The sequence below is a fragment of the Roseateles rivi genome (genome assembly GCF_043555845.1).
GTDB lineage: Bacteria > Pseudomonadota > Gammaproteobacteria > Burkholderiales > Burkholderiaceae_C > Roseateles > Roseateles rivi.
Genome location: NZ_JBIGHZ010000001.1, coordinates 115,344 through 171,500, shown reverse-complemented (window position 1 = coordinate 171,500; position 56,157 = coordinate 115,344). Strand labels below are relative to the sequence as shown.

Sequence of the window (56,157 nt, the reverse complement as noted above, 5' to 3'; positions counted from 1 at the left end):
GACCAGCTGGCCTTGAACGCATGGTTGGTGCGCCAGCCCTTGGCGGGCAAGCGCGTGCTGCACATTGGCTGCGGAAACTCCTCAGTGGCCCGGCTTTGCGGCCAAGCAGTGCAGGTGCTGGGCGTTACGGTCGCGCCGCAAGAGCTCGCACACGCGCAAAGCCAGCAACTACCTAATTACACGGCGGTACTGTGCAACAAACACAGTCTGGAATTCGCCCAGCAAATGCGCGAACAGCAATTCGACATCGTGCTCGACAACAACATAGCCAGCTTTGCCTGCTGCCAGCGACACCTGGAGCGTTACATGCAAGCGCTGTGCGATCTACTGGCCCCCGACGGGCTGATCCTCACCCATTGGCTGGGCATGCAATGGACGCTAGATGTGGGTGTCGACGATGTCGAGACTGTATGGAAGCTTGACGCCGACAAGCTACAACGCCTTGCCGCCGCCTTTGGCCTGGGAGCGCAACGCGAGGGTGATGTATTTGTTCTACAGAAGGGAACTTGAGGTAAACCTCTGGCGCCCCTGGGCTAGGTCCCTTCGTCTCTAACCCGTGCCGCATGTCTACCGTATCTGGCCGCATCTCGTCGATCAAGAGTCGGTTACGAGCATGTTGTTGGATGTTGCAGGGGGCACCATCGACGCGTCTCAAGAGGGCACCGGTGGTGGTCGCGCATTGGGCTGTCCACGGACCCTTCGCTCAGTGCCGCAGCTCCTGACCATACCGACAAATAGCCTTACAAGCGCGGCGTTTGCCTCGCATTTTTGAGCCACGGCCTGACAGCCTGGCTTTAGAATCGGCCCCTGTTTCGAGGAGCGTTGCAACTGCGGCCATGGTGGCCCGGCCAGGCTCGAAACCGCCGCTACTCCGATGCCCGCAGCTGGTGCATCGGCGGCCCATGCAACTGCGCTCACCCGTTGACCCTTGGTGGCCGGGTGAGACTTTGTCTGAAGACATCGGCTCTGCCCGAACCACCAGCGTCAACGCTTCTGCCCCGAAGGAGCTTGTATGAACGCTGCCACGCACACGCTGTCGCCCGACCAGTTCGCCATCAAAGACCTCACGCTGGCCGAATGGGGCCGCAAAGAGCTCAACATCGCCGAGCACGAAATGCCCGCGCTCATGGCCATCCGCCGTGAGTACGCCGCCAGCCAGCCGCTCAAGGGCGCGCGCGTGGCCGGCAGCCTGCACATGACCATCCAGACCGCCGTGCTGGTCGAAACCCTGCAAGCCCTGGGTGCCGAAGTGCGCTGGGCCTCCTGCAACATCTACTCCACCCAAGACCACGCCGCGGCAGCCCTGGTGGCACGCGGCACGCCCGTGTTCGCCTACAAGGGCGAAACGCTGGAAGACTACTGGGACTACACGCACCGCATTTTTGAATTCGGCGCCAAGGGCGCTGCGGGCGAAGGCCCCAACATGATTCTGGACGATGGCGGCGACGCCACGCTGCTCATGCACCTGGGCCAGAAGGCTGAGAAAGACCTCTCCGTGCTGGCCAACCCCGCCAGCGAAGAAGAGCGCGTGCTGTTTGCCGCCATCAAGGCCAAGGTTGCACAAGACCCCACCTGGTACACGCGCAAGAGCGCCGAGATCATCGGCGTGACCGAAGAGACCACCACCGGTGTGCACCGCCTCAAAGAGATGTCGGCCAAGGGCCAGCTGCTGTTCCGCGCCATCAACGTCAACGACTCGGTGACCAAGAGCAAGTTCGACAACCTCTACGGCTGCCGTGAATCGCTGGTGGACGGCATCAAGCGCGCCACCGACGTGATGGTGGCGGGCAAGATCGCCGTGGTGGCGGGCTATGGCGATGTGGGCAAGGGCTCGGCCCAGGCGCTGCGCGCGCTCTCGGCCCAGGTGTGGGTGACCGAGATCGACCCCATCTGCGCGCTGCAAGCCGCCATGGAAGGCTACCGCGTGGTGACCATGGAGTACGCCGCCGACAAGGCCGACATTTTTGTGACCGCCACGGGCAACAAAAACGTCATCACCTACGAGCACATGGCCAAGATGAAGGACCAGTCCATCGTCTGCAACATCGGCCACTTCGACAACGAAATCGACGTTGCCGCGCTCGAAGCCAAGTGCCGCTGGGAAGAGATCAAGCCCCAGGTCGACCACGTCATCTTCCCCACGGGTCGGCGCATCATCCTGCTGGCCAAGGGCCGCTTGGTGAACCTGGGCTGTGGCACCGGCCACCCCAGCTATGTGATGAGCTCCAGCTTTGCCAACCAGACCATCGCCCAGATCGAGCTGTTTGCGCACAAGGACGCCTATGACATCGGCCAGGTCTACGTGCTGCCAAAGCACCTGGATGAGAAGGTGGCGCGTCTGCAGCTGACGCTGCTCAACGCCCAGCTCACCGAGCTGAGCGAAGAGCAGGCCGCCTACATCGGCGTGCCCAAGCAAGGCCCTTACAAGGCCGACAGCTACCGCTACTGATGCGCGCCGACCAACGCCTCCTGGCGCTGCAGCTCGCCCCCTCGCGCTCGGCCGCCCAGCGGCTCATCGAGCGCGGGGTGGTGCTGCGCGCCTCGGGCAGCGTGGTCAAAAAAGCCGGCGAAGACGTGCCCGAGCACGAGCTGCTGCAAGTCACCGACGCGGCGGAGCTGCGCTACGTCTCGCGCGGTGGCCTCAAGCTCGAAGGCGCGCTGGCGCACACGGGCCTGGCCGTGGCCGGGCTCACGGTGCTGGACATCGGGCAAAGCACCGGTGGCTTCACCGACTGCCTGCTGCAACACGGCGCCGCGCAGGTGGTGGGCGTGGATGTGGGCCATGCGCAGCTGCACACGCGGCTGCGCAGCGATGAGCGCGTCACCGCGCTCGAAGGCCTGCACGTGCGCCAGCTCAGCGGCTCGGCACTGGCACAGCACGCGCCGGCGGGCGGCTTTGCGCTGATCGTGGGCGATATGAGCTTTATCTCCATGGTCGGCGCCTTCGCCCATCTGGCGCCTTGGCTGGCGCCTCAGGGCCAAGTCTTGCTGCTGATCAAACCTCAGTTCGAGCTCGGCCCCCAGGCGCTGGGCAAGGGCGGTTTGGTCAAAGACCCAGCGCTCTACCCCCAGCTGCAAGCACGCACGCTGGAGGCCGCGCAAGCCCAGGGCTGGACGGTTGAGGACTACTTCAGCAGCAGCATTGCCGGGGGCGACGGCAACCAGGAATTCTTTTTGTGGGCGCGCCCAAGCCAGCACGCCCCCACCCGCACAGGAACCACAAAGACATGAGCACCACCCCCACCGGGAGCACCCCCGTCAGCTTTGAGTTCTTCCCCCCCAACACCCCCGTGGGCGCGGACAAGCTGCGCACCGTGGTGCAGGAGCTCAGCGCCGTCTCGCCCCAGTACTTCAGCGTCACCTACGGCGCGGGCGGGGCCACGCGTGAGAAAACCCTGGCCACGGTCAGCGCCATTGCGGCCACCGGGCACGAGGCCGCACCGCACCTCTCCTGCGTGGGCTCCACGCGCGAAGGGCTGGCCGAGATCCTGGCCACCTACCGCGCGCAAAACATCCGCCGCGTGGTGGCCTTGCGTGGCGACTTGCCCAGCGGCACCGCCACCGCGGGCGAGTTCCGCTACGCCGCCGAGCTGGTGCGCTTCATCCGCGAAACGCAGGGTCAGGACTGGCATATCGAAGTGGCCGCCTACCCCGAGTACCACCCCCAGCAGCGCTATGCCGCACGCGACTTGCAGCACTTCGCTGACAAGATGCAGGCCGGGGCCAATGGCGCCATCACGCAGTTCTTCTTCAACCCCGACGCCTACTTCCACTTCGTCGACGAAGCGCGGCGCCTGGGCGTCACCCAGCCCATCGTGCCGGGCATCATGCCCTTTCACAACTACGCACGCATTGCGCAGTTCGCGGCGCGCGACGGCATTGAAATCCCGCGCTGGGTGGCCCTGAAGATGGAAGGCTATATGGACGACACCGCCAGCATCCGTGCCTTTGGCCTGGATGTGGTGGCGCGGCTGTGCGAGCGCCTGATTGCCGGGGGCGCACCGGGCCTGCACTTCTACACCTTGAACCAAAGCCAGCTCGCACTGGAGCTGTGCCGCCGCCTAGGCCTGGCGGGCTGAAGACGCAAGCGCGGGCTGTGGCGCTCAAGCCGCAGCCCTGGCGCTTTGCTTGAGCCACATCAACACGCGCCAGCAGCCCGGGATAACCCGCGGTCCACTTTGAGATGGCTCAAATGCGGGCCACGGTGCGCGGGTTGCAATGCCTCCATCCCAACACCGATGGAGTGATTCATGAAAAAGACCCCGCTGATCGCCGCTGCTGTTCTGAGCCTGATCGCTGGCGCTGCCGCCGCCCAACAAGCCGGTGACATCGTGGTTCGCGCTCGCGCTGTGCACCTGGATTCGGCCAACGGCAACAACGCCCAGCTGACCAACACCCTGGCCTCGCTCAAGGCGGGCAAGGCCTCGATCAACGACAAGTGGCTGCCCGAGGTGGACATCAGCTACTTCTTCAGCCCCAACCTGGCCGCTGAGCTGATCCTGACCTACCCGCAAAAGCAAACCCTGTCCATCGACGGCCTGGGCAAGGTGGGCAGCTTCAAGCACCTGCCCCCGACCCTGACCCTGCAGTACCACTTCCTGCCCAACCAGACCTTCCGTCCCTATGTGGGCGCTGGCCTGAACTTCACCCACATCTCCAGCGTGAAGTTCGACGCCAATGTCTCCGCGCTGAACCTGAACCTGAAGCGTCAGAGCTACGGCCTCGCGTTCCAAGTCGGTTTTGACGTGGCACTGGACAAGAACTGGCTGCTGAACGTGGACCTGAAGAAGGTGCAAATCGGCACCACCGTGAGCGCTGGCGGCACCGACGTGGGCAAGTTCAAGGTCGACCCGCTGCTGCTGGGCGTGGGCGTGGGCTACCGCTTCTGATTTTCCTTCCCAGCCACTGCTAGAGCCGCCCCAAGGGGCGGCCGCAGTTCAAAAGGCTTTGGGCCGTGTGCGGCACCTGTTGAGGTGTGGCCCACGGCCGTTTTGCTTTTGGGGCCTCAGCCCAGCGCGGCAAAAGCGTCGCGGCTGAGGTTTTCCGGCGCGCCCTGGGCACGGCACACCACATCGTCTTCGATGCGAATGCCGCCAAAAGGCAGGAGCTGCTCGACCCGGGCCCAGTCCACCGCCGCCCCGGCGCTGCTGGCACGCAGCTGGCGCAGCAAGGTGGGGATGAAGTAGAGCCCCGGCTCGATGGTCACGCACATGCCCGGCAGGAGGTCGCGCGTCAGGCGCAGGTAGCGGTGGCCCGCGGGTTTGTCGCGCGTGCCGCCTTGCTCGCTGGCCAGAAAGCCGCCCGCGTCATGCACCTGCAAACCCAGCAGGTGGCCGATGCCATGCGGGAAGAAGGCGCTGGTGACTTGCTGCGCCAGCATGGCTTCCTCGCTCATGCGCACCAGACCTTGCTCGCGCAGGATGCGCGCAATGTGGCGGTGCGTGCTGAGGTGGATGTCGCGGTAGTCGCAGCCCGCGCGCACCTCGTCCACCAGCGCGAGCTGGGCCTGCTCCATGGCCGCCAGCAGGGCCTCGAAGGCCTCAGCCTGCGCGCCGCCAAAGCTCCAGGTGCGGGTGATGTCCGAGGCGTAGCCATGCACTTGCGCGCCTGCGTCCACCAGGAGGCTGCGGGGCTGGGTCGGGCGCGTGCTGTCCTGGTACTGGTAGTGCAGCACCGCGGCGTGTTCGTTGATGCCCACGATGTTGCCGTAGGGCAAGTCGCGGTCGGTGTGGCCGCTGGCCACCAGATAGGCGCGGTGAATCTCGGCCTCTGAGCCGCCGCCCAGAAACGCCTCGCGCGCGGCCAGGTGCGCGCGTGCCGCCAGCCGCGAGGCCTGGCGCAGGCTTTGCAGCTCGTAATCGGTTTTGACCGCGCGCTGCCAGTGCAGGCTGTCCAGCAGCGGCTGCGGGTTGTTGGGCACCAGGTGCTGCAGCGCCGCGTCGGCCTCGCCCACAATCGCCAGGCCCTGGGCGCTGGCGGGCAGGTGCTGCAGCGCTTGCTCGGGCGCGCTGATGATGCGCAGCTCAAACTGCTCCACCCAAAAGCCAGTGGGTGGCGCGGGCGGCACATGCCAGTAGTCGTCGGGCTGGTAATACACCAGCAGCGGCTTGTGCCCCGGGCGCACCAGCAACCAGCTGTCGGGGTGGGCGCACAGCGGCGCCCAGGCCTTGAAATGCGGGTTGGGCTGGAAGAGGTAGGGCCGGTCGTCCAAGAAGCCGTACTTCTCCACGCCCGAGGCGATCAGCAAAGCCTCATGGCCGCTGAGGCTCAGGGCACGTTCGGCGCGCTGCTGCAGCTCGGCCACATGGCGGCGGTGCAGCTCGTCCCAGGCGGGGCTGGCGTTGGCGGTGTCTTTCATCACTTCACACTCAAACAGAAGGGTTGTCCCAGGCGACCCCGGCCTCGGTGAGCATGGCATCGAGCCGGACGTCGTTGGGTTGATGGCGCAGCAGCGGCAAAAAGCCCTGCTGGTAGCCCAGCCCCGCCACCACCGGGCGCGGCTGGATTTGCGTGATGGTACGCAGCATGAAGCCCCCGCCATAGCCCAGGCGCAGGCCCGCCGGGCCATAGCCCAGGCAGGGCAGCAGCAGCAGCTCGGGCTCGAAAGCCTCGGTGTCTTTGGGCTTGGGAATGCCCATGGCGTCTTCTTCCATGGGGCAGCCGGGGTACCAGACGTGAAAGCGCAGCCGCCCGTGCTCGCGGTCCACCACCGGCAGCCCGATGCGCCGCTGCGCGTCGACCTCGCTCCAACGGTAGAGCGCGGGCAGCGGGTCGAACTCGCCCTTGATGGGCCAGTAGGCCGCAATGCGCTGCTCCTTGCGCGCCACCAGCCACACGCGCAGCACCTGCTGCAGCTGCTCGGCGGCTTGCAAGCGGTGCGGCATGTCCAGCCGCTGCTGGGTCAATTGGGCACGCAGCAGGGCCCTGTCCTCCAATCCACTTCCCACGTCTGGCTCCACAAATGTTGTTGGCTCGGGTCCGTCCATTGTGCGCCGCAACGTGCAGCCCCCACGGCAGTGAAACACCGGCGGCGCAACACCCGTGGAGCCCTCCCCGCCGCGGGGGTGCAGACTCAGCGCGAGGCCTGAGGCGCGGGCGCGTCGATGAGCCGGCGCAGGAAGGGCACCAGCAAGGCCAGCGCCAGCGCCATCACCAGCGCCCCGCTGCCCAGCTGCGTGAAGAGCTGGCTGTAAGCCGGGTTGGTGACCAGCGCGGCCGCGCCCTCGGCGCCCTCGGGTGTGGCCACCACGCTGGAGAAGTCGGCCGCGAACAGCGAGGCCAGGCCCGAGACCAACATCCAGCTGCCCATCATCACGCCCTGGTATTGGCGCGGCGCCAGGCGGCCAATCATGGCGTAGCCAATGGGCGAGATCAGCAGCTCGCCCAGAGACTGCAGCACATAGCTCAGCGCCAGCCAGCCAAAGTCCACCCGGCCCTGCGTGTCAGCCAGCGCAATGCCTGCGGGCAGGGCCAAAAAGCCCAGGCCCATGAGCAGCAGCGAGGCCGCGAACTGCTGCGGCACGTCCACCGGCCAGCCGCGCTCGCGCAGCCGCATGAAGGCGTGCGCCAGCGCCGGGCCACACAGCACGATGACGATGGTGTTGATGTTCTGCACCCACTGCGGCGCCACGGCCATGCCCGCAATCTCCATGCGCACATTGCCCACGGCAAACAGCTGCAGCCCGCTGGGCGCCATTTGGTAGAGCGACCAAAACACCAGCGAGCCCGCCGTCAGCACCAGATAGGCCCACATGCGCCGCCGCTCGGCCGCCACAGGGTGGCGCAGCGTGAGCACCACCAGCGCCACGGCCACCGCCGCGCCCACGAGCTTGAACATCTGCCCGGTGTCGCTGGGGTGGTGCAACAACCACCACAGCAGCGGCACCAGCGCCAGCACAATCGCCCAGCCCGCCACAAAACGCAGGCGGAACTGGCCAGGCGTGACGCCCAGCAGCGGCGTGTCGCGGTCGGCCAGGGTGCGCCAAAACGCCATCGACAGCGCAATCGACGCCAAGCCGCCCAAGGTGGCAAAGATGAACAGCGCGCTGTAGCGCTGACTCAGCTGGAAGTAGCCCGCCACCGCAAAGCCCACGAAGAAGCCCAGGTTCATGCCGGCGTAGTTCCACATGAAGGCGGTTTCGCGGCGCTGGTCTTCAGGCGCAAAACGCTGCGTCAGCATCATGTTCAGGCAGGTGACGTTGAGCCCGCTGCCGGTGAGAAACAGCGCCAGGCCCCAGTACAAATCCTCCAGCCCGCCGCGCGCAATCAAGGCGCAGCCCAGCACCTGCAGCACCATGCCCCCCACAAAGAGGTTGCGGTTGCTCAGCAGCCGCCCGCCCAGATAGCCCCCAAAGAGGTGCAAGCCGTAGTTGAAGGCACCAAACACGCCCATCATCAGCGCCGCCTGCGCGTTGCTAAAGCCCATGCGCTGCGTGGCGTAGAGCACCAGGCTGGAATACAGCACGGCGTAAGCCAAAGTGGCAAACACCTGCACAAAAAACAAAACGGCCGAGCCGTCAGGAATGCGTGCCAGCACAGACGCGGCGGCACGAGGCGGGGTGGGGGCAGAAGTCAAGATGCAGCTCCAGACGGGCCGCCGCCCCAGCGGCGGGCGGCCCCAAGCGCGGCATCTTAGTCGGTGGCTGGGCGCCAGCGCCCCAGCTTGCCCACCCTCCAACCCATGGGGCGCTGCACCGGCCTGGGGCACATCTGCACCCGCACCTGCGGCGGCACCAGCAGCTCAAAGCGCGCGGGCCGCAGCGCCTCCACCACCACCACCAGGCCCGGGGGCAAGTCCAGGATGTCGCCCGGCCCCATGGCCCAGTCCGGCGCCGCGCCGTCCATCACCGTCGGGGTGATCCACAACCGCCCCGCCACCACCCGCACCCGCAGGCCCTGCGCCCCCACCGTGTGGCGCAGCAACTGCGCCTGCGCCAGCTCCCACCAAGCCCCGCCCGCGTCCTCCCGGCTCAACACCGGGGCCAGCAGCACGCCGTTGATCCATGTAAAAAATACATTGGTCACCACACCCTCCTGTGTCCGCAAGATTGCGCCAATTGCCGTCAAATCGACACTCAACGACAAAACATCACGGCAACTTCAAACGGATACTAGGGATTGCGCGGGGCGCACGTCCAATGAATGCGGCAGCCTGGATTGATAGCATCTGCGCATGAATCAGCACCTCCGCACCCGCCCGCTCACGCTGAACACCCTGCGGGCCTTCGAAGCCGTGGCGCGGCTGCTGAACTTCCGCGCCGCCGCCGAAGAGCTGCACCTGACCCAGTCCGCCGTGAGCCGCCAAATCCAGTCCCTGGAGCAGGAACTCGGCGTGCCCCTGTTCGTGCGCGGCACACGCCATGTGGCCCTGACCAAAGACGGCCAGCTGCTGCACACCCAAGTGCAGCCCCTGCTGCACCGGCTCGACACCACCGTTCACCACATCCGCCGCCGCAGCACGCGGCGCATCATCAACCTCAGCACCTTCGCCTCGTTTGCCTCGCTGTGGCTCATCCCGCGCCTGGAAGCCTTCCAGCGCATCCACCCCGACGTGGACATCCGCATCTCCGCCAACGACAGCCTGGACGACATGGAAGGCGGCGAACTTGACCTGGCCTTGCGCTACATCGCCAGCGGCCGCCTGCCCGCCGGCAGCATCGCCCTCTTTGGCGAAGTGCTCACCCCCGTGTGCAGCCCCTGGCTGCTGGACCAAGCCCAGCGCGGCCAAATTCCGCCCCTGCAGCGCGTCCCAGACCTGGCCGCCCACACCCTGGCCGAAGAAGAAGCCCACCTGCCCGGCGCCACCTACCTGAGCTGGCGCTACTGGCTCACCCAGCGCGGCCACCCCCAGCTGCAACCCCGGCGCTGGATGTACCTCAACTTCACCTACCAGCAAGTGCAAGCCGCCATGTCCGGCCAAGCCGTGGCCATGGCCCGCCTGGCCCTGGTGCATGACTCCTTGCAAAGGAGCGAACTGGTCGAACCCTTCGGCCTCAGCGGCCGCGTGCAATGCCCCGCGCGCTACGGCCTGCTGCTGAGCGAGCGCGGCCGCAGCTGCCCCGACGTGGCCCGCTTCGTGCAATGGCTGCAAGACCAAGCCCTGCAAACCCGCAGCGCCCTGGGCGAAATTCAGCGCGACAGCGAAGACGGCCTGGGCGGCGAGGGCTGAGCGCTAGAGCGCGTCCAGGGGGCTGCACCGGGCCCTGCTCTTTGCAAACCTCCACCCGCCAAAATTTTGGCTGGTTGATATATCCAACTACCGCCCAAAGGTATGGCTTGCACCGGAGGCCGACGCCTATGATTCAAAAAATTCCCGGCGCATTGGGCTGCGAAGGCGGCATGTGGGTCGGGTGTATAAATATAGTTAGGCCAACAGAGAAGGATTTTGCAGTTGCGAGTATTGATTGAAGAACTCCAACGAGAGCACCTCCTGGAACTTTCCAATTGTTTGCGGGCGCCTTCAGTTTACGAATACATCAGCGAATTACCTACAGTTGAAAACTTCGTGCTCGATCGGGAAATTGCGTTACGAGGACCGAGTTCTGAAGCGTCGGGCGAGGTTTGGTTGAATTTTCTGGTGCGCGAATTGGCGAGCAGCAATATGATCGGCCGACTGGAAGCCACGCTACACAATTCCATAGCCGAGGTGGCATTCTTGTTTAATCCCGAATACTGGGGCAATGGATTCGCCAGCGAGTCTCTGGATTGGCTTCACAAAAATATTCAGCGTTCACATGGCATTAGCGAATATTGGGCCGCGACTGCACCTGAAAATTTTAGATGCCAAGCGTTGCTCACTCGCGCCGGCTATCGGAAAGTTGATTCCGGCTTCCCCCCACTCTATAGCTACGATGCTGGTGACATGGTGTTCAATTTTTCAGCACGATAGGTTGGGCTGAGCCTGCGAAGCCCAATGTTCACCGCGCAAAGGTTGGCCGCAAGCAACCAATCCCCCGGCCTAACGCGCTGGGGCATCACCCAAAGGCATGGCTTGCACCATAGAGCCGCAAGCCTATGATGCCCCGATTTCCCGACGCATTAGGCTGCGAAGGCGGCATGTGGGTTGGGTGTCTAAATATAGTTAGGTGCAGCATGCATTTCCGCTCACTCCCAACCGTCGAGCACGATTCCGTGTATTTACGGCCATTACGCGCCTCGGATATGGCGGCATGGGCCAGCTATCTGAACAATCCGGCTGTGTATGAGCATACGAGCTGGAATTATCCGACCATCGAAGATCTGAGCGGGTATCTGGGTAACGAAACGAGTGGTGAGCCTGATTCCCGCCTTCGCCTGGCAATCGCTTCAAAAGACGGCGATAAACTGGTTGGCACCATCGGGTTCCATAGCGTCGCCCCAGTCAATAAGTCTGCTGAACTTGCCTACGATCTAAACCCAGAGTTCTGGGGCAAGGGAATCGCCACCGCCGTCGGTAACGTACTCGTGGGCTGGGCTCATCAGCATGTCGGCCTCGTCCGAGTACAGGCCACGGTTCTGGAGTCCAATCTCCGTTCTATCCGCACCATCGAGCGCATGGGGTTCGCTCAAGAAGGTTTGCTCAAAAGCTACCGGCATGTACGCGGCACACCCTGTAACTTTTTCATGTACGCACGGTTGGCTGGCAGTGGAAATTGCACCTAACCTTTCGGTCAACGTTAGGCACACCAATAGCCAACATCTTCAATTAAAGAAAACTCAATGAACACAAAGACCTCATCAGCACCCTCTTCTCGTACAAAGGTTCGCCGTATAGCTGAGTTAGCGAATTACGAAAAAGAATCACTATATGGGATTATTGATGAGGCATATTTTTGCCATATCGCATTTAGCGATGGCGAAAACACCCACTGCATACCCACAGCCTGCTGGCGCATCGAAAATTATCTATATATTCACGGCTCAAATGGCGGGCGCTTAACCAAAAAACTTTTGACTGGAGCTCAAACCTCAATAGGAATAACACATATTGACGGTCTTGTGCTTGCCAGATCAGCTTTTAGTCACACAATGAACTATCGTTCAGCTGTGATTTATGGAGTCTTCGAAGAGGTAAAAGGCAACTCCGAAAAAATGCATGCTCTTGATTCATTTATGGAAAAAATTGCAGCAGGACGCAAAAATGAAGCAAGGCCAGGTAATGAAAAAGAATTGGCCGCCACAAGTGTACTACGCATATCTTTGGAAGAAGCCGCCACAAAAATTAGCAACACCCATCCATCTGACAAAGAAGAGGATATTGATCTTCCTGTTTGGGCGGGAGTCCTACCATTAAAAATTCGACGTGAAACACCGCTGCCTTATGAAAACAAAAATATACCAACACCTGAATATGTGAAAAATTGGGCAAATGCCTAAAAAATCCACAAAGACTTCCTGCAGTTTCAAGTGACCTACTCCCCCTCCCAGTCGTACCAACGTAAAGGTAGTGAAGTCCGTAAAACCAGAGAATGACGGACATGCTCCGGCGTTCCTGCGCCGGGCTTCATTTCATTTTCGCCCGGCGACGTCACTCTGTCGCATGCCGGTTAACTCAAACGTCAGGCAGCACAAGCGCGCGACACCTCGTATTCCGCCACGATGAATACCAACCACTTCTGTGAACTTGAGCGAGCGCGAACGCAAGCAATCGTCGCCAGAGACATCACGCTGCTAGAGCGACTGCACGCAACAGACTACGAGCTGGTCACTCCTGGCGGACGAGTCATAACCCGATCGCGCTACCTGGAACTCATCGCAGACGCGCCGTTCTATACGAGCTGGGAACTTGGTCCAATGCAGGTACTCGCCAGGGAAACGATGGGCGCCGTAAAGTACCAGGCAAGACTCAAATTTCCATCTGGAAGAGTCATACAGTGCTGGCATACGGATATCTACGAATTGCGTGGATCTGCTTGGCAAGCCGTGTGGTCACAGGCAACCGAGCTTCCAGCCACACCACCAACTGGCGCCTCCACGAGTGCTGCCTAACTCAAACCACAAGGGCTTCCCCACTCGTCAAGCCAAACCAATCCCTGATGGCCCGCAATGCGGGCCATTTCTTCATTGGCTTCCCCTTCGAAACCCGCCGCCGTGACAAGGGTGGACGGGGGCAGGTCAGGTCAAAGCTTCTTAAGAGGCGTTGGAGGAATGATTGAGAACGTTCGCCAAAGTAATCGCCACCGCAATATTTTTTGCTGGATCACTGAGGGTCGTGCATGCAACCGAAGTGGAATACAAAGCTTTGCCGAATTTCGGGCTTGCGGCAGGAGTGAGATTTCCGCTCGAAAGCCTTGTTGATCCCGGCGGCAGCGAAATCTCTGCAGATCGACTGCTTGGCAAGGCCGTGCTTATTAACTTCTATACGAAGTACTGCGCACCGTGCATCAAGGAGGTTCCGAAGCTCAACCGAGTCATGGAACGCCGCAGCGATATCAATGTCTTGGCCATTACGCCCGATGGCAGAGCGGATGCGCAAAGCTACGTGAAGCAGTACGGCCTCAATTGGCCGGTTGCTGCAGATGCAGCTGCGCTGCTTTCCAAGAGGCTGAACGTCGAGGCGTTCCCGGGCTTCGCACTTCTCGACGCGAAGGGGCGGCTGTTGGCCACCGTTTATGCAAATCAACTCGGCGGCGATGATGGGCACGCCACGGTGGAGGGCATCGAAGCTTGGCTCAATGCCCAACTACGGAAGGCTGCAAAGTGATCAGTGCAATGCGCAACCTATCTGGTGGGATTCCCCATTAAATCAAGCCGCATTTCAATGTTTTGGGTATTCACCTCCCATTCAGGCGAGCCGATGCATGGGCTCCATTTGCTCTGCCCCTGCCCAGCATGAATACCAACCCGGTATAAATGGTTGGCTGTGGGATTTTTTGAGAGAGGTCAGAAAGTGCAAATCGCTATTCTCGGGAATTCAGGCTCCGGCAAATCCACCCTCGCCCGATGGCTGGCCAGCGCCGGAGGTGCGGCGCTGCTGGATCTGGATACCGTGGCTTGGGAGCCCGGCAAGATCGCCGTTCCACGGTCTCCGGAAGCGGCTGCCAAAGAGGTTGACGACTTCTGCAGCGAGCATGAAAACTGGGTGGTGGAGGGTTGCTATGCCGGGCTCGTCAGCATCACTTTTGCGCGCAACCCTCTGTTGTTATTTCTGAATCCGGGTGAAGAGCAGTGTGTGGCCAACTGCCAGGCTAGACCTTGGGAGCCGCACAAGTACCCGTCCAAGACAGAGCAGGACGAGCGCCTCGCCTTCTTGCTGTCTTGGGTCCGGCAGTACTACTCCCGTCAGGGTGACATGTCACTCGATGGACATCGAGAGTGCTTTGCAAACTACGCAGGCCAGAAAGTCGAAGTGACTGCAAAACCCAGATTGGCCCCGCCCGCACCCGAAGTGCTGGCTTGGCTGCGCTGACGCCCGGCCCCCAGTGGGACGCCCATTCGCGTCAAGCTGCAAATCCGTTGGTTTGGTAACCCGCTTCTTAGCCCCTCAAAGGCGAGCCCTTGATGCCACAGCCGCCCTGGTGAATACCCTAGATATGCCGATTTTTGGCGTGTCCAAATTGCAGCACACCACCCAAAGGTATGGGTTGCTGCGTGGAATTGCCAGCCTATCATCCGAGCACCTTCCGCCAGCTTGGATGCAAATTCCGCATTTTGGTGGCTGGGTATTTAGAGTTAACTGCCCTTTTTACCTGAATGCAAAAAGCACCCATGCAATTGGCATACCCCCTGATTCTTGCTGTTCTTGCCCTAACCTCAGGCTGTGCGTCGTCCGTCCAGGAGAAAACAGCGACCATTGCAGTGACGCCGCTTTCTGACCTCAATTTGGTGCACGCTGCAATTCCTGAGGCGCTGGTGTTGGCGCAAAAAGCACCTTATGCCGCGCCCGGGGATATGAGTTGCACGGACATTGCCGCCGAGATCAAGGCGCTTGATGCGGTGCTTGGGGCGGACCTTGACGCCCCGGCGACGGACGCCCGCCCCAGCTTGATCGAGCGCGGCAGCTCCGTGGCCACTGACGCTGCCCAAAAAGCGGTAGAGGGTGCGATTCCGTTTCGCGGCTGGATTCGCAAACTCAGTGGCGCAGAGCGTTATTCCAAACAGGTGATTGCCGCCATCACCGCAGGCACGGCCAGGCGCGCCTTCCTGAAGGGTGTCTCACACGCACGCGCTTGCTGAGCACCGGGGTCCGCTTGGCTTGACGCACAAGCTGCGCACCCGACACAAACCAATATATTGGATACCAAGCCATGAATATGGCTTGGTTTGCTTTCACAACAACCAATCAACAGGAGTGCCCACATGGCTTTGGTGATTAAAAAATGGTATGCCGGAACCGAGCAAAATGCAGATGGAAACTACGTGCATTTGGTGGGAAGGCAAGCCGGTCTGTTTGCATGGCTGTTGTCAGTGGTTGGTCTGGACCCGACAACCGAGGTGAAGATCAACGACCGCCTGATCGTTTTCACCTCTGCATCCCTGTCCGGGCGCACCACTCGGGTGATTCCAATGAAATCACTCACATCGGCCTTCTACGGGTATGAAAAGCCCTGGAAAGAAGCGCTTGCGCTCACGCTCGTTCTTGCGCCCGTGTTCTTCATCGGGTTTCTGGTGGGGCCCCTTTATTATTTTTTGAACAAGACCATTGCAATTGGCGTCGTTGAAGGCTCTGGCTGGTCTGGTGGCTTTGCTTTTAAGCGCTCAGTCATTGAAGGTCAGAATATCGATGAGCAAACCGCCTACAAGGTGATCGATATTGTTCGCGGTCTGATTGAGAAAAACACGGCATAACTCACTTTTCCAAGGCCTGAGCAGGGGCACATGGCGGCAGCTCAGGCCCCATGTCAGGCTGACAGCTGCCGGTGATGCTGCGTCCGCCGGCACACCTACAGCCAGGGGGATGCGGGCTCGCGGTTGTCGCCTCGCGGCCTCAGCGCTCAGGGTGGTTTCACATCGCCACCGCACAATGGCCCCCAGCTTTTTCGCGAGGTGACCATGACCCAGCAGCCGCCCCTTTTGCCCCAGCTTGAATCTGCCCCACTGGCGCGCCGCCAGCTGCTGGGCGCCGTGCTCGCGGCCGGTGTGGCGCCGGGCTGGCTGCGCCAGGCGCGTGCGCAGGGCGTGGAGCGCTTTGCGCAGGGCGTGGCCTCGGGCTTTCCGCGGCCCGACGGCATGGTGCTGTGGACCAAGCTCTGCGGCACTGAGCTGCCCGAGGCCGTGCCCGTGCAGTGGGAAATTGCCAAGGACGAGCAGTTCAGCCAAGTGCTGCAGCAAGGGGAAGTCCAGGCCCTGGCGCGCGATGCGCATTGCCTGCGCGTGGAGCCCCGCGGCCTGGCGCCAGACCGCTGGTACTGGTACCGCTTCAGCGCGCTGGGCCAGCGCAGCGCCGTGGGCCGCACCCGCAGCGCCCCGGCCCCCGACGCCGCCGTGCGCCAGCTGCGCTTTGCCATTGCCAGCTGCCAGCACTGGGAAGCCGGGCGCTACGCCGCCTGGGCCGATATGCAGGCCCAAAACCCCGATCTGGTGATGTTCCTGGGCGACTACATCTACGAGTACCGCCGCGGCGCCAAGGCCGCAGCGGGCCGCCAGCACCCCAACCACGAGTGCCTGACGCTGCAGGACTACCGCGAGCGCTACGCCCTCTACAAGAGCGACCCCCAGCTGCAAGCCATGCATGCGGCCGCCCCCTGGGTGCTGACCTGGGACGACCACGAGGTGGCCAACGACTACGCGGGCGATGTGGGCCAAGACCTCGCGCCCAACTTTGCGGCGCTGCGCCATGCCGCCGTGCAGGCCTACTGGGAGCACCTGCCCTTCCCCGAGGCCTGGCGGCCCCGTGAGGGTGCCATGCAGCTCTACCGCAGCCTGGACTGGGGGCAGCTGGCGCGCGTGATCACGCTGGACGACCGCCAGTTCCGCGCCCCCCACGCCTGCCCGCAACCTGGGCGCGGCGGCGCCAACACCGTCACCCTGGAACAGTGCCCGGCCCTGGCGGACCCGCAGCGCAGCCTGCTGGGCACGGCGCAAGAAGCCTGGCTGGCACGCCAGTGGGACCGCCAGCGCTGGAACCTGCTGGCCCAGCAAACCCTCATGGCCGGGCTGACCTGGCAGGACCGCGAGGCCCACGGCGGCCTCTACTGGACCGAGGGCTGGAACGGCTATATGGCCACGCGCGACCGCCTGCTGCAGGGCCTGCATGCCGCGCGCGCCCGCAACACCGTGGTGCTGGGCGGCGATGTGCATGCCAACTACGTGGCCCAGTTGCACCTTGACGCACTGAATGTGAGCGGCCCGGTGCTGGCCAGCGAGTTCTGCGGCACCTCCATCAGCAGCCACGGCATGGCGCAAAGCCGCATCGACGCGGCGCGGCCCTTCAACCCGCAGCTGCTGCACGCCCGCTCCGACGAGCGCGGCTATGTGCTGTTTGAGCTCAGCCCCAAGCTGCTGCAAGCCCAGCTGCGCAGCGTGCTGGAGCCCGAGCGCGCCGACAGTGCCGTGGCCGTGCAGGCGCGCTTTGTGGTGGAGGACGGCCGCCCCGGCCCGCAGGCAGCCTGAGATGGCGGGGATTGCCAACGTCATCCTGCCCTTCTTCGCCCTGGTGCTGTGCGGCTATCTGGCGGTGCGCCAGCGCCTGCTGCCTGAGTCCGCCATCGCCGGGCTCAACAGCTTTGTGCTGTATTTCGCACTGCCCTGCATGCTGTTTCGCTTTGGCGTGAACACGCCGCTGGCCGAGCTGCTGGCCCCTGCAGTGCTGCTGCTCTACACGGCAGTGGCGCTGCTGATGGTGGGGCTGATCATGGCCCTGACCCTGGGCCCACAGCTGCAGCGCGGCAACGCCGCTTTTGGGGCGCTGGTGGGGGCCTTTCCCAACTCGGGCTATATGGGCGTGCCGCTGCTGGCAGCCCTCTTGGGCCCGGCGGCGGTGGGCACGGTGATTTGCACCACCCTGGTAGACCTGGTGCTGACCAGCTCGCTGTGCCTGGCCTTGGCGCAGTCCGGGGCTGGCCATGCCTCATGGCGCAGCGCCTGGCTGCAGGCCCTGCGCGGCCCACTCACCAACCCGCTGCCCTGGGCCGTGGGGCTGGGCGTGGCGGCGGGCTTGAGCGGCCTGCACCTGCCTGCAGCACTGGACAACACCGTGCGCCTGCTGGGCGACGCCGCCAGCCCCGTGGCCCTTTTCACCCTGGGCGCGGTGCTGCGCCGCGAACAACACCAGGCCCAGGGCGCGGCTCAGGCAGGCCACACCAGCACCGCGGGCGCCGTCACCACGGTGGTGCTGGCCAAGCTGCTGCTGCACCCGCTGCTGGTGCTGTTGCTGGGCCTGGGGGCGCGGCGCTATGGGCTGAACCTCAGCGATTTGCAGCTGCAAGTCCTCACCCTCACCGCCGCCTTGCCCAGCGCCAGCAACGTCTCCTTACTGGCCGAACGCTATGGGGCCGACAATGGGCGCATTGCAAAAATCATTCTGGGCTCCACCAGCCTGGCCTTTGTGAGCTTCAGTCTGTGGGCCTGGGCACTCGGGGCTGCGCGCTAGAGTGGCCCTTCTGTTGTGCAATTGCTGTACTACCCTTTGCCCATGCGCCTGATCTGCTTTGCCCTTGCCCTGGCTGGGCTGCTGCCACTGGCTGCGGCGCAAACTCGGCCTGCTTACCAGCAGCCCTCGGCCGCCATTCGCGAGGTGTTGGACACCCCTGCCCTGCCGCGCCTGCTGCCCTCGCCCGAGCGCAGCCAGCTGGCCATCATCGAACAAGCACGCTACCCGGCGCTGGCCGATTTGGCGCGCCCTCAGCTGCGCCTGGCAGGCCTGCGCTTTGACCCACGCAGCGCCACACCCATCGGGCTGGTGGGCATAGAGCGGCTGCGGCTGCGCGCGCTGCGCCAGGCCGATGCGCCCGAGCGCAGCGTCACCCTGCCCAAGCCCGGGCTGTGGCACAGCTTTGTCTGGGCGCCCGATGGCCAGCGCTTTGTGCTGGAGCGCCGCCTTGACCAGGCCAACGAGCTGTGGGTGGGCGACACCGCCAGCGCCACGCTGCAACGCGTGCCCAAGGTCAACATCAACAACGTACTGGCCGACGGCGAGCAAGCCTGGCTCAACCCCGAAGAAGTGGTGGTGCTGAGCATCCCCCAGCGGCGCAGCGCAGCGCCACACGCCAGCGTGGCACCCATGGTGCAAGAAAGCCTGGGCCGCAACTCGCCCGAGCGCACCCATGCGGATTTGCTGCGCAGCGTGCAAGACGAAGCGCTGTTTGAGTTCCATGCCCAAAGCCAGATGCTGCGCGTGAACCTGCGCAGCCTGCGTACCCAGGCGCTGGGCAGCCCGGGGCTGTATCACAGCCTCACCACCGTGGGCGAAGGCCAGGGCGTGCTGAGTGAGCGCCTGGTGCGGCCCTTCAGCTACACCTTGATCTGGAGCGACTTCCCCAGCGTGGTCGAACTCTGGAGCCCCGAGGGCAAACGCCTGCGCGAGCTGGCCCGCACCCCGCTGCGCCAGGGCGTGGCCATTGACGGCGTCATCCCGGGCCCGCGGCAGTTCTTTGCCTCGCCCCACAAAGACGCTGCCCTGTACTGGGTGGAAGCGCTGGACGGCGGCAACCCCGCGCAGCGCGCCGCCTTCCGCGACCGCCTCATGCGCCTGGACCCACCCTACCAAGGCGAGGCCTACGAGGTGCAGCGCATGCCCTACCGCTTTGCACGGCTGCGCTTTGCCGACGACGGCCAGCATGCCTTGCTCAGCGAAGAAGACCGCAGCCGAGCCTGGACGCGCAGCTACTGGCTGCCGCTGCGCGGCACGCAAAGCCGCATGCTGTTTGAGCACGCCGTGCGCGAGCGCTACCGCCACCCCGGCAGCCCGCTGCTGCGCACCCTGCCCAACGGCCGCCTGGTGGCGCAAACCCAGCAAGGCGATCTGCTGATGGTGGGCCCGGGCGCGAACCCGCGCGGCGAGCGGCCGTTTTTAGACCGCATGTCGGTGCGCGACGGCAGCACCGCGCGCCTGTTCCAGTCTGCCGAGCAGGCCTATGAAATGCCCTTGGCCTGGAGCGAGGACCGCCGCCTGCTCACCCTGCGGGAAACCGCCACCGAGCCGCCCAATCTGGTGCTGCGCGAAGGTGCGCAGGCTCAGGCCCTGACGCGCATCAGCGACAACCAACCGCGCCTGCGCAAGCTGCGCCGCGAGCTCGTCACCTTCAAGCGCGCCGATGGGGTGGAGCTGTCCTTCTGGCTGGTGCTGCCGCCCGACTACCGCGACGGCGAACACCGCCCCACCCTGGTGTGGGCCTATCCCATGGAGTTCAACGACGCCACGCTGGCCAGCCAGCTCGCGGCCACGGGCAACCGCTACCAGCCGGTGAGCGGCATCAACCCGCAGCTGCTGGCGCTGGACGGCTATGTGGTGCTGATGGACGCCACCATGCCCGTGGTGGGGGACTTGCGCGCCGTCAGCGATGGCTTCATTGAGCAGCTCATGATGAACGCACGCGCCATCCTCGACAAAGCCGAAGACCTGGGCGTGACCGACCCGCGCCGCGTGGCCGTGGGCGGGCACAGCTATGGCGCCTTCATGGCCACCAACTTGCTGGCGCACACCAAGCTGTTTCGCTGCGGCATTGCGCGCAGCGGCGCTTACAACCGCACCCTCACGCCCTTTGGTTTCCAGAGCGAGCGCCGCTCACTGTGGGATGCCAAAGAGACCTACCTGCGCGTCTCGCCCTTTTTGTACGCCCATCAAATCAAAGAGCCGCTCTTGCTCATCCACGGCGAGTACGACAACAACCCCGGCACCTTTCCCATGCAAAGCGAGCGCCTCTACCAAGCTCTGGCCGGCACGGGCGGCAGCGCACGCTATGTGCAGCTGCCGTTTGAAGGCCATGGCTACCAGGCGCGCGAGTCGGTGGGCCATGTGCAGTGGGAGATGAGCCAGTGGCTGCGCAGCTGCCTGCGCGAGCCCAAGAACTGAGCCGCAGCGCGCGCCCTAGAGCACTGCGCTGAAGGCTGCGGGCAGGCGGATTTCAAACACCGCCCCGCCTTGCTCACGGTTGGCGGCCTGGATGCTGCCGCCGTGGGCGGTGAGGATTTTGCGGCTGATGGTCAGGCCCAGGCCCGTGCCGCCCGAGCCGTCTTTGGTGCCGCTGGATTGCACAAAGGCATCGAAGATGTGCTCGAGCTCCGCCTCGGGAATGCCGGGGCCTTGGTCAGCCACACGCAGCACCACCTGCTCATAGTCGTGGCTGCCTTCGATATCGATTTCCCCACCCGCGGGCGAGAACTTGATGGCATTGGCCAGCACATTGCGCAGCACCTGCATCATGCGCAGCGGGTCGGCCCGCACGTCCAAGGCCTGCTCCGTCAACAGCCAGCGCAGGCGCAAGTGGCGCTGCTCCAGCAAGGGTGTGAGCTCATGCGCGGCCTCGCGCAAGATGCGGCGCAAATCCTGTCGCTCCAGCCGCAGGCTGCCTTGCGGGCTGTCGATTTTGGAGACGTCCAGCAAGTCATTCACCATGGCCAGCATGCGCTGGCCGGCCGCGTTGATGTCGCCGAACATAGAGGCCAAGCGCTGGTGTTCCTGCGACCTGGCGTGCCCCAGCTCAGAGAAGCCCAGAATCGCTTGCAGCGGCGTGCGCAGCTCGTGGCTGATGTTGGCAATGAATTCGGTCTTGGCGCGTGAGGCTTCCTCAGCGGCGTCACGCGCCTGCACGGTGGCGCGCTCGGCCGCGCGGAACTCGCTGACATCCATGAGCGTGCACAGCACGCCCATGCTGGTGCCGCGCTGCGCATCGGGCACAGCAACTTTGGTGACCAGCATGTCGCGCAGGCTGCCATCGCGGTGGCGCAGCTGGGTCTCGTAGCGCAAGCGCCCCTGGGTGTCGCACACGCGGCGGTCTTCCTCCGCATTCAGGCGCTGCTGCTGAGGGGGCAGGAAGTACGCCGCCGGGCGCCCGATGACTTCGGCACGCACATGGCCGGTGAAGTCTTCCCAGGCGCGGTTCACCGTGACGTAGTGGCCCACCGCATTGGTCAGGGAGATCGGCAGCGGGCTGATCTCCAGCAATAGCTCGGTAAAACCCAGCTGCTGACGCAGCCGCTCCTGCGCCTGGTGGCGCTCGGTCACATCAATGCCTGAGCCTGCAAACCCCACCAGCACGCCGTCCCGGCGCAGCGGCACCACCGCAAACAGATAGCGCCGCAGCGCACCGTCCACGCCGCAGACCTGGGTTTCGGCGCTGCGTGCGCTGTCATCGCGCCCAAACAGCGCCACCAAGGCTGTGCCTGCAGCCCCCCCCACGGCCTGCGCTAGGGGCAGGCCCAGTGCCTGCTCGGGCACCAGCGCACTGACCGCGCCCCAGCGCGCATTCACAAAGCTCAACACACCGCGCGGGTCGGTGCGGAAGATCAGCTCCTGAACGCTGGTCAAAAGCACGCTCATCTCCAAGCTCTGGCGCGCCACGGCTCCATGCGCTTGCTCCAGCGCTTGCTCGACGCGCGCGCGGGCGCGCAGGCTGGTGCTGACCACGCTGGTGCCCCACACCACCAGCAACGCAATCAAGCCACTGAGCAGCAACTGCCCTTTGACCTGCGAACGCCAGTGCTCAAGCACCTGATCCAAGGGCTGCTCCACGGCCACCACCAACGGCTGAGGGAGGCTGGAGCGATAGCTCACCAGCACATCACTGCCCAATTGCCCAGGCCCTTGATAGCTGCCCTGGGCGCGCAGGGGCAAGTGAGTGGCAAATACCGGGTTGGCGGCCAGGCTCTGGCCGAGCAGGCCCACATGGCTGCTGCTGACGGACAGCAGCTCGCCCTCGAAGCTCGCCAGCCAAGTGGCGGCACGGTTGCCACGAATGAGGCCTTGCGGATGCGCCAGCAGCGCGTCAACGTCCAGCGACAGCACCATGCACAGCCGCTCAGAGGTGGCTTGGCACAGCACCAGTGGCAGCACCGGGTTGCTGGCCGCAAGCTCGGCCCTGGAGACCTCGCGGTTCCAGTCGGCCAAACCCCGCCCGCTGTGCAGGCCCAGCAGCTGCGGGTGCAGCGTGGCATGGGTCGGCAAGACGTCCAGTCCGAGCTGCTGCCCAAGCTCGCCAACGCGGCTGCTGGCCACCACCTTGCCGCGTTCATCCAGCAGCGCCAAGTGCCCCAAGCCTCGCCCCTGCCGCTGCAGCTGCGCCGCGCTGGGTAAAGCGGCACCCTGCACCGTGGCCTCGCTCAACCCACGCAGCACCAGATGCGCCTGCAGCACTGCGCGTTGCACCTGCGCCTCCAAGCCCTCGGCCAACACCTCGCCTCGCTGGCGCGCCGCACGCAGCGCCTGCTCGTAGCTCTGCCACAACTGCCAGGCTGTGCCCAAGGCAATGAAACCCAGAACCAACACACCCAAAAGCACCACCACGCGGCGCAGCCCTTCAATGGAGAGAAAGCGACGCTTTGTCATGGCACTGCATTGCCTCTTTTGCCCACAAACACCATGGTTGGAGTTCCTCAAACCGCGGCACTGCCAAAAATTGGCGGTGCAGTTTCGTCTCAATAGTGATACGACGTCATTGACACACAGGACAGGGTGCATCTATTCCGGGGTGCGCGCTTGCTGGGCATCAATAGCATAAGTATCATTTCAGAGAGCAGGTTTTCGCGAGACATTCCGATCCAAAGTCGGCAGAATTGAGCAATGCACGATCAGAAGTCAACCGTTTCAGAGAGAAACGACTATTCGACGCTAGAGGTGGCGAAATTGCTGGGCATGGCCGTGCGCTCTGTCCAGCTGATGGTTGACCGTGGCGAGCTTGCGGCGTGGAAAACCCCCGGTGGACACCGAAGAATTTCCCGAGATTCTGTGGAGAGTTGGCGCGCGCGCAGTGGCATGCCCACCACGGCCCACCGACCTGCGCAAACCGCCGGAGCAGGCACCGAATCCGACAAAGGCCGCATCAAAGCGCTGCTGATCGAAGATTCCGTTCACTATCAAAACTTGGTCGGCCTGCTGTTGACTCAGCATTTCCCCGATATTGAGCTGCACACGGCACATGACGGTATTGCCGGCTTGGCCATGTTCGGGCAACTGCAACCTCAGCTGCTGTTGGTGGACATTCTGCTGCCAGGCATTGACGGTGCGGCCCTGATCTCCAGCCTGCGCTACCAGCCGCAGTTCGCCAACTCCGAGCTGCTGCTGGTGACCTCGTTGGACGAAGAACAGCGCCAGCCCTATGCCTTTGCCCTCAGCGGTGTGCCCGTGGTGCACAAGCCGCGCTTGGTGACCGACCTGCCGCCGCTGCTGCGCTCGGCGCTGGAGCGCCTGGCACTCAAGACCTGACATGACCGCGGTCCTGCTGGTCGAAGACGACGCGTCATTGCAGCGTTTTGTTCAACTGGTTTGCGAAGATTTGGCGCTAACGCTGGTGTGCGTAGACCATGTCGACGCCGCTTTGCAGCGGCTGCGCGCCCAGTCCTTCGAACTCATCCTCTCCGACCTGATGCTGCCGCAGCGCCATGGCCTGGAGCTGCTGGAGCTGCTGATGCAGGACCCCAGCCTGCGCGCAGGGGCCCGCCTGGCGGTGTTCAGCGCGGGGCTCACGCCGCAGGTGCGTTCGCGCCTGGAGGCTCTGGGCATCACACACCTGCTGAGCAAGCCCTGTGGCGTGAAGGAGTTGCAGGCTTGCTTGCTCGGCACCACCGACACCAGCACCGAGCCCACTGTGGCTGAAGCCTCGACCCATCAATTCGCCATCGATCAACACTTTGGTGGCAATCGCTCCTTGTACGAACGCTTTCGCGCCAGCTGCGTGCGCCAGTTCCCGTTGGATGCACAAGCCCTGCGCGAAGCCTTGGCGCAGTGCCAAGCCACAGAACTGCGCCAACGCGCCCACAGCCTCAAGAGCGTGGTCAACAGCCTGGGCCACCCCGAGTTGGGTGCGTACTTTCGCGCCCTGGAAGACGGTGCCTGCGCCATGCCGCCCGATTGGCAAGGGCTGGCCCGGATTTGGGCCGAGGCAGAGCCCGCACTGCTGGCACTGCGCTGAACGCCTCAGCTGCGCGCCTGCGAAGCCCTTCACGCTTGCGCCAAGCGCCGCGTGACCAGCTGCCACACCTGCACGCCTTGTGTGCAATTGGGCACGCCCGTCATCACCCTATTTCGAGCTTGCCCCATAACATGGCCCGACCCCGCCGTTGACCCTGGCGTCACGGCATGCATCCAATCGGAGGTTATGGCATGCGTTTTTTGAACGACATGCGCCTGAGCCGCAAGTTCGGGCTCATCATGGTGCTCTCGCTTGGCATGGTGTTGGTGGCCCTGGGCCCCACCATCAAATACCCCATCGAATCCCATACGGCAGCGCGCTCGGAGCTTGACGGCATCCCCGCCGCTGCCACGCTCTTGCGGCTGTCGCAAAGCGCCGTGCAGCAGCGTGTGGCGACAGCACGCCAGCTCGGCGGTGCAGCAGCACCAGGCCTGCCAGATGCCGCAGCCACAGCCGCACTTTGGGAAAGTCTGCCCGCACAGGTGCAAAGCATGGATGCCGATGGCGCCATGGCCAACAAGATCAAAGCCGCGCAGGCCGACTGGGCAAAGCTGCAACAGGCGCTGGCGCAAAAGAAGCTCAACGCGGCGCAGAGCGACGAGCACCACACCCAGCTCACTGACCAGCTCAACACGCTGCTGGACATGCTGGGCGACCGCTCTGGCATGGCGCTGGACCCCGAGGCTGGCAGCTACTACACCATCGTGGCCACATTGATTGCGCTGCCACAGCTCTCCGACCATCTGGCACGTGCGCGCAACAACAGCGCCGCGCTGGCGGGCAACCCAGCGGCAGAGCCCCTGCGCCAGGCCCTGTATGCCGATGCTCGCATGATCGGTTTGTTTGCCGACCAAGCCTACGGCGCCCTGGACAAGGCCATTCTGGCGCTGCCCGACACGGCGCCGCGCCTGCAAGCCGCTCGTGAACAAGGGCAAAAGAGCGCGCAATCTGCGCTGGCCTTATTGAAGCAACAGCTCGAGGCAGAACCCGGCCGTGCGGCTACGCCGTCAACCGACACCGCACTGGGTGAAGCCATCGGGCGCCAAACCGCCCTCATGGATCTGGGCCTTCAGGAACTGCGCACCACGCTGCAGGAGCGTACCCAAGCCAGCCGGCGAGACCTGATTTTGCTGGTGGCTGCGGTGGTGGGCTTTGGCAGCTTGGCACTGCTGGTGATGTGGCAAGTGGCACACCACACGCGCGCCGCATTGACGGAGGCTTCGCGCGTCGCGCAGGCCGTGGCTGACGGCGACTTGACCGTGCGCATCAGCCGCCACAGCCAAGACGAAACCGGGCAGGTGCTGCGCACCTTGCAGCACATGATCGAGGTGCTGGGCCGCATCGTCGGCCAGGTGCGCGAAAGCAGCGACACCATCGCCACCGGTTCGGCTGAGATTGCCACGGGCAACACCGATCTGTCGCACCGCACCGAGCAGCAGGCCAGCAATCTGCAGCAAACCACCAACTCCATGTCGGAGATGAGCGACAGCGTCACCCAAAGCGCGCAAACCGCCCAGCAGGCCACGCAGCTGGCCAGTGCCGCCAGCCAGGCAGCTGAGCGCGGGGGCGAGGTGGTGCAGCGCGTCGTTGCCACCATGGGCGACATCAGCGCCAGCTCGCGCCGCATTGCCGACATCACCGGCGTCATCGACAGCATCGCTTTCCAAACCAACATCCTGGCGCTCAACGCCGCGGTGGAGGCCGCACGGGCGGGCGAGCAAGGCCGGGGCTTTGCCGTGGTGGCTTCTGAAGTGCGCAGCCTCGCACAGCGCAGCGCAGAGGCCGCGCGCGAGATCAAATCGCTCATCGGGGCCAGTGTGGAGAAGGTCGACGCTGGCTCGCAACTGGTGGGTGATGCGGGCAGCACCATGACGGACATCGTGGCCCAGGTCAAACGCGTCAGCGACCTCATCACCGAAATTGGTGCGGCCAGCCACCAGCAATCGGTGGGCATTGGCGAAGTCAACGAGGCCGTCTCACAGCTCGAGCAAGTGACACAGCAAAACGCGGCCCTGGTGGAAGAAAGCGCTGCTGCTGCCGACAGCCTGAGCCGTCAGGCCGCCAAGCTCAGCGAGCTGGTGGACATGTTCAAGCTCAGCACGGGTGGCGGGCGCAGCCCCGTCACCGCGTCGCAAGCGCTGCGCGCCCCGGCCAGCGCACCCAAACCTGCGAACAACCCCAAGCCGCCCGCACCCAGCAGCAGTGCTGCGCCACGCACTGCCGCTCACGCAGCAGCCAAGACCCCGCAACCCAGCAGACCCGCCACGGCGGCCAGCCCGGGCAAAGCAGCCGCAACCAGCGCTCGCGCGCCCTCCCCCGCGCCAGCACCCCGCCCCGTCACAGCCGGGGAAGATTCGGACTGGGAAACGTTCTGATCGGCGCCTCGGTCGATTGAAGCCCAAGCCCGCACGCGCTGCGGGCTTGGGCTCAAATGGCCAGCGGGTCCACGTCCACAGCCCACCGCAGCACGCCACGGTGCTGGCGTTTGAGCGCTTGCAGCTGCGGCAACCAGGCGCGCAGCAGGCGTTGCAAAGCGCCGCGCTGCGGGGCCTCCATGAGCATCTGCAGGCGCTCCACATTGGCCACACGGGCCACCGGCAGTGGCACGGGCGGATAGACCAGCACCTCGGCGCCAAACTGCTGCGCCAGCGCATCGGCTTGGGCCTGAGCCGCCAACAAGAAGGCGCGCACGGCGGCCACATCGCGCCCTTCAGCGCGCAGCAAGGCCAGGTGGGCGTAGGGCGGCAGCCCAGCGGCTTCACGCTCAGTCAGCTGCGCCTGCGCAAAGGCAGCGAAGTCGTGCTGACGCAGCGCCTGGTAGACGGCGTGCGCCGGGTACCAGGTTTGCACCCACATCTCGCTGCGCGCGGCCTGGGCGGCGTCGCGCCCGGCCCGGCCTGCGGCCTGCATCAGCAGCGAGAACAAGCGCTCGGGCGCGCGAAAGTCGCTTGAGAAAAGCGCGCTGTCCGGGTTGATGGCCGCCACCAAGGTGATGCGGCGAAAGTCATGCCCCTTGGTCACCATCTGCGTGCCCACCAGCACATCCACCTCCCCCTCATGCACGGCGTGGAGTTGGGCGTGCAGCGCACCCTTGAGCCGCGTGGTGTCGGCATCGATGCGGGCCACGCGCGCGCCGGGCAGCAGTGCTTCGAGCTGCTCTTCGAGCTGCTCGGTGCCCCGGCCTAGCGGCGCGATGTCGGCATTGCCGCAAGAGGGGCAGGCGCGCGGCACGCGCTGGCTCACGCCGCAATGGTGGCAGCGCAGCGTGCGGTCGGCCTTGTGAAAGACCTGGTGAGCGCTGCAGTGCGGGCAATCGCTCTTCCAGTTGCATTGGTCGCAATGCAGCACCGGGGCGTAGCCGCGGCGGTTCAGAAACAGCAGGCTTTGCTCGCCGCGCGCATGGCGCAGGCGCAGGGCTTCCACCAAAGCGGGGCTCAAGGCCGTGGTCACGCCGGGCTGGCGCGGCAGGCGGTTCATGTCGAACAGGCGCACCTGGGGCAGCGCACCGCCGCCCATGCGCTCGGCCAAATCCAGGCGCTGGTAGCGCCCGGCCTGGGCATGGGCCCAACTCTCCAGCGCGGGCGTGGCCGAGCCCAGCACCACCGGCACCTGCTCCAGGCGCGCGCGGTACACCGCCAGATCGCGGGCCGAGTAGCGTGCACCGTCTTGTTGTTTGTAGGAGGGGTCGTGCTCCTCGTCCACGACGATGAGCCCCAGCTCGGGCAAGGAGGCGAAGATGGCCAGCCGTGTGCCCAGCACCAGGCGCGCGTGACCCAGATGCGCGGCCAGCCAGTGCTGCAAGCGCTGCGCGGGCGTGAGCGCGCTGTGCAGCGTGGCCATGGCCACACCGGCAAAGCGCTGGGCAAAGCGGGCTTCGAGCTGCGGCGTGAGGTTGATCTCGGGCACCAGTACCAGCACCTGACGGCCCTGGGCCAGGGCCACCTCTGCGGCACGCAAGTACAGCTCGGTCTTGCCACTGCCTGTGAGCCCCCACAGCAAAAAGGGCGGCGGCGCCTGACCAGCCTGCAAGGCGGCCAACACCGGCGCCAGCGCCTGTTGCTGAGCGGCCGTCAGCTCGGGCCGGGGCGCAGTGGCTTCTGTTGGCACCGTCACGCGCGCTTTGTGTAGCTTTTTGAGTTTGGCCTGCAGCTGTGCTGGCGAGACTTCACGCAGCTGCGGCGGCAGCACCGACAGGGCCAACTCCCCGGCAGCGCGCTGGTAGTAGCCCGCCGCAAACACCAGCAAGGCACGCCAAGCCGCACCCAGCGGTGGAATGGCATCGAGCACCGCACTCACCGGCCGCAGCGTCAGGGGCGGCGCATCGGGCTCGGGCAGCGGCGCTTCGCCCTCCCACACCAAACCCAGCAGTTCCCGGGCCCCCAGCGGCACACGCACCAGGCTGCCCACCGGCAGCGGCTGATCGGCCAGATAGTCCAGCGCCGTGCTCAAGCCGCTGTGCTGAGGGGCGTCCACCAACACAGCCACACGGCAGGCATTTGGGGCCGCTTGGGGTGGCAAGTTCACAAATTCAGCCTTTGGTGCGGGGGGAACAGCAGGTGAGGATGAGCGACAAAACAGCAGGAAGTAAGAGCGGTAAATATCTGTGGATAACTTTGTGGGAAATCAAGCTGATTTCAAGCCAAGCGCCCCACGCCCCTCAACCCAGCGTCTCCGTCACGCTCCCAGCACGCTGGCGATTTTCTGTTTTAAATCAAAGAGTTACACAGATATAAGGGCATACCCCAAAATTGTCAGCAGCCCCGCTTGTCACCGAACTGTCATGCCGTATTTTGGGGATAAGTCCCAGGTAGACCGCCAGCCTGATGTCAGCTTAACGGGCTTGCCGCAGGCGGCGTGAGTGGCTGTGAACGGCCTCGACCAGCGCCGTCACCGACTCCGGTGGCGTGTGCTGGCTGATGCCGTGGCCCAGGTTGAAGACATGGCCGCCCCAGCCCCCGTCGGCGCGCTGCGGCGGGCCAAAGCTGTCCAGCACCGCACGCGCCTGCGCGGCAATGGCCTCGGGCGGCGCGAACAGCACATTGGGGTCCAGATTGCCCTGCAGCGCCACACGGTCTTGCACCTGCGCCCGGGCGCGGCCCAGGTTGGCAGTCCAATCCAGCCCCACCACGTCAGAGCCGGCTGCGGCGATTTCGTCCAGCCAAAGCGCGCCGCCCTTGGTGAAGAGGATGCGCGGAATGCGCTGGCCTTCGTGCTCGGTTTTGACCTGCGCCAGCACGCGGCGCGAGTAGGCCAGGCTGAATTCCTGGAACTGGCCGTCGGCCAGCACACCGCCCCAGCTGTCGAAGATCATCACGGCCTGCGCCCCGGCTTCGATCTGGGTGTTGAGGTATTGCGCCACGGCGTCAGCATTGACCTGCAGGATGCGGTGCATCAGGTCCGGCCGCGCGTACATCAGGCTCTTGACATGGCGGTAGTCGTCCGAGCCGCCGCCCTCCACCATGTAGCAAGCCAGGGTCCAGGGGCTGCCCGAAAAGCCAATCAAGGGCACGCGGCCCTGCAGCGCCTTGCGGATGGAGGTGACGGCATCAAACACATAGCGCAGCTTGTCCATGTCGGGCACGGCCAGCTCGGCCACCGCGGCCTCGTCGCGCACAACCTTGGCGAACTTCGGGCCCTCGCCCTGCTGGAAGCTCAGGCCCAGACCCATGGCGTCGGGCACGGTGAGGATGTCGCTGAACAAAATCGCCGCATCCAGCGCGTAGCGTTCCAGCGGCTGCAGGGTGACTTCGGTGGCGTAGTCCACATTCGTGGCCAGGCCCATAAAGCTGCCCGCCTGCGCTCGCGTGGCCCGGTACTCGGGCAAGTAGCGGCCAGCTTGGCGCATCAGCCACACGGGGGTGTAGTCGGTAGGTTGGCGCAGACAAGCGCGCAAAAAGGTGTCGTTGTGCAGTGGGACGCTCATGCCCGGGATTATCCAATGCCCCCCATGTGATACTCGTCACACTCTCTTGAATTGGCGCAAACACACACCACATGAGCGCCTGGCGCGCCGCCTTCGCGGCACCGCCGCACACCCGGAGGAACCCATGTCCATGACCATCAAGCTCCCCACCCTGCTGGCCACCGTCCTCTTGGCTGCAAGCCTCAGCGGCTGCGGCTACAACCAGTTCCAGACCCTGGACGAGCAGGTCAATGCCAGCTGGGCCGAGGTGATGAGCCAGTACCAACGCCGTGCCGACCTGATTCCCAACATCGTCAACACCGTCAAGGGCGAAGCCAACTTCGAGCAGGAAACCCTGACCAAGGTGGTGGAAGCGCGCGCCAAGGCCACCAGCATCCAGGTGACGCCCGAGCTGGCGCGCGACCCCGAGGCGCTCAAGCGCTTCCAGGCCGCACAAGGTGAAGTCTCCAGCGCCCTGTCGCGCCTGCTGGTGGTGTCGGAGAACTACCCCAACCTCAAAGCCAACCAAGGCTTTCAGGACCTGCGCGTGCAGCTCGAAGGCACGGAAAACCGCATCACCGTGGCACGCGGACGCTACATCCAGGCCGTGCAGAGCTACAACGTCCATGCACGCCAGTTCCCCAGCAACCTCACGGCCAAGATATTTGGCTATGAGCCCAAGCCCAACTTCACGGTGGACAACGAAGCTGCCGTCAAAACCGCACCCAGCGTGAGCTTCGACAAGCCCGCCCCGGCGGCCTCGCGCTGATCAGCCCCCTGTGGCTGCCGTGAGCACACATTCCCGCCTCTACGCGCGCTGGTGGCCATGGGTTGCGGCCCTGTGCCTGATGGCGGCCGTGCTGCTGGCCAGCACCAGCGCGCTGGCCCAGCAGCTGCAGGCCATTCCCGCCCTCAGCGCGCGCGTGACCGACACCGCCGCGCTGCTCAGCGCCGATGAACGCCAGGCCTTGGAGGCACAGCTCGCCGCCTTTGAGGCCGAGGCAGGCCCGCAAATGGCCGTGCTGCTGCTGCCCAGCACCGCGCCCGAAGACATCACCAGCTACGCCCACCGCGTGGCCGACGCGTGGAAGCTCGGGCGGCGCGAGGTTGGGGACGGCCTGCTCATCGTCGTGGCCAGCCAGGACCGCAAGGTGCGCATCGAAGTGGCCAAGGCTCTGGAAGGCGCAGTGCCCGATCTGGCCGCACGGCGCGTCATCCGCGACCACATCGCGCCCGCTTTCAAAGCCGGCCGCTACGCTGAAGGCCTGCAGCAAGGCATTGCGGCCTTGCAAGATTTGGTGCGCGGCGAAGGCCTGCCCGCGCCACAAAACGCAGCGCCTGCACCCAGCGGGTCATGGGACAACGCCCTGGCGCTGTTCCTGATTCTGGGCCTGGCCATCACCCTGGGCACAGGCTTTGTGAGATCACTGCGCAGCTCGGCGCGCTCGGTCCCCAGCTACCGTGGCAGCAGACGCTCTAGCAGCCTTGACGCACCCATCATCTGGGGCAGTGGCGCTGGCAACTCTTGGGGTGGCGGCGGGTTTGGCGGTGGCGGCGACAGCGGCGGCTTCAGCTCCGGTGGTGGCGGTGATTTTGGAGGCGGTGGCGCCTCGGGAGATTGGTAATGCCCACTTGGCAGCGATGGTTCCGCCACCTGCGCAGCACCCAAGCGCTCAGCCGCGCCTTGCTGCCCGAGGCCGCCTTGCAGCGCCTGCAGGCACGCATCCGCGACAGCGAAAGCCAGCACAGCGGCGAGATTCGGCTCTGCATCGAAGCCCGCCTGCCCTGGGGCTACCTGCGCCAGCAGCTGCCGCCCCGCGCCCGCGCGCTCACGCTGTTTGGCAAGCTGCGCGTTTGGGACACCGAGGCCAACAACGGCGTGCTCATCTACCTGCTGCTGGCCGACCGCGCCATCGAAATCGTGGCCGACCGCGGGCTCAACCCCCACGTCAGCCCCGCGCAGTGGCAGGCGCTCACCCAAAGCCTGGCCCAGGCCCTGCGCCAACACTGCGCCGAAGACGGCCTCAACCAAGCGCTGGACGCTGTCAGCGCCCTGCTGCGCCAGCACTTCCCGGCCCCCGACCAGAGCCCCAATATCAACGAGCTGCCGGATGCGGTGGTGCGGCTGTAGCCGGGCTGCTCAGCCGATCAAGCCAATTCCAGGCGCTGCAAGCCCACCCAGGTCTGGCCCGGCGCCAGCTGCGCTGGGCGCAGGACTTGCGCGGCTTCCACGCACAGGAACTCGCGCCAGGCGCTGTCGGGCAAGTCCTCCATTTGCTGGCACAGGGTCTCGCCGGGGTTCCAAACCACAGCGTCTTCAAAACCCTGCTGGCTGATCTGCAAGCGGCGGGCCCCGTCGCTGAGCATCAAGCGGCGGCCTTCGGTCTGCGCGTGGCGTTCGCCCACCCCCTGGTAGATGCGGTCGAGTTCACCGTCCAGCCCCAGGGGCTCGTCACCCTGCGTGCCGCTGCGCTTGGCGGCAGCATCCCAGTAGGCCAGGCCGTCCAGGCCCTGCAAGGCCGCGCTCATGGAATGAGTCAATCGCAAATAGGTGTGCAGCGCGGCGCTGAATTCAAAAGGTGCGTCACCGTGGTTCTCGCACGCCAGCTCCAGCTCCAGCACCGTGCCCGCCACGCGCACGCTCAGCTCGGCCTCAAACGTGTGGGGCCAGACCATGCGTGTTGCTGCGTCGTCCATGAGCTTCAACACCGCCAAGGCATCGTCTTGCCCGACCTCGGCCTGCACCAGCTGCCAGGGTTTGGTGCGGGCAAAGCCATGCTTGGTCAAATTGCCCCGGCTGCCAAACTGCGGGAAGCACACCGGCACACCGCCGCGCACGGCCTGGCCGGTGGCGTAAGCGCTTTGGGGCGAGAGGTAGAGCTGCTCGTCAGCACCAGCGGGCCGCCAAGACACGACCTGAGCGCCGTGCAACAGCAAAGTGGCGCAAGCGCCATCGGGAGCGCGCAACTCCAACGCGTCCAAACCCTGGAAGCGGGTCAAGGGAATCGAGACAGGCATATAGAGTGAGTTCTGAAAGGGGTCTAGGGGCGGGACTCAAAGCAAGGGCGCGATTCTAGGATTTCCCACTCCAGCGGCTGCTCTTGCAGTGCGCTGGGCAGCGCGAGTCCATCGCCAGGGCTGCCACACAGGGCCAGCACCACCTCAGATTGCGGCAGTGCCGTCACGGCAGCGTCAGCCTTGGTGGCGTCAGCAAGTTCGAAGCTCAGGGCTCGCATCTGCTCAAAGTCCAAACCCTGGCCGCGTGCTTTCAGCCAGGCTTCTTTGAGGGTCCACCAACGGTAGAACTGAGCCAGTTGGGCTGCGGGAGGCAAAGTACTCAGCTGCTGGCATTGCAGCGGCCCACACCAGATCTGAGCCTGTTCCAGCAACTGCACACGCGGTCGCTGGCATTCAATATCAACGCCGACCCGACCCTCCGGGGTGTAGGCGCAGGCCAACCACCCACCCGCATGCGACAGGCTCACGGCACCTTGCGGCAACACGGTTTGCCCGCTTGGCAACAAGTGCATGGCCTGCACCAGCGCCAAGGCAGCAGGCTGACGCTGCAGCAACAGGCGCAAACCCCAGCGGCCGGCCAGGTATTGGTGTTGGCGCCCCGCGTGGCTGATACGGCCCAGGCGTTGAAGCTCGGCTTCATGCAACCAGCGTGTGGGGTCAGGCCAACTCAGGCCCTCGACGCGCCACAGCGCCAGTTGCACCGAGGACATGGATCAACGCGACTGCTGCACCTGTGCGGTGATGTCGCTGCTCAGGTTGGCCACCCACTTGTTGTAGAAGGGGTGAATCTGGGCCTGGCCGTTTTCGAGCTCGTATTTCATGTTCGTGCTGGACACATAGCTGATTTGATAGCTGCCAGCGTCGTAGCTGATACGCACCACCACCTCGTGCTTGTTTTGCTTGTTGAACACAAGCGTGATCTCACCGGGCTTGTCCTCACGAGGCGTCCATTGGCGCTGCGATGCCGCCCGCACAATGGCGATGCGCATGGCCTCGACACTGGGGGCCTTGCCCTCAGCGTTGAGCAACTGCACGCGAGGGGGCTCAATCAGGAGCACGGTGCCGCGCGCTTGGGCAGCGCCCAGCACCGAGGCCAGCATCAAAGCGCAGCACGACTGGCGCACCAGGGAAGTCAGCTTAGGTTTCATCTTCAGTCCTCCATTTCGGCAGCGCCACCCCACGGAAGTTGGGTCAACGCCTAGCCATTGGATGCAAACGCATCCATCAAAAAACCAAAACGCATTTCGTCAGCGGCACGGATTTTCCCGTTCGAAAAATCAAGGTGCGCGACAGACAGCAAAGCATCTATACGCGCCTAAAAATCAGCGATGTATTGATGCCGCCAAATGCGAAGTTGTTGCTCATCACATACTCCATCGCCATGGCTCGCCCTTGACCCTGCAGGTAGTCGAGCTCCGCGCAGCGGGGGTCCACTTTGTGCAGGTTGAGCGTGGGGGCGAACCATTGCTGACGGGCCATCTCAATGGTCATCCAGGCCTCAAGCGCTCCACAAGCCCCCAAGGTGTGGCCCATGTAGCTCTTCAGCGACGAAATGGCGGCGCGGGAGCCGAAAACCTCTGCTGTGGCGTGAGATTCCGCCACATCGCCGTGGTCTGTGGCCGTGCCGTGGGCGTTCACGTAGGGGATGGCTGATGGCGGCAACCCAGCGTCCTGCAGCGCCAAGCGCATGGCCTGGGCCATGGTGGCAGCGTTGGGCTGGGTGACGTGGGTGCCGTCGCTGTTGGTGCCAAAGCCCACGATTTCAGCCAGCACCTGCGCGCCCCGGGCCAGAGCGTGCTCGCGCTCCTCCAGCACGAAAGTGCAGGCCCCCTCGCCAAGCACCAGACCATCGCGCTCGGCGTCAAAGGGCCGTGGCGTCAGCTGCGGTGTGTTGTTGTACTGGACGCTGGTGGCAAACAGGGTGTCAAACACCGCAGCCTGGGTGGCGTCAAGCTCCTCGGCACCACCGGCCAACATGGCCACTTGTTGGCCATGGCGAATGGCCTCATAGGCATAGCCCAAGCCCTGACTGCCCGAGGTGCAAGCGCTGCTGGTGGGGATGACACGACCGCTCAGCCCAAAGAACACGCCGATATTGACGGCGGCGGTGTGCGACATCATCTTGATGTAAGTGTTGGCGTTGATGCCCTCGGTGCTCTTTTCATTGAGCATGCGGCCAAAGTCGCCGATGGAGCGCGGCGTGCCCGATGAGGACCCGAACGACACCCCCATCTGGCCGCTGCGCAGCAAGGGGTCGTCCAACAAACCGGCTTGCGCCAGGGCTTGCTCTGCGCAGCGCACCGCCATGACCGCCACACGCCCCATGCTGCGCGTGGTCTTGCGGTTGTAGCGATTGGGGTCCAACTCGAAGGGCGCGGCCGGCGCGCCCACGCGCGTGTTCAGCCCTTCGTAGGCGTCCCAATCGCTGAGGTGTTGCACCGCATTCTGGCCACTGCGCAGGCTGCGCTCGACGCTGGCCCAATCGCAACCCAGGGGGCTGATGGCTCCCACGCCTGTGATGACGACGCGCTTCATCCCACCATTCCTCCATTGACTGAAATGACCTGCCTCGTGATGTAGCCCGCATCCTCGCTCATCAAGAAGGCCACGGTGGCAGCAACCTCATGGGCCTGCCCCATGCGTTGGGCAGGAATCAGGCGCAGCGCCTCTTCCAAAGCGCGTGGCTCCAGCGCCGAGTCCACCATCTCGGTTTCGATCAGGCCTGGCGCCACACAGTTGACCGTGATCTTGCGGCTTGCCAGCTCCACGGCCAGGGCCTTGGTGGCGCCAATGATGCCGGCTTTAGACGCACTGTAGTTGACCTGCCCCCGATTGCCCATCAGCCCCGACACCGAGGCCAGCGTGACGATACGACCAGGCTGGCGCCGACGCACCAGCGGCATGGTCAGCGGATGCAGCACGTTGTAGAAGGCGTCTAGGTTGGTGTGAATGACTTGATCCCAGTCCTCTTCACTCAAGGCCGGAAAGGCCGCATCGCGCGCGATGCCGGCATTGCACACCACCCCGTAGTAGCAACCGTGAGCCTCCACGTCAGCCAGCAAAGCCTCGGCACAGGCCTTGCGATCGCTGATGTCGAAGCTCAGCACGCGGGCTGCGCGCCCCAGGTCCTGGATTTGCTGAGCCACGCTTTGTGCCTCGTCGCGGCGCGCGCGGCAGTGCACCACCAAGTCGTAGCCCTCACGCGCCAAGCGCAGAGCAATGGCACGCCCAATGCCACGGCTGGAGCCCGTCACCAGCACTGTTTTGTTCTTTACTTCATTCATGACTGAGAAATTCCTGAATATCTGAAGGCTCAAATACCGTGAGCTGGGCCTGCGCCACTTCACTGCCTTGCAACCAGATGCTGCAGGCAAACTGGCCCAGCCCGTTGTCGGCTTGGTATTGCCGCTCCACGTGAACTTGCAAGCACTGACCCAGCGCAAAATGGGCCAGCGTGCATCGGTAGCGCCGCGTGCCCAGCAGCAGGCCCACGCGGGGTTCACCGCCTTCACGCGCGCGGCGCTGCACGCCCGCCCAAGCCGCCACGGCCTGCGCCATCAGCTCAATGCCCACCCAGGCTCCCACGCCTTCGGCCGTGGGGTCGGAGTTGAGAAAGAGGTGCTCAGGCGTGATGTCGGCCTCGGCCACCAGACGCTCACCCTCGCACTGCACCACGCGCGACAGCAGCCGCATGGCCTGTCGGTGCGGAATCAATTCATCCAGCGGCACGGCCGCCCAGTCGGTAGAAGCCTCAGGCGTCATGGCTGAAGATCAGCGCGGCATTGCTGCCGCCAAATGCAAAGGAGTTGCTCATCAAGTGCCTCGGAGCACGACCAAGTCGACTGCCCGGCTCGACCAAGCGCAGCGCAGGCAGGCTGGCGTCCACCACACCATCCCAGTGGTGCGGCAGTAGCTGCCCTGTGGGATTGTCTTTTAGCGCAAGCCAGCACAGCGCAGCCTCCAGCGCTCCGGCGGCGCCCAAGGTGTGGCCCGTGAGGGGCTTGGTGGAACTGCACCAGACCTGCGTGCCCAGCACCTCGGCCACGGCCAGGCTTTCCATGGCGTCGTTTTGAACCGTGGCCGTGCCGTGCAGGTTCAGGTAGTCGATGTCAACGGGGCTCAGCGCGGCACGCTGCAAGGCTGCGCGCATGGCGGCAATGGCGCCCGCACCGCTGGGATCAGGGGCAGAGATGTGGTGAGCGTCCGTGCTCTCTCCCCAGCCGGAGAGGCGCACGGCAGCGGCCTCGCGGGTCATCAGGAACAATGCAGCAGCCTCGCCGATATTGATGCCGCAGCGCTGTGCGCTCATGGGGTTGCAACGCGCCAGCGCGATTGAATCCAAGGCCGAAAACCCCGCCACGGTGAACTGACAAAGCGAATCCGCGCCGCCACACAGCACGGCATCCACCCAGCCCGCCTGCAGCCAGCGGGCCGCCGCGGCCATGGCTTTGGCACTGGAGGAGCAAGCGGTGGAGATAACGTATGACGGCCCCTGCGCGCCAACGCAGTGCGCCAGAAACTCGGCCCCGGAATCCAGCTTTTGCTGGTGGGCCGAATAGGGCTCAGGGAAGACGCCGTGCTGGTGACGATGGCGCCAAGCCAGCTCGGCCTCACCAATGCCTGACGTGCTGGTGCCCAGCACCACGCCCACGCGCGCCGCGCCGTAGCGGGCAACCGCCTGCTCCACCGCGCCCTGGATTGGTTGCAAGGCCTGCAGCAAGAGCGCGTTGTTGCGGCTGCGCCAGGCCTTGGGGTAGGCCGACAAATCGGGCAGCGCCGCATTCACCAAGCCCAGATGCAAGGGCGGGCCTGACCAAAAATCTTCGTACAGCGCAACGCCCTGCGCGTGGTCAGCCCACATGGCTTCGCGCACGGCTTGGGCGCTGCTGCCCAAGGCGCAGGTCACCCCCATGTCGTTCAAATAGACCTGTGTCACGCGTCACCTCCCACAGGCTGAGACTCGATGGTGAGCCGGTACTGCTCGGCAAAATTTTCGATCTGCAATTGACTCTGCCCCAGCAGCTGCCCCTGCCACTGCAGGCGCCACTGCAGCTGCCCGTCGCACCAGAGCTGGCGCTGCTGTGCAGACTCTTGCAGCTCGCAACCCGGCGCCAGCTGCGCACGCAGGGCCTGCGCAGGCCAGTACACCAGGCTCAAGTCACGCAAGATGCGCTGCCCATCAACATGCGATGGCAGACGGGGGTGGCGCTCCTCTTTCAAAGCGGCGCCGTCCCAGCGCAGACTCAACACCCGCATACCCATGGCAAAGCCAGCCAGGCGCAAGCCCTGCGCGTCGATTTCCAGCTGCACATCCACCACCTCGGGCGTGGCGCGTGGCGCGGCCAGCGAACTCACACTCAGGCGCTGGCTCAATGCCACGTCGGCCTCACGCAAGGCCGGCGGCAGGCGCAGTTGCGCCATGGCCCGCATGGCGGGCGACCCATCGTCCAACGCTGCGCCGGGCTGCGGCCATGCAGGCTGGCGGGTCGCCGCGCAGCCCGCCAGCACCATCGCCCCCACAAGCGTGACAAGGTGGCCTCGCATGATCAGGCCTTGGTCAAGCGCATGAGGCTGTGGCAATAGCCAATGCCATCGCGCAAAGTCAGCAGGCGCAGGCCCGCTTGCTCGGCCAGACGAACATAGTCGCTGGCTTGGTAGACGCGTGAATTGCCGCTGGCCATGGCAGTGAAGTAGGGCGAGGTGTTGATCAGGCAGTAGGCCGCGATGTCGTAGCGTTGGCGGTCCCACAGCGTGTCCAGAATCAGCACCTGGCCGTTGGGCGCCAGGGCCGCCGCCACGCGCTTGAAGATGCTGGCAATTTGTGCCTCGCCAAAGCAGCTCAGGAACTGGCTCATCCACACCAGGTCCATGCCGGTGGGCAGCGCGCTTGCATCGTCCAGCATGTCGCGCGGGTGGAATTGCGCGCGCTGTGCCAAATCGGCCTGCTCCAGCGTGCTTTGGGCCAGGGCCAGCTGCTGAGGCAAATCCACCAGATTGAGCTGCACCTGCGCGTCATAGCGCAAGGCCGCCAGGCTGAACTTGCCGGTGTTGGCGCCAATATCCATGAGCTTGCGCGGTGCGGTGGCAAACACATCGGGCAGCACATCGGGGAAGGAGGTGTCGGAGTAGTGGTGGTCGAACTCAAACCAGCTCGTGCGCGCGGGCTCAGGCAGCGTGGACAAGCCTTGGTAGATGGTCTCCCACGCGCCCAGATGCGGCAGCCCCAGGGGCTGCTGCGCGTCCAGCGAGCGCCCCAGATCGAACAGGCCTTGGTAGCAGACGTCGTGCACAAAGTTGAAGTTCACCTGCGTGATGCGGTCGGTCAGCACGCAATACCCCATCTTGTCCAAGACCCAACGACCCTCGCGCAAATACACCACGCCCGCCGACAGGCAAGACTCCAGCGACACCACCAGCGCGTAATGACTCCATCCCCCTTGGCTGTGTAACTGCTCCGTGCTCAGCCCCTGCTCACCCGCATCAGCCAAGGCCTGCAGCACGCCACGCTTCCAGGCGTAGTGCACGCAGTGAAAAACCACCGGGCCAAAGGCCAGCTTCTGGGCTTCAAAACGCGCATCAAAGGCCGATTGCTTTTGCGGTGAAAACTTCTTGTCTCGCAGAGCAGATGAATCAGTCATGTTCTTTTGTTTGAGGGAGGAACACCGGGGACAGCCACCAAGAGAGGCTCACCCCGAGCAACATCGTCAAGCCAAACGCCCGCAAAGCGGGTGTGCTTGACAGGGCCAACAGCCCGAAAGACATCAAGGTCGACAAGGCTGACAAACTCACCGACAAGAATGGCGCCAACAACTGAGGCTGGGGTTGCTCCAGCAAGAAGATGCCGTAGTCCACGCCTAGCCCCAGCAGTATCAGCAGCGGCAGCACATGAAAGAGCTGCAGCGACTGCCCACATGCCAGCAGCAGGGCCACACTCAGCATCGAGGCCAGTGCGGTTGGTGCCAGCGCACGCCAGGCGCGGCGCCCAAAGCGGCAGGCCAGCACAGCCCAAACCACCCCGTAGCCCACGAGCAAGAGATACACCATCAGCACCCGGTAGTGCTGCATCAGCTGCGAGGTGCTGCCGACTTTATCCACCCAGCTCACACCACCCGCGGGGTCTTGCAATGCGGCCAAAGCAGGCAGGGGCAGCACGCCGGACGACGGGTCGCCATGCAAGAGCACAACGCTGGCCCAGCGCCCATCGGCCTGCTGCCCCAGCCACTGCGCACGCAGTGGCTCTGACACCGCCGACTGCAGCCAAGCCTCGGGGTGCAGCGGCAGCCAATCGTTAGGCGCACTCGGCAGGTCCTGCCCCACAGCCTGGGCCAGCGGCGCACGCAGCGCGACCAAACGCTGTTGGCGCAAACCGCCATCCTGAGCCTGCCTGCGCAGCGAAGGGACCCACTGCGACACCGCCTGAGCACGCACGCCGAGCGCTTCGATACGCGCCACCAGCGCCTCTTCGCGCTGCAGCAGGTCTTGCTCGGCTGCGGCAGTCACAACATAGAACTGGCCCAGCGCTGGCAAGCGCATGATGCGGCCGACCTCGCGCTGTGCCTCGATCAACTGAGGGGGTGCACTTTGCAAGCTGCGGATGTCATCGTTGCTGCGCCACAGCAGGGCCACCGCCACCGTCGCCAGCAGCAAAGCGCCCAAGGCCCACACTACGGCACCGGACTTGGGCTGCCACCAGCGCGCACGCCACCCTCCCAGCCAGCGCGCCAGCGGACGCGGCGCAGGCGCCGCACCTTCAAGCCAAGGAAACCACAGCTGCACCGTCACAAAAGCCACCACCAAGCCCGTGGCTGAAAACAGCGCCATTTGCTGCAAGCCAGGAAAGGGTGCGATAGCCATCAGGGCGTAAGCCACCACGGTGGTGAGCATGGCCAGGCTGACGGTAGGCCACTGCACGCCCAGCAGCGCGAACTTGTCCTGCAGCGGGCTGCCCATGCGGGCGCAAAAGTAGTTGCTCCCATAGTTCTCCGCCACACCCAGCAAGGTGGCGCCGAACACCAAGGTCAGCAAATGCACATTGCCAAACACCAGCCAGGTGGTGGAGACCGCGGCGAGCAAACCCACAGCCATGGACAGCGTAACCAGCACGCGCGGCCGCAACGAGCCGAACGCCCACCAGGTCAGCAACACCACGGCAATGAGCGAACCCAGGCCGATGGTGTGCACCTCCTGGTGCGCCTGCTCGGCCGCCGCCACCGCAAACAGCGGTATGCCCGCACGCAGCAGCCGAAGTTCCGTACTGCCCCATTGCAAGCGGGCCTGGGCTTGGGCGGCATCCAGACGCTGCACCAAGTCCTGCTGCTGGCGCAAGGCAAAGGCCGAGTCCCCGCCTTGCAAAACCAGCACGGCGTAATGCCAGCCCTCGTGCTGCACCATCAGGCGCCCTTGCTCCACACGCACGGGGCTGAGCTGCGCACGCTGCAGCATCCAGCGCCCGGCCAGGTTGAGGGGATCGCGCGTCCAGTGCTCCAGGCGCGGCATGCCCACGGTCTGGTGCAAGCCAGCCAGGGCCTGCTGCACCAGGCTGTCGGCGGTGGCCGTCTGCAGCAGCTGCCGGTCTTGCGGCGTGAGCAAGACGCCCTGGCGGGGGCGATAGAAATCCACCCAGGCGGACTCTTGCGTGCCAGCCACCTGGTAGCGAGCCTGCAAGCCTTGTTGCCGCAGTTGCTCAGCAAGGGTGTCACCCGCCGCGCGTGCCTGCTGTGCTTGCGTAGCACCCACCAGCACGATCACCCGCCCCTCACCGGCCTGCGCCAAGCCTCGCAGCGCCGACCCCACCACCTCGTCTTGCTGCGTCTTGGGCAGCATGGCCATGATGTCGCTATCGAGCACGCGCCCGCTGCTCAGCCACAACCAAGCGTTATGCCCAAGCACAGCCAGCACCAACGCCAGCCACAACCACGCCAACCGTCGATGTCGATGCGGAGCCAAAAACCAAGTTCGCATGGGGTTCAATCAAACTTGGGCACGGGGTCTGGGGCTGTTTCACGCAGCTGCGTGAAACGGATCTTGGTGATGTCGCCCGAGGCTTCAGTGAGACTCACCTCACGCACCAGGCGGTCGCCCTGCATGGTGATGCTTTGCAACATCTGGCGCCAGGCCTCTTGCCGGGGCGTGAGCTCCAAAATCCAGCCCTGCTCCGCGCGCAGCGCACCTCGAACCTGGAACTGCGCGTCCAGCGCTGTCACGTCGCCCGCCAGCAGGGCCAGCATCATGCTGTTGACCAGGCGCAAAGCGGGCTCCTGCTGCACGTCCACCTGAGTGACGCGCTGCCCGCCTTGGCTGGTGATGATTTCGCGGCTGGTCAAGCGCAACTCGCTGGCAAAAGGGCGCAGGGTGCGCCAAAGCACACCACGGCCGCGCGCCACCACAAACTCGCCTTGCGAGCGAAGCGGCTGCTTGAAGCCTTGCACCTGCTTGCTTTGCTCAAACTGCCCTTGCAGCCAGGCAGGCTGGGCCAGACGTTGGCGCACGCCTTGCAGCAATTCAGGCTGCTGCGCAGCAGCGCCCGCGTGAAGCCCTGCCAGCAGCGCAGCCAGACTCAAGGCAAGCAGGGTGTGGCGGCGATTGGAATGGGAGGCTTTCACTGGGGGCGGACTCCGAGCTTGTCCCACAGCACCTGTGGGCACACATAGGCCATTTCACGCGTCGCAATCTCCACAGCCACCTGCACGCTGCGGGCCTTGGTCAGCACGCGGCCAGACGCAGCATCGCGTATGCGGTAGTCGATCACAAGGCGGTTTTCGTACTCCACGATCTCGGCGCGGATGCGCAAGCCTTGCCCATATTCAATCGGGGCCACGTACTTCAAGCGCATATCGACGATGGGCCACACATAGCCCGAATCGCGCATCTGCGGGTAGTCGTAATCGAACTTCTGCAGCAAGGCGGTGCGCGCATGCTCGAGGTATTTGAGGTAGTTGCCGTGCCAGACCACCGCCATCGGGTCGAAGTCATGAAAGGCGGGCGACCAGTCGATTTCAACACCCAGATCAAGACTCATACAGTCCCCACACACGTTGGCGCTGTGCCGCCACCAGCGTGCGCAGCACGCCGTCCAGCGCCATGTCTTCTTCGACCAAAGGCACTTGATCCTGCAGCTGCTGCTGCATGCTTTGCAGCACCGCTGTCAGTGCCAAAGGCTGCAGGCGCTGACGCAAAGCCAGCCCTTGGCGCGCTGCAATCACCATACCTGCGAGCACTTGCTCGGTCAGCTCCAAAACCCGCAGGCAGTCACGCGCAGCAATGGTGCCCATGCTGACCTTGTCTTGGTTGTGGCATTCGGTGGAGCGGCTGAACACAGAGGCGGGCATGGTGTGCTTGAGCGCTTCGGCCGTCCAGGCCGAGACACTGATCTGCAGCGCCTTCAAACCGTGGTTGATGGACGCACGCGCGCCTTGCGCACCCGACAGATTGGCAGGCAGGCCATGGTTGTAGCGGGCGTCCACCAGCAAGGCCAGCTGGCGGTCCATCAAGTCCGCCACATTGGCCACGGCAGCCTTCAAAGCATCCATGGCAAAAGCAATATGACCGCCATAGAAATGGCCGCCGTGCAACACGCGCTCGCCCTGGGCATCGATGATGGGGTTGTCGTTGGCGCTGTTGAGTTCGTTCTCAATCCAAACGCGCAGCATGCTCAATGCGTCCTCCAGCACGCCGATGACGTGCGGCGCACAACGCAGCGAGTAGCGGTCTTGCAGCCGCTGCTCATTGCGTGGCGGACGGTCGCTGGCGAGGTCTTGCCGCAAGCGCTGGGCCACGCGCTGCTGTCCGGCGTGGGGTTTGACGGCAAACAGGCTTTCGTCGAAATGGTGCGCATTGCCTGCGCTGGCCAACACATTGAGCGCCGTGACGCGTGTAGCCAGGCGGGACACCTGATCGGACCGCTGCCATGCCAAGCAAGCCAGCGCCGTCATCACCGCCGTGCCGTTCATGATGGCCAGGCCCTCTTTGGGGCGTAGCTTCAGGGGCTGCATGCCGCTGGCGCGCAAAGCCTGCGCCGCAGGCATGCGCTCACCGCGCCACAGCACTTCGCGCTCACCACACAGCACCGCGGCAACGTAGCTCAGCGGTGTCAAATCACCCGAAGCACCCACCGAACCCTCGCTGGGAATCAGGGGCAAGACGTCGTGCTGCAGCAAATGCACCAAACCGCGCAGCAAGTCCACGCTCACACCCGAGACCCCTTGCGAGAGGGACTGCAAGCGCACCGCCAGCACGGCACGGGTTTGCTCTGGGCTCAAATAGGCACCTGCCCCGCAGCCGTGATAGGTGTAGAGGTGGTGCGGCAGCTCCGCCACCAACTCTGGGGGGATGACCACCGTGCAGGAATCCCCATAGCCGGTGGTGACGCCATAGATCACGCCGTCCTCAGCCAACAAGCGGGCCACGAAATCGGCGCCGGCCTGGATGCGCGACAAAAACGCGGGTGAATCGTCCAGCACCGCCACAGCGCGCTGCTCGGCCAAAGCCACGATGGACTCGATGTCCAGCGCGCTGCCGTTGAAGACGATACGTGGAAGCTCAGGGTGTGCCATGGCGTTGCGCCCAAAAGTCATAAAAGTTGAACCAGTCCAGCGGCGAACTCAGCACGCTGCGCTCTAAGGCCGAAACATATGCCTGCAAATAGGGTTGCATGGACGCTTCTCGCGCCTGGCGGGAGAGCTGCACCGACGGCGCCAACAACTCGAACCTGACGGCGTAGCCCTGCCCCTCGTGCAGGCAGCTCATGTAAAACAGCGGGCACTTGAGCAGCGCAGCCAGCACATAGGGACCCATGGGAAATGCCGCACTCTCGCCCAAAAACGACGCCTGCAACACGCGCTGGCTGTTGACCGGCACCCGGTCTGCCGCAATGGCCACACAGTCGCCAGCCTCCACGCGCTCGGACAGCTCTTGGGCCAACGCGGGCGTGATCTCGGTGACCTCAATCAGGCGCACCCAAGACTGCTGGGCTTGCGGCTGCAAGCGCTCCAAGATGCGATTGAAGGCCTGCGCATGGCGGGTGTGCACCAACACATGCAAGCGCAAATCCGGAACCCGCTGCGCCAGCACCCGGCACAACTCCAGGCAACCGGTATGCGCCGTGGCCAGCACCATGCCGCGCCCTTGCTGCAAATGGGCGATGGCTGCCTCGTGACCTTCGCAGCGCACGCGCGCCGCCGGATAGCGACCGCCCATGGCCAGCAACTTGTCCAGCATGGTGTCCGCAAACAGCGCGGCATGGCGCAGGCTGCTCCAAGCTCCAGGCTGGGGCATGCGCTCGGGGGCAAAACGATGCAGGCGTTGCAGATACCCCATGCTGCTGCTGCGCAGTGCAGGACGGCACAGCCAATGCACCAACACCACCGGCCACATCACCGCCCGAAACACCCGCCGCCCTGCCATGCGGTAGAGCGCATACAGCAGCCAGATGCCAAGCACAAAGGTGGACTCTTGCATGCCCGCCCAGTGGCGAGTGGAGGATGCGCGCGCTTGAGGTTTCAACGCTGCCCCTTGCGCCACAAGAGCAGGGGCAGGCGCAGCAGCATGCCGAAAAACAAACGCGTGTGCATCCAGGAGATCAGCGCGTTGTCACGCAGCACCTTGAAGTGCGACACCCCGTCTTGCGGGTAATGCACGCGCGTGGGCATGTTCAGCACGGGCACCCCAGCCCACACCAGACGCACGGCAATCTCCACATCAAAGTCCATGCGACGCCCCAGCCGCGCCGCGTTGATGCAGCCCACCGTAGGCGCCAAGGGATAGACGCGGTAGCCGCACATGGAGTCTTTGATGGCCAGTGACAGCGTGTTGATCCACACCCAGATGTGCGTGGCGTAGCGCCCATATAGCCGCCCTTTGGGCACACTGGCGTCGTAGACGGGGCAACCACAGATGAAGTGCTCGGGGTGCTGAGCCGCGGCTTGGATGAAGCGCGGCAAATCGGCGCAATCATGCTGGCCATCAGCGTCGATCTGCAGCGCATGAGATGCCCCTGCCCGTGCCGCAGCCTGCAAACCGGCCATCATGGCGCCGCCCTTGCCTTGGTTCACGGGCAGGCGCAACACCGTCACATTTTGGCTGTCCTGCGCGGCCAGCCGCTGCAGCACGGCTGCGCATTGGGGTTCGCTGCCGTCGTCCACCAAGATCACCGGCAAATTCACGGCGCGCAGATGGGCCACCACTTGCTGCACGGGCACGGCATGGTTGTACACGGGCACCACAGCAATCAAGCGCGGCGTGGCGGCTGCAGGCCGGGTTTCAGAATCCCTCATACACCGGGGCTTTCATAACGCAGCTTCCCGCTGGCATGGGCACCGGCGGCAGACTGAAACGAGAAACTCAACAGCGGCGCTTGCCAGCTCAGGTGCAAGGTCACCGCAGAACCCGGTCGAATCACCTGCTGGAACTTCACGGCATCAGCGCCTGCAAACCGACCCTGAAGGGCCAAGAACTCGTGCGCAAAACGCTGTGCCCAATCGAGTTGGGCCACGCCGGGCACGATGGGATGCCCGTCGAAATGCCCCTGGAACTGCGGCAAGCGCGGGTGGATGTCCAGCAGCAATTCGACGCTCTGCGTCTGACGCGAGCGCACACGCACGCCAGGGCGGCGCGGGTCGAACAAGTGCTGCAAAGCCTGTTGCGTGCACTTGCCCTGGCTGTTGCTGGGCAGGCAGGACTCAAAACGCCAGCGCTTGGGCAGGGTCACACGCTCAAGGCTCGTGGCCACCAGGGCTTGCAGCCGCGCCACGAAATCGCGCTTACCCTCGCGCTCCAGATGCGCCCAACCCTCAGCGGTGGGGACGGCCACCACGGCCAGCTCTTCGCGCCCGCCATGGTCCAGCACCAGCACGCGCACCTCTTCCAAATGGCCGCCGTCCATCAAGCTCTGCTCCACACGTTGAGCAGAAACACGCTTGCCTTCGACCTTCACCACACGGTCCATGCGCCCGAGCAGCTCAAACCCAGCGCCCAGCGGACGCACGCTATCGGCACACTCCACCCAGCGCTGCGGCTCAGGCATATGGGCACAGCGCAGCTGCAGTTGGCCGTGCTCGCTCACGCGCCACTGGACGTCAGGCAGAGGCTGCCAGGCCCAAGGGCCCACGCCCTTGCGTTGACGCCAGGCAATGCCACCGGTTTCGCTGCTGCCAAACACCTCCACGGGCGCGCAGCCAAACGCACGCTCGCAAGCAGGCAGGGCGTCTGGGGGCAGTGGGCCGCCGCTGCAAAACACAGCGGCCACATCCAGACGTTCGAGTTGCGGCGGCAAACGACGCAGCTGCGATGGGCTGGCCACCACCACTGCCTTGCCCCCTTGGGCTTGTACGGCGGCCCACAGCGCCTCGGCAAAGGCATGCCGCTCGGCATGCAGTCGCCGACCCGCCGCCCAAGGCCAAAGTACGCGAAACAAGAGGCCGTAGATGTGCTGGTGTGACACCATGCCCAGTACATCGGCCTCACCCAAAGTCGGGCCCCAGAGCTGCTCCAGCGCATCAAGCTCCTGGAACAGCATCTGCAGTGTTTTGGGTATGGGCTGGGGCTCACCGCTGCTGCCAGAGGTGAACACCACCACACCGAGATGCTGCAGCGGCAAGGGCTGCAGCGGCAGGTGCTCTGCGGACGGCGCAGGCAAGTCCGCGGGCGTGAGCACGGGCTGGCTCAACTCCCGGGATTCCGGCACAACGAACAAGGACACCCGCCCCGCCAGTGCCGCCAAGGTTGCGGGCGTCAGATCGGCAGCCAGCCACACGGTCTTGCCGGCATGCCAGGCCCCGAACAGCGCGCACGCAAACTCCAAGCTGTCGTCGAGATAGAGCGCAAGCTCCGTGCCCTGCTGCAAACGCAAGGTTTGCGTCCACTGAGCCACCCGGGCATGCAGCGCCTGGGCTGGCACCAAACAGCCCTGCCGGACACCCAAGGGAGCCGCTAGGGCGGCCTCGCCCAAGGGCGTGGAGAACAAGGTACTCAGACGCATGCTGGGCTTGTTCATGGCGCTTTGGCTTGCGCGCGGTGCAGGTGCTGGCGCCAGCACCACTCACCCAGCATCAGGGCGCCAATCAACAAGTAGGCAATCAGCCCGTTGTAGAGGGCCCATGCAGCATCAGACATGTACAGAACAGTGATCAAAGCCATCGAGGCGTTGGCAATAAAGAATGCGCACCATAGCTGCGTCACGCGCCGGGTGTAGCGCACGCCGGCTGGTGGCAAATCGGGCTCACGCAGGCGGGCCAGAAACTCCACCACGGGCATCCCGCCCTTGCGCAGCGAAAACCCAAACCACCCCAGCAAAGCCAGGTTGACCGCCACCGGGTACAGCTTGAGCGGGAGGGCAGAGTTGCCCAGCAAGGCAGCCAAGCCCAGCGCAAGTGCGCCCAAAGCCATGGCCCATGGCAAAACCCGCGAGCCACCGCGCTTGACCACGGCTGCGCGCAGCACCACCACCAAGAGCAGTGGTGCCAGCCAGCGCGGCTCGAAGTGCGTCAAGCCCTGGTAGACAAGCACGGGATAGAGCAGCGTCAACGCGCCCAGCAAGATGGTGTACCAGGGCAAGTCAGTCGCCTGTGTTGGCTTTGGCCATCAGGCCCTGCAGGGCATCCGCCACATCCTGCAAGGTGCGAACGGCCTTGAAAGCCTCAGGCTGCAGCCGTTTGCCCACGACGGGTTTGAGCTTGACGATGAGGTCCACGGCGTCGATGGAGTCGATATCGAGGTCCTCATAGAGCCGCGCCTCGGGCTTGATGCGCTGCGGATCGATGTCGAAAGTCTCGACCAGGATTTGTTGTAGCTTCTGAAAGATTTCGTCGTTCGTCATAACCGACTCATGCGGAGGCTGGTGCGCGTTGGCTGGACACGAGCTCTGCCAATGCATTGACGCTGGCAAAGTGCTTTTTGGTGTTCTCGGACTCTGCCGACAAGCTGATGCCAAACTTCTTTTGCAGCGCCAGACCCAGCTCCAAGGCATCGATGGAGTCCAGCCCCAAACCGTCGACAAAAAGAGCTTGCTCGGCGTCGATGTCGTCGGGCGTCATGTCTTCCAAATTCAGCGCCTCGATGAGCAGCTGCTTGATCTCAAGAACCAATTCTTGCGGGACTGGCGTGGCCATTTGAAAAGTACCAAGTTAGGTGGTCGGTCAATCGACGTGCCGCCAAAGCCGGCTCAGCGGCTTCAGCGAGGAAAGGCTCCACGGGAATATCGTCTTCCACGCAGATGCGGAAATGAAGCGGCCTCGGCGCAACCTGCCACCAGCGCTGCCCCTTGTACAAGCCCAGCGGCGCACAATGAATTCGCACCGGAGTGACGTCGCGGCGGGCTCTTGTGGCGATGTGCGCCGCGCCACGCTGCAAGCGCAAGGCCTCACCTGGCCTGCTGCGCGTCCCCTCGGGGAAGATGATCAGGTTGCCGCCTTGGTCCATGCTGTGGGTGCTGCTGGCCACCAAGGCCTCGCCAGCATCGTTGCAGATGTAGCCAGCCGCCCTCAGTGGGCCGCGGGTACAGGGATTGCGCCAAAGTGCAGCCTTCACAATGCAGTCGGCATTGCGAACCAGCCATATCAAAAACACGACATCGATCAAGGTCGGGTGGTTCGCCAGAATGAGCAAGCCCGCGCGATTGAGCCGCTCACGCCCGTGCACCTCATAGGTCACCAAGCGCAGAACCACCATGAGGTGGATAAAGCCGCCAAACAGCAGGGAGACCGTCATCCGCGCCCAACGCCGACGCAGGTCTTGAGACCACACCAGCAGGTTCAGCAGCGGCACGAGCAACACCGTCAGCAGCAAGCCACCCAGGCCAAAACAAGTAAACGCCAAGGCAGTGGCGAAGATTCTCCAAAGCCTGGTCAAGCGGCGCATCGTGGGTCCCGCACCAAAGAAAAGCCCCCACATCCAAGTGCATGGCTGACGCCACGTCCCGCGCCGACGAGAAACGCCAGCAAGTCCAAGGACGCATTCGGGCCGTTCTCAGACAAGGCGAGGTCATCCCCCTGTCGCAAGCTCAGGCCTTGCGCCTGCCCATCCAACACCACGGCCCACGCGCGCAGGCTGGGCACAACATCAGCACACGGGCGGGCCTGCAACTCCGCCGCGTAGGACTCCGGCACCGGCTGCTCAACACTGAGCAAGATCACGCGGCTGGCGCCGTCCTTGATCAGGGCCAGCGCTTCCAGCAGCCCCGCATGTGCACTACCGTCTGCGCCACTCAGCGCTGTGATGTTGCCGCGACACTGTTGCGCGATGGCATGTTGCGCCACCGCCGCGTTATGCACCGATAAACTGAATTGCGTCGGTGACACACCCTGCCCCGACGCCAAAGACTGAAGCATGGTCACAGCGCGGCCAACTTCCCCCCAACCCGAAGCCAAGACAATAGGCCCCTCAAAGCCAATGTCCGGTAGCACCTCATGCGCTACCTGAAACAAGGCTCGCCCAAAGGGCTCTAGGCGCCGACGCTGCAGGGGTGCCATCCAGGGCAGTGGCGCCATTTCGGCCGAAGCTGGGATCGACGAGGGCGCATCAAACCAGCTCAGCCATTTTTCGTTGGAGTCCAGACCTGGTGCCCACGCGGACCACCGCTGCACGCCGAAGCTGATAAGAGCACCACCAGACATTTGTTGAAATTGTTGAATACGGTGTCAAAGACCGCAGGCGCGCGATTCTAATGAGTGCTGCTCACCGCAACCGTGGTCACCCACCTTTTGGGGTGGTGAGGGAAATTGCGGGGTCCAAGAATGTAAAAACCCGCAACAAGTTGCGGGTTGTCTTGAACCAAGCCTGAGGGCCGGATCGTTCTTCAGCGCTTGCTGCGGAACCTGCGCAAGGCCGCAATCTGCGCCGCCATGATGGCGAATTCGCTTTGCGCCTTGGCAAAGTCGATGTCGCTCTTGGCGTTTTTCATGGCCTCTTCGGCCTGCTTCTTGGCTTCGTTGGCCTTGGCTTCGTCCAAGTCCTTGCCGCGGATGGCAGTGTCGGCCAGCACGGTCACGGTGCCAGGCTGAACTTCCAGCAGACCGCCAGCGACGAAGACGAATTCCTCGCCACCGTCGGCACGCTCGATGCGCACGGCACCGGGCTTGATGCGCGTGATCAAGGGCGTGTGCTTGGGCAGGATGCCCAGCTCGCCGCCTTCACCAGGCAGCGCCACGAACTTGGCCTCGCCCGAGAAGATGCGCTCCTCGGCGGACACCACGTCAACATGAATGGTTGCCATGTTCAATCTTTCTCGCGTTGAAGTTGAAGTAAGTCTGCTTCCCCAACCCTCGTTCCCAGCGAGGAAGAAGGTGCAGGAAGCAAGCAGTCGGGTCTCAGGCTAGGCGTCGCGCACAGCCGGACTCCCTGTCCGGCGAGCACGGCAACGACGCCTGAGGCCCAAATGCGCCGCTTACTGCAGCTTCTTCGCCTTTTCGAAGGCTTCGTCGATCGTGCCGACCATGTAGAACGCCTGCTCAGGCAGGTGATCGCACTCGCCGCCCACGATCATCTTGAAGCCACGGATGGTTTCCTTCAGCGGCACGTACTTGCCGGGCGAGCCGGTGAAGACTTCGGCCACATGGAAGGGCTGCGACAGGAAGCGCTGGATCTTGCGAGCGCGGGCCACGGCCAGCTTGTCTTCAGGCGACAGCTCGTCCATACCCAGAATCGCGATGATGTCGCGCAGTTCCTTGTAGCGCTGCAGAATGCCCTGCACCGCACGCGTGGTGCTGTAGTGATCTTCGCCCACCACGTTGGGGTCCACTTGACGCGAGGTCGAGTCCAGCGGGTCCACAGCGGGGTAGATGCCCAGCGCAGCGATGTCACGCGACAACACGACGGTGGCGTCCAAGTGAGCAAAGGTCGTGGCAGGCGAGGGGTCGGTCAAGTCATCGGCAGGCACGTAAACGGCCTGGATGGAGGTGATCGAACCCACCTTGGTGGAGGTGATGCGCTCTTGCAGGCGACCCATTTCTTCGGCCAGCGTCGGCTGATAGCCCACGGCAGAAGGCATACGGCCCAGCAGTGCGGACACTTCGGTACCGGCCAGGGTGTAGCGGTAGATGTTGTCCACGAAGAACAGCACGTCACGGCCTTCGTCACGGAAGGACTCAGCCATGGTCAGGCCCGTCAGCGCCACGCGCAGACGGTTGCCCGGAGGCTCGTTCATCTGACCGTAGACCATGGCCACCTTGGAGTCTTTGAGGGACTCGAGGTTGACCACGCCGGAGTCGGCCATCTCGTGATAGAAGTCGTTGCCCTCACGGGTACGCTCGCCCACGCCAGCAAACACCGACAGACCGCTGTGGGCCTTGGCGATGTTGTTGATGAGCTCCATCATGTTCACGGTCTTGCCCACGCCGGCACCACCGAACAGACCCACCTTACCGCCCTTGGCGAAGGGGCAGATCAAGTCGATCACCTTGATGCCGGTTTCCAGCAGTTCGGTCGAGGGGCTCAGCTCGTCGTAAGCCGGAGCCTTGCGGTGGATGGAGGCGGTGGCCGACTGGTCGATGTCGCCGCGCTCGTCGATGGGGTTGCCCAGCACGTCCATGATGCGGCCCAGCGTGGGCGCACCCACCGGCACGCGAATGGTGTCACCGGTGTTGTAGACCTCGGTGCCACGACGCAGACCGTCGGACGAGCCCAGAGCAATGGTACGCACCACGCCGTCGCCCAGCTGCTGCTGAACTTCCAGCGTCAGCGCCGAGCCTTCCATCTTCAAGGCGTCATAGACCTTGGGCATCTGGTCGCGGGGGAACTCCACGTCCACCACGGCGCCGATGCACTGAACGATCTTGCCCACTGGTTGAGTGTTAGCCATTTTTTCGTTCCTTCAATTCAAATCGTTGCGTTGCCTGCGATCAGCCCACGGCGGCGGCGCCACCGACGATCTCGCTGAGCTCCTTGGTGATGGCGGCTTGGCGGGTCTTGTTGTAGACCAGCTTGAGCTCAGCAATCAGGTTGCCTGCGTTGTCGGTTGCGGCCTTCATGGCCACCATGCGTGCCGATTGCTCGGACGCCATGTTCTCTGCGACGGCCTGGTAGACCAGCGCCTCGGTGTAGCGCACCAGCAGCTCGTCAATGACGGTGGCTGCGTCCGGCTCGTAGATGTAGTCCCACGAGTGGCTGGCGCCTTCGCCCTTCATGCCTTCAGCCGTCAGCGGCAGCAGTTGCTGCACCACCGGCTCTTGCTTCATCGTGTTGATAAAGCGTGTGTAGCAGAGGTAGACGGCGGACAGCTCGCCAGCGGCGTACTTGTCGAGCAGCACCTTGACCGGGCCGATGAGCTTCTCGATGTGCGGCTGGTCGCCCAGCTGCGTCACATGAGCCACCACCTTGGCGCCAATGCGGTTCATGAAGCTGTTGCCCTTGTTGCCGATGGCAACGACTTCAGCCTTCTGACCCTCACCTTCAAGCTCTTTGAGCTTGTTGGTGGTGGCGCGCAGCAGGTTGGTGTTCAAGCCACCACAAAGACCCTTGTCGGTCGTCACCACCACAAAGCCCGCCACCTTGGCCTGGTCGTTCTTGACCATGAAAGGGTGGTGGTATTCGGGGTTGGCCTGGGCGAGATTGGCGGCGATGTTGCCGATCTTCTCGCTGTAGGGGCGGGCTGCACGCATCCGGTCCTGCGCTTTGCGCATTTTGGAAGCGGACACCAGCTCCATGGCCTTGGTGATCTTCTTCGTGTTCTCGAAGCTCTTGATCTTGCCGCGAATTTCCTTGCTTGATGCCATGATTTCTCCTGTTCAGATGGGGCGGCTCAGCAGTGCTTGATCCGCCCCGTCATGGGCATTAGGCGAAGGACTTCTTGAACGTGGTGATGGCAGCGTTCAGCTCGGCTTCAGCATCCTTGTCCATGGCCTTATCGGCCTCCAGCTTGGCCAGCAAAGCGGCGTGGCTGGTCTTCAGGAACTGGTGCAGACCGTGCTCGAAAGGCAGAACCTTCTTGACGTCCAGGCTGTCCATGAAGCCCTTGTTGGCCGCGTACAGCGAAGCCGCCATCAAGCTGATGGGCAGAGGCGAGTACTGAGCTTGCTTGAGCAGTTCAGTCACGCGCGCGCCGCGGTCAAGCTGCTTGCGGGTGGCTTCGTCCAGATCGGAAGCGAACTGCGCGAAGGCAGCCAGCTCACGGTACTGCGCCAAGTCGGTACGGATACCGCCGGACAGGGACTTGATCAGCTTGGTCTGGGCCGCACCACCGACGCGAGACACCGAAATACCGGCGTTGATCGCGGGGCGGATACCTGCGTTGAACAGGTTGGTTTCCAGGAAGATCTGGCCGTCAGTGATCGAGATCACGTTGGTCGGCACGAAGGCCGACACGTCACCGGCTTGCGTTTCGATGATGGGCAGCGCCGTCAGCGAACCGGTCTTGCCCTTGACTTCACCCTTGGTGAAGGCTTCGACGTACTCGGCGTTGACGCGAGCGGCACGCTCCAGCAGGCGGCTGTGGAGATAGAACACATCGCCAGGGAAAGCTTCGCGGCCCGGGGGACGACGCAGCAGCAGCGAAACCTGGCGGTAAGCCACGGCTTGCTTGGACAGATCGTCATACACGATCAGCGCGTCTTGGCCGCGGTCGCGGAAGTACTCACCCATCGTGCAGCCAGAGTAGGCCGAGACGTACTGCATGGCTGCAGACTCAGAAGCCGAGGCTGCCACGACGATGGTGTAGTCCATCGCACCAGCAGCTTCCAGGGCGCGCACGACGTTCTTGATCGACGAAGCCTTCTGGCCGATCGCGACGTACACGCAGGTCATGTTCTGACCCTTCTGGTTGATGATCGCGTCGATGGCCACAGCGGTCTTACCGGTCTGGCGGTCGCCAATGATCAGCTCGCGCTGACCACGGCCGACGGGCACCATGGAGTCGATGGACTTCAGGCCGGTTTGCACGGGCTGGTCCACAGACTTACGGGCGATCACGCCGGGAGCGACCTTTTCGATCACGTCCGTCATCTTGGCGTTGATCGGGCCTTTGCCGTCGATGGGTTGACCCAAGGCGTTGACCACGCGGCCGATCAGCTCGGGGCCCACGGGCACTTCCAGAATGCGGCCCGTGCACTTGACGGTGTCGCCTTCAGAGATGTGCTCGTAAGCGCCCAAAATCACGGCACCCACGGAGTCGCGCTCGAGGTTCAGCGCCAAGCCGAAGGACGGTTGACCGTCGGCACTGGCGGGGAACTCCAGCATTTCGCCTTGCATCACATCGGACAAGCCGTGGACACGCACGATGCCGTCAGACACGGAAACGACCGTGCCCTGGTTGCGGACATCGGTCGAAGC

The 56,157-nt window shown here is 64.2% G+C and carries 55 protein-coding genes and 1 riboswitch (2 of these 56 running past the window's edge); of the genes, 23 read left to right on the top strand and 32 right to left on the bottom strand.

Annotated features, from left to right (window positions below):
- The 5 genes from ACG0Z6_RS00725 to ACG0Z6_RS00705 form a co-directional block, all read left to right on the top strand.
- Window positions 1-510, top strand: partial view of a class I SAM-dependent methyltransferase gene (locus tag ACG0Z6_RS00725; RefSeq protein WP_394457861.1) — the 3' portion only. 156 nt of this gene lie to the left of the window's left edge; 510 of the gene's 666 nt are visible here — the last part of the coding sequence; the start codon falls outside the window, past its left edge; its stop codon occupies window positions 508-510.
- Window positions 511-808: 298 nt separating this feature from the next.
- A riboswitch (S-adenosyl-L-homocysteine riboswitch) is annotated at window positions 809-923 on the top strand.
- Window positions 924-1,012: 89 nt separating this feature from the next.
- Window positions 1,013-2,449, top strand: coding sequence for an adenosylhomocysteinase (ahcY, locus tag ACG0Z6_RS00720; RefSeq protein WP_394457860.1), 1,437 nt, complete (start codon window positions 1,013-1,015; stop codon window positions 2,447-2,449).
- Window positions 2,449-3,231, top strand: a complete 783-nt coding sequence (locus tag ACG0Z6_RS00715) for a TlyA family RNA methyltransferase (protein ID WP_394457858.1) — start codon at window positions 2,449-2,451, stop codon at window positions 3,229-3,231. The genes ahcY and ACG0Z6_RS00715 overlap by 1 nt, the downstream gene beginning before the upstream one ends.
- Entirely contained in the window at window positions 3,228-4,079 is an 852-nt protein-coding gene (gene metF / locus ACG0Z6_RS00710) for a methylenetetrahydrofolate reductase [NAD(P)H] (RefSeq protein ID WP_394457857.1), read from the top strand. The genes ACG0Z6_RS00715 and metF overlap by 4 nt, the downstream gene beginning before the upstream one ends.
- A gap of 171 nt (window positions 4,080-4,250) precedes the next feature.
- Window positions 4,251-4,889, top strand: coding sequence for an OmpW/AlkL family protein (locus ACG0Z6_RS00705; RefSeq protein WP_394457855.1), 639 nt, complete (start codon window positions 4,251-4,253; stop codon window positions 4,887-4,889).
- A gap of 116 nt (window positions 4,890-5,005) precedes the next feature.
- Here ACG0Z6_RS00705 and pepQ read toward each other — a convergent pair whose 3' ends face one another.
- The 4 genes from pepQ to ACG0Z6_RS00685 all read right to left on the bottom strand — a co-directional run bounded on the left by pepQ (window position 5,006) and on the right by ACG0Z6_RS00685 (window position 9,024).
- A complete protein-coding gene (pepQ, locus tag ACG0Z6_RS00700) occupies window positions 5,006-6,358 on the bottom strand; it encodes a Xaa-Pro dipeptidase (protein WP_394457853.1) in 1,353 nt (450 codons plus the stop codon).
- 10 nt (window positions 6,359-6,368) lie between these two features.
- Window positions 6,369-6,986, bottom strand: a complete 618-nt coding sequence (locus ACG0Z6_RS00695) for a 5-formyltetrahydrofolate cyclo-ligase (protein ID WP_394457852.1) — start codon at window positions 6,984-6,986, stop codon at window positions 6,369-6,371.
- A gap of 86 nt (window positions 6,987-7,072) precedes the next feature.
- Entirely contained in the window at window positions 7,073-8,575 is a 1,503-nt protein-coding gene (locus tag ACG0Z6_RS00690; protein ID WP_394457851.1) for a peptide MFS transporter, read from the bottom strand.
- 56 nt (window positions 8,576-8,631) lie between these two features.
- A complete protein-coding gene (locus tag ACG0Z6_RS00685) occupies window positions 8,632-9,024 on the bottom strand; it encodes a DUF2917 domain-containing protein (protein ID WP_394457849.1) in 393 nt (130 codons plus the stop codon).
- Between the two features lie 148 nt (window positions 9,025-9,172).
- Between ACG0Z6_RS00685 and ACG0Z6_RS00680 the strand changes: the two genes are divergently transcribed.
- The 12 genes from ACG0Z6_RS00680 (at window position 9,173) to ACG0Z6_RS00625 (ending at window position 20,929) form a co-directional block, all read left to right on the top strand.
- Window positions 9,173-10,168 (top strand): LysR family transcriptional regulator, encoded by a 996-nt coding sequence (locus tag ACG0Z6_RS00680; RefSeq protein ID WP_394457848.1) that lies wholly within the window; start codon window positions 9,173-9,175, stop codon window positions 10,166-10,168.
- Window positions 10,169-10,399: 231 nt separating this feature from the next.
- Window positions 10,400-10,888, top strand: coding sequence for a GNAT family N-acetyltransferase (locus ACG0Z6_RS00675; protein ID WP_394457846.1), 489 nt, complete (start codon window positions 10,400-10,402; stop codon window positions 10,886-10,888).
- 203 nt (window positions 10,889-11,091) lie between these two features.
- Window positions 11,092-11,640, top strand: a complete 549-nt coding sequence (locus ACG0Z6_RS00670; RefSeq protein WP_394457845.1) for a GNAT family N-acetyltransferase — start codon at window positions 11,092-11,094, stop codon at window positions 11,638-11,640.
- A gap of 57 nt (window positions 11,641-11,697) precedes the next feature.
- A complete protein-coding gene (locus ACG0Z6_RS00665; protein WP_394457844.1) occupies window positions 11,698-12,354 on the top strand; it encodes a pyridoxamine 5'-phosphate oxidase family protein in 657 nt (218 codons plus the stop codon).
- Window positions 12,355-12,576: 222 nt separating this feature from the next.
- Window positions 12,577-12,966: a nuclear transport factor 2 family protein gene (locus tag ACG0Z6_RS00660; protein WP_394457843.1), complete on the top strand. Its 390-nt coding sequence runs from the start codon at window positions 12,577-12,579 to the stop codon at window positions 12,964-12,966.
- 163 nt (window positions 12,967-13,129) lie between these two features.
- Window positions 13,130-13,681 (top strand): TlpA family protein disulfide reductase, encoded by a 552-nt coding sequence (locus ACG0Z6_RS00655; protein ID WP_394457841.1) that lies wholly within the window; start codon window positions 13,130-13,132, stop codon window positions 13,679-13,681.
- A gap of 186 nt (window positions 13,682-13,867) precedes the next feature.
- Entirely contained in the window at window positions 13,868-14,386 is a 519-nt protein-coding gene (locus ACG0Z6_RS00650; RefSeq protein ID WP_394457839.1) for a P-loop NTPase family protein, read from the top strand.
- A gap of 389 nt (window positions 14,387-14,775) precedes the next feature.
- Window positions 14,776-15,153: a hypothetical protein gene (locus tag ACG0Z6_RS00645; RefSeq protein ID WP_394457838.1), complete on the top strand. Its 378-nt coding sequence runs from the start codon at window positions 14,776-14,778 to the stop codon at window positions 15,151-15,153.
- Window positions 15,154-15,276: 123 nt separating this feature from the next.
- The gene (locus ACG0Z6_RS00640; RefSeq protein WP_394457836.1) at window positions 15,277-15,765 is read left to right on the top strand and encodes a hypothetical protein; all 489 of its coding nucleotides are present in this window, start codon (window positions 15,277-15,279) and stop codon (window positions 15,763-15,765) included.
- A gap of 204 nt (window positions 15,766-15,969) precedes the next feature.
- Window positions 15,970-17,529, top strand: coding sequence for an alkaline phosphatase D family protein (locus ACG0Z6_RS00635; RefSeq protein WP_394457834.1), 1,560 nt, complete (start codon window positions 15,970-15,972; stop codon window positions 17,527-17,529).
- A gap of 1 nt (window position 17,530) precedes the next feature.
- Window positions 17,531-18,508, top strand: a complete 978-nt coding sequence (locus ACG0Z6_RS00630) for an AEC family transporter (RefSeq protein ID WP_394457832.1) — start codon at window positions 17,531-17,533, stop codon at window positions 18,506-18,508.
- 42 nt (window positions 18,509-18,550) lie between these two features.
- The gene (locus ACG0Z6_RS00625) at window positions 18,551-20,929 is read left to right on the top strand and encodes an alpha/beta hydrolase family protein (protein ID WP_394457831.1); all 2,379 of its coding nucleotides are present in this window, start codon (window positions 18,551-18,553) and stop codon (window positions 20,927-20,929) included.
- Window positions 20,930-20,944: 15 nt separating this feature from the next.
- Here ACG0Z6_RS00625 and ACG0Z6_RS00620 read toward each other — a convergent pair whose 3' ends face one another.
- On the bottom strand, window positions 20,945-23,401 hold the full coding sequence (locus tag ACG0Z6_RS00620) for a cache domain-containing sensor histidine kinase (RefSeq protein ID WP_394457829.1): 2,457 nt from the start codon (window positions 23,399-23,401) through the stop codon (window positions 20,945-20,947).
- A gap of 234 nt (window positions 23,402-23,635) precedes the next feature.
- Here ACG0Z6_RS00620 and ACG0Z6_RS00615 point away from each other — a divergent pair, with 234 nt between their 5' ends.
- From ACG0Z6_RS00615 to ACG0Z6_RS00605, 3 genes are all read left to right on the top strand, one after another.
- A complete protein-coding gene (locus ACG0Z6_RS00615) occupies window positions 23,636-24,277 on the top strand; it encodes a helix-turn-helix domain-containing protein (protein WP_394457827.1) in 642 nt (213 codons plus the stop codon).
- Between the two features lies 1 nt (window position 24,278).
- Window positions 24,279-24,983 carry a response regulator gene (locus ACG0Z6_RS00610; RefSeq protein ID WP_394457826.1) on the top strand — a complete coding sequence of 235 codons (705 nt, stop codon included), beginning with the start codon at window positions 24,279-24,281 and terminating at the stop codon, window positions 24,981-24,983.
- 191 nt (window positions 24,984-25,174) lie between these two features.
- On the top strand, window positions 25,175-27,358 hold the full coding sequence (locus ACG0Z6_RS00605) for a methyl-accepting chemotaxis protein (protein WP_394457825.1): 2,184 nt from the start codon (window positions 25,175-25,177) through the stop codon (window positions 27,356-27,358).
- A 52-nt stretch (window positions 27,359-27,410) separates the two neighbouring features.
- On the opposite strand, the gene ACG0Z6_RS00600 is transcribed toward ACG0Z6_RS00605, so the two are convergent.
- Both ACG0Z6_RS00600 and hemE read right to left on the bottom strand, forming a co-directional pair.
- Window positions 27,411-29,507, bottom strand: a complete 2,097-nt coding sequence (locus ACG0Z6_RS00600) for a primosomal protein N' (protein WP_394457824.1) — start codon at window positions 29,505-29,507, stop codon at window positions 27,411-27,413.
- A gap of 307 nt (window positions 29,508-29,814) precedes the next feature.
- Window positions 29,815-30,906: a uroporphyrinogen decarboxylase gene (hemE, locus tag ACG0Z6_RS00595; RefSeq protein ID WP_394457823.1), complete on the bottom strand. Its 1,092-nt coding sequence runs from the start codon at window positions 30,904-30,906 to the stop codon at window positions 29,815-29,817.
- A gap of 130 nt (window positions 30,907-31,036) precedes the next feature.
- On the opposite strand from hemE, the gene ACG0Z6_RS00590 reads away from it, so the two are divergent.
- From ACG0Z6_RS00590 to ACG0Z6_RS00580, 3 genes are read left to right on the top strand one after another with little or no spacing between them, the layout of a single operon-like run.
- Window positions 31,037-31,654 (top strand): LemA family protein, encoded by a 618-nt coding sequence (locus tag ACG0Z6_RS00590; protein WP_394458788.1) that lies wholly within the window; start codon window positions 31,037-31,039, stop codon window positions 31,652-31,654.
- Window positions 31,655-31,673: 19 nt separating this feature from the next.
- Entirely contained in the window at window positions 31,674-32,510 is an 837-nt protein-coding gene (locus ACG0Z6_RS00585) for a TPM domain-containing protein (protein WP_394457822.1), read from the top strand.
- Window positions 32,510-33,016: a TPM domain-containing protein gene (locus ACG0Z6_RS00580; protein WP_394457820.1), complete on the top strand. Its 507-nt coding sequence runs from the start codon at window positions 32,510-32,512 to the stop codon at window positions 33,014-33,016. The genes ACG0Z6_RS00585 and ACG0Z6_RS00580 overlap by 1 nt, the downstream gene beginning before the upstream one ends.
- A gap of 17 nt (window positions 33,017-33,033) precedes the next feature.
- Here the strand turns inward: ACG0Z6_RS00580 and ACG0Z6_RS00575 are convergent, their stop codons facing one another.
- The 25 genes from ACG0Z6_RS00575 to atpA all read right to left on the bottom strand — a co-directional run.
- Window positions 33,034-33,903, bottom strand: coding sequence for a D-hexose-6-phosphate mutarotase (locus tag ACG0Z6_RS00575; RefSeq protein WP_394457819.1), 870 nt, complete (start codon window positions 33,901-33,903; stop codon window positions 33,034-33,036).
- A 23-nt stretch (window positions 33,904-33,926) separates the two neighbouring features.
- Window positions 33,927-34,613 (bottom strand): 4'-phosphopantetheinyl transferase family protein, encoded by a 687-nt coding sequence (locus ACG0Z6_RS00570; RefSeq protein ID WP_394457818.1) that lies wholly within the window; start codon window positions 34,611-34,613, stop codon window positions 33,927-33,929.
- A gap of 3 nt (window positions 34,614-34,616) precedes the next feature.
- Window positions 34,617-35,051: a hypothetical protein gene (locus tag ACG0Z6_RS00565; protein ID WP_394457816.1), complete on the bottom strand. Its 435-nt coding sequence runs from the start codon at window positions 35,049-35,051 to the stop codon at window positions 34,617-34,619.
- Window positions 35,052-35,208: 157 nt separating this feature from the next.
- On the bottom strand, window positions 35,209-36,438 hold the full coding sequence (locus ACG0Z6_RS00560; protein WP_394457815.1) for a beta-ketoacyl-ACP synthase: 1,230 nt from the start codon (window positions 36,436-36,438) through the stop codon (window positions 35,209-35,211).
- Window positions 36,435-37,187, bottom strand: coding sequence for a 3-ketoacyl-ACP reductase FabG2 (locus tag ACG0Z6_RS00555; RefSeq protein WP_394457813.1), 753 nt, complete (start codon window positions 37,185-37,187; stop codon window positions 36,435-36,437). The genes ACG0Z6_RS00560 and ACG0Z6_RS00555 overlap by 4 nt, the downstream gene beginning before the upstream one ends.
- Window positions 37,180-37,665 carry a hotdog family protein gene (locus ACG0Z6_RS00550; RefSeq protein ID WP_394457811.1) on the bottom strand — a complete coding sequence of 162 codons (486 nt, stop codon included), beginning with the start codon at window positions 37,663-37,665 and terminating at the stop codon, window positions 37,180-37,182. The genes ACG0Z6_RS00555 and ACG0Z6_RS00550 overlap by 8 nt, the downstream gene beginning before the upstream one ends.
- Window positions 37,655-38,815: a beta-ketoacyl-ACP synthase gene (locus ACG0Z6_RS00545; protein ID WP_394458787.1), complete on the bottom strand. Its 1,161-nt coding sequence runs from the start codon at window positions 38,813-38,815 to the stop codon at window positions 37,655-37,657. The genes ACG0Z6_RS00550 and ACG0Z6_RS00545 overlap by 11 nt, the downstream gene beginning before the upstream one ends.
- A 20-nt stretch (window positions 38,816-38,835) precedes the next feature.
- Window positions 38,836-39,447 carry a DUF3261 domain-containing protein gene (locus ACG0Z6_RS00540; RefSeq protein WP_394457810.1) on the bottom strand — a complete coding sequence of 204 codons (612 nt, stop codon included), beginning with the start codon at window positions 39,445-39,447 and terminating at the stop codon, window positions 38,836-38,838.
- A 2-nt stretch (window positions 39,448-39,449) separates the two neighbouring features.
- Window positions 39,450-40,541, bottom strand: a complete 1,092-nt coding sequence (locus ACG0Z6_RS00535; RefSeq protein ID WP_394457809.1) for an SAM-dependent methyltransferase — start codon at window positions 40,539-40,541, stop codon at window positions 39,450-39,452.
- Window positions 40,534-42,864 carry an MMPL family transporter gene (locus ACG0Z6_RS00530; protein ID WP_394457808.1) on the bottom strand — a complete coding sequence of 777 codons (2,331 nt, stop codon included), beginning with the start codon at window positions 42,862-42,864 and terminating at the stop codon, window positions 40,534-40,536. The genes ACG0Z6_RS00535 and ACG0Z6_RS00530 overlap by 8 nt, the downstream gene beginning before the upstream one ends.
- 5 nt (window positions 42,865-42,869) lie before the next feature.
- Window positions 42,870-43,505: a LolA family protein gene (locus ACG0Z6_RS00525; protein WP_394457806.1), complete on the bottom strand. Its 636-nt coding sequence runs from the start codon at window positions 43,503-43,505 to the stop codon at window positions 42,870-42,872.
- Window positions 43,502-43,921, bottom strand: a complete 420-nt coding sequence (locus tag ACG0Z6_RS00520; protein ID WP_394457804.1) for an acyl-CoA thioesterase — start codon at window positions 43,919-43,921, stop codon at window positions 43,502-43,504. The genes ACG0Z6_RS00525 and ACG0Z6_RS00520 overlap by 4 nt, the downstream gene beginning before the upstream one ends.
- Window positions 43,911-45,455 (bottom strand): HAL/PAL/TAL family ammonia-lyase, encoded by a 1,545-nt coding sequence (locus ACG0Z6_RS00515; RefSeq protein WP_394457802.1) that lies wholly within the window; start codon window positions 45,453-45,455, stop codon window positions 43,911-43,913. The genes ACG0Z6_RS00520 and ACG0Z6_RS00515 overlap by 11 nt, the downstream gene beginning before the upstream one ends.
- Complete coding sequence (locus ACG0Z6_RS00510; RefSeq protein ID WP_394457801.1) at window positions 45,442-46,359, bottom strand: LpxL/LpxP family acyltransferase; 918 nt, start codon at window positions 46,357-46,359, stop codon at window positions 45,442-45,444. Before ACG0Z6_RS00510 ends, ACG0Z6_RS00515 begins: the two co-directional genes overlap by 14 nt.
- Before the next feature lie 41 nt (window positions 46,360-46,400).
- Entirely contained in the window at window positions 46,401-47,174 is a 774-nt protein-coding gene (locus ACG0Z6_RS00505) for a glycosyltransferase family 2 protein (RefSeq protein WP_394457799.1), read from the bottom strand.
- A complete protein-coding gene (locus tag ACG0Z6_RS00500; protein ID WP_394457798.1) occupies window positions 47,171-48,892 on the bottom strand; it encodes an ApeI family dehydratase in 1,722 nt (573 codons plus the stop codon). The genes ACG0Z6_RS00505 and ACG0Z6_RS00500 overlap by 4 nt, the downstream gene beginning before the upstream one ends.
- On the bottom strand, window positions 48,889-49,452 hold the full coding sequence (locus ACG0Z6_RS00495) for a COG4648 family protein (protein WP_394457796.1): 564 nt from the start codon (window positions 49,450-49,452) through the stop codon (window positions 48,889-48,891). Before ACG0Z6_RS00495 ends, ACG0Z6_RS00500 begins: the two co-directional genes overlap by 4 nt.
- 1 nt (window position 49,453) lies before the next feature.
- Entirely contained in the window at window positions 49,454-49,714 is a 261-nt protein-coding gene (locus ACG0Z6_RS00490; protein ID WP_394457794.1) for an acyl carrier protein, read from the bottom strand.
- 7 nt (window positions 49,715-49,721) lie between these two features.
- Window positions 49,722-50,006, bottom strand: a complete 285-nt coding sequence (locus ACG0Z6_RS00485; RefSeq protein WP_394457793.1) for a phosphopantetheine-binding protein — start codon at window positions 50,004-50,006, stop codon at window positions 49,722-49,724.
- Complete coding sequence (locus ACG0Z6_RS00480) at window positions 49,972-50,712, bottom strand: lysophospholipid acyltransferase family protein (protein ID WP_394457792.1); 741 nt, start codon at window positions 50,710-50,712, stop codon at window positions 49,972-49,974. Before ACG0Z6_RS00480 ends, ACG0Z6_RS00485 begins: the two co-directional genes overlap by 35 nt.
- A gap of 29 nt (window positions 50,713-50,741) precedes the next feature.
- Window positions 50,742-51,509, bottom strand: a complete 768-nt coding sequence (locus tag ACG0Z6_RS00475) for a beta-ketoacyl synthase chain length factor (protein WP_394457790.1) — start codon at window positions 51,507-51,509, stop codon at window positions 50,742-50,744.
- Between the two features lie 182 nt (window positions 51,510-51,691).
- On the bottom strand, window positions 51,692-52,108 hold the full coding sequence (locus ACG0Z6_RS00470; RefSeq protein WP_394457789.1) for a F0F1 ATP synthase subunit epsilon: 417 nt from the start codon (window positions 52,106-52,108) through the stop codon (window positions 51,692-51,694).
- A gap of 171 nt (window positions 52,109-52,279) precedes the next feature.
- Window positions 52,280-53,692, bottom strand: a complete 1,413-nt coding sequence (gene atpD, locus ACG0Z6_RS00465) for a F0F1 ATP synthase subunit beta (protein ID WP_394457787.1) — start codon at window positions 53,690-53,692, stop codon at window positions 52,280-52,282.
- Between the two features lie 40 nt (window positions 53,693-53,732).
- A complete protein-coding gene (gene atpG, locus ACG0Z6_RS00460; protein ID WP_394457785.1) occupies window positions 53,733-54,605 on the bottom strand; it encodes a F0F1 ATP synthase subunit gamma in 873 nt (290 codons plus the stop codon).
- Window positions 54,606-54,663: 58 nt separating this feature from the next.
- A protein-coding gene (gene atpA / locus ACG0Z6_RS00455; protein WP_394457784.1) for a F0F1 ATP synthase subunit alpha crosses the window boundary here: on the bottom strand, window positions 54,664-56,157 show its 3' portion. The gene runs 60 nt beyond the window's last position; 1,494 of the gene's 1,554 nt are visible here — the last part of the coding sequence; its start codon lies beyond the right edge, outside the window — the gene reads right to left on this strand; its stop codon occupies window positions 54,664-54,666.

Excerpts from the sequence above, each read along its gene's own strand:
- atpD (WP_394457787.1), bottom strand. The coding sequence starts at position 53,692 with ATGGCTAACACTCAACCAGTGGGCAAGATCGTTCAGTGCATCGGCGCC.
- ACG0Z6_RS00680 (WP_394457848.1), top strand. The coding sequence starts at position 9,173 with ATGAATCAGCACCTCCGCACCCGCCCGCTCACGCTGAACACCCTGCGG.
- ACG0Z6_RS00510 (WP_394457801.1), bottom strand. The coding sequence starts at position 46,359 with ATGCAAGAGTCCACCTTTGTGCTTGGCATCTGGCTGCTGTATGCGCTC.
- ACG0Z6_RS00620 (WP_394457829.1), bottom strand. The coding sequence starts at position 23,401 with ATGACAAAGCGTCGCTTTCTCTCCATTGAAGGGCTGCGCCGCGTGGTG.
- ACG0Z6_RS00470 (WP_394457789.1), bottom strand. The coding sequence starts at position 52,108 with ATGGCAACCATTCATGTTGACGTGGTGTCCGCCGAGGAGCGCATCTTC.
- ACG0Z6_RS00540 (WP_394457810.1), bottom strand. The coding sequence starts at position 39,447 with ATGCGAGGCCACCTTGTCACGCTTGTGGGGGCGATGGTGCTGGCGGGC.
- ACG0Z6_RS00610 (WP_394457826.1), top strand. The coding sequence starts at position 24,279 with ATGACCGCGGTCCTGCTGGTCGAAGACGACGCGTCATTGCAGCGTTTT.
- ACG0Z6_RS00545 (WP_394458787.1), bottom strand. The coding sequence starts at position 38,815 with ATGGGGGTGACCTGCGCCTTGGGCAGCAGCGCCCAAGCCGTGCGCGAA.
- ACG0Z6_RS00500 (WP_394457798.1), bottom strand. The coding sequence starts at position 48,892 with ATGAACAAGCCCAGCATGCGTCTGAGTACCTTGTTCTCCACGCCCTTG.
- ACG0Z6_RS00695 (WP_394457852.1), bottom strand. The coding sequence starts at position 6,986 with ATGGACGGACCCGAGCCAACAACATTTGTGGAGCCAGACGTGGGAAGT.
- ACG0Z6_RS00715 (WP_394457858.1), top strand. The coding sequence starts at position 2,449 with ATGCGCGCCGACCAACGCCTCCTGGCGCTGCAGCTCGCCCCCTCGCGC.
- ACG0Z6_RS00590 (WP_394458788.1), top strand. The coding sequence starts at position 31,037 with ATGACCATCAAGCTCCCCACCCTGCTGGCCACCGTCCTCTTGGCTGCA.
- ACG0Z6_RS00705 (WP_394457855.1), top strand. The coding sequence starts at position 4,251 with ATGAAAAAGACCCCGCTGATCGCCGCTGCTGTTCTGAGCCTGATCGCT.
- ACG0Z6_RS00570 (WP_394457818.1), bottom strand. The coding sequence starts at position 34,613 with ATGTCCTCGGTGCAACTGGCGCTGTGGCGCGTCGAGGGCCTGAGTTGG.
- ACG0Z6_RS00580 (WP_394457820.1), top strand. The coding sequence starts at position 32,510 with ATGCCCACTTGGCAGCGATGGTTCCGCCACCTGCGCAGCACCCAAGCG.
- ACG0Z6_RS00625 (WP_394457831.1), top strand. The coding sequence starts at position 18,551 with ATGCGCCTGATCTGCTTTGCCCTTGCCCTGGCTGGGCTGCTGCCACTG.
- atpG (WP_394457785.1), bottom strand. The coding sequence starts at position 54,605 with ATGGCATCAAGCAAGGAAATTCGCGGCAAGATCAAGAGCTTCGAGAAC.
- ACG0Z6_RS00485 (WP_394457793.1), bottom strand. The coding sequence starts at position 50,006 with ATGGCCACGCCAGTCCCGCAAGAATTGGTTCTTGAGATCAAGCAGCTG.
- ACG0Z6_RS00530 (WP_394457808.1), bottom strand. The coding sequence starts at position 42,864 with ATGCGAACTTGGTTTTTGGCTCCGCATCGACATCGACGGTTGGCGTGG.
- ACG0Z6_RS00575 (WP_394457819.1), bottom strand. The coding sequence starts at position 33,903 with ATGCCTGTCTCGATTCCCTTGACCCGCTTCCAGGGTTTGGACGCGTTG.
- ACG0Z6_RS00560 (WP_394457815.1), bottom strand. The coding sequence starts at position 36,438 with ATGAAGCGCGTCGTCATCACAGGCGTGGGAGCCATCAGCCCCCTGGGT.
- ACG0Z6_RS00475 (WP_394457790.1), bottom strand. The coding sequence starts at position 51,509 with ATGTCTGGTGGTGCTCTTATCAGCTTCGGCGTGCAGCGGTGGTCCGCG.
- ACG0Z6_RS00515 (WP_394457802.1), bottom strand. The coding sequence starts at position 45,455 with ATGGCACACCCTGAGCTTCCACGTATCGTCTTCAACGGCAGCGCGCTG.
- ACG0Z6_RS00670 (WP_394457845.1), top strand. The coding sequence starts at position 11,092 with ATGCATTTCCGCTCACTCCCAACCGTCGAGCACGATTCCGTGTATTTA.
- ACG0Z6_RS00490 (WP_394457794.1), bottom strand. The coding sequence starts at position 49,714 with ATGACGAACGACGAAATCTTTCAGAAGCTACAACAAATCCTGGTCGAG.
- ACG0Z6_RS00630 (WP_394457832.1), top strand. The coding sequence starts at position 17,531 with ATGGCGGGGATTGCCAACGTCATCCTGCCCTTCTTCGCCCTGGTGCTG.
- ACG0Z6_RS00550 (WP_394457811.1), bottom strand. The coding sequence starts at position 37,665 with ATGACGCCTGAGGCTTCTACCGACTGGGCGGCCGTGCCGCTGGATGAA.
- ACG0Z6_RS00605 (WP_394457825.1), top strand. The coding sequence starts at position 25,175 with ATGCGTTTTTTGAACGACATGCGCCTGAGCCGCAAGTTCGGGCTCATC.
- ACG0Z6_RS00565 (WP_394457816.1), bottom strand. The coding sequence starts at position 35,051 with ATGAAACCTAAGCTGACTTCCCTGGTGCGCCAGTCGTGCTGCGCTTTG.
- ACG0Z6_RS00615 (WP_394457827.1), top strand. The coding sequence starts at position 23,636 with ATGCACGATCAGAAGTCAACCGTTTCAGAGAGAAACGACTATTCGACG.
- metF (WP_394457857.1), top strand. The coding sequence starts at position 3,228 with ATGAGCACCACCCCCACCGGGAGCACCCCCGTCAGCTTTGAGTTCTTC.
- ACG0Z6_RS00660 (WP_394457843.1), top strand. The coding sequence starts at position 12,577 with ATGAATACCAACCACTTCTGTGAACTTGAGCGAGCGCGAACGCAAGCA.
- ACG0Z6_RS00640 (WP_394457836.1), top strand. The coding sequence starts at position 15,277 with ATGGCTTTGGTGATTAAAAAATGGTATGCCGGAACCGAGCAAAATGCA.
- ahcY (WP_394457860.1), top strand. The coding sequence starts at position 1,013 with ATGAACGCTGCCACGCACACGCTGTCGCCCGACCAGTTCGCCATCAAA.
- ACG0Z6_RS00520 (WP_394457804.1), bottom strand. The coding sequence starts at position 43,921 with ATGAGTCTTGATCTGGGTGTTGAAATCGACTGGTCGCCCGCCTTTCAT.
- pepQ (WP_394457853.1), bottom strand. The coding sequence starts at position 6,358 with ATGAAAGACACCGCCAACGCCAGCCCCGCCTGGGACGAGCTGCACCGC.
- hemE (WP_394457823.1), bottom strand. The coding sequence starts at position 30,906 with ATGAGCGTCCCACTGCACAACGACACCTTTTTGCGCGCTTGTCTGCGC.
- ACG0Z6_RS00555 (WP_394457813.1), bottom strand. The coding sequence starts at position 37,187 with ATGAATGAAGTAAAGAACAAAACAGTGCTGGTGACGGGCTCCAGCCGT.
- ACG0Z6_RS00535 (WP_394457809.1), bottom strand. The coding sequence starts at position 40,541 with ATGACTGATTCATCTGCTCTGCGAGACAAGAAGTTTTCACCGCAAAAG.
- ACG0Z6_RS00665 (WP_394457844.1), top strand. The coding sequence starts at position 11,698 with ATGAACACAAAGACCTCATCAGCACCCTCTTCTCGTACAAAGGTTCGC.
- ACG0Z6_RS00505 (WP_394457799.1), bottom strand. The coding sequence starts at position 47,174 with ATGAGGGATTCTGAAACCCGGCCTGCAGCCGCCACGCCGCGCTTGATT.
- ACG0Z6_RS00635 (WP_394457834.1), top strand. The coding sequence starts at position 15,970 with ATGACCCAGCAGCCGCCCCTTTTGCCCCAGCTTGAATCTGCCCCACTG.